Annotated in this window: 54 protein-coding genes, 1 tRNA gene and 1 riboswitch (2 of these 56 only partly in view); of the genes, 17 read left to right on the top strand and 38 right to left on the bottom strand. The window is 58.3% G+C overall.

Annotated elements, in window-relative coordinates; genetic code table 11:
• The 3 genes in view from MHY08_RS03735 to MHY08_RS03725 are tightly spaced (each overlapping or abutting the next) and all read left to right on the top strand, a layout consistent with a single transcriptional unit that may run on beyond the window.
• Window positions 1-1,224 carry the 3' portion of an ABC transporter transmembrane domain-containing protein gene (locus MHY08_RS03735; protein WP_367398076.1) on the top strand. It extends 117 nt beyond the left edge of the window, so the window shows 1,224 of its 1,341 coding nt (coding positions 118-1,341); its start codon lies off the left edge, out of view; its stop codon occupies window positions 1,222-1,224.
• On the top strand, window positions 1,224-2,966 hold the full coding sequence (locus MHY08_RS03730; protein WP_239235429.1) for an ABC transporter ATP-binding protein: 1,743 nt from the start codon (window positions 1,224-1,226) through the stop codon (window positions 2,964-2,966). Before MHY08_RS03735 ends, MHY08_RS03730 begins: the two co-directional genes overlap by 1 nt.
• Window positions 2,963-3,922, top strand: coding sequence for a PHB depolymerase family esterase (locus MHY08_RS03725; protein ID WP_239235393.1), 960 nt, complete (start codon window positions 2,963-2,965; stop codon window positions 3,920-3,922). The genes MHY08_RS03730 and MHY08_RS03725 overlap by 4 nt, the downstream gene beginning before the upstream one ends.
• Here MHY08_RS03725 and MHY08_RS03720 read toward each other — a convergent pair.
• Entirely contained in the window at window positions 3,919-5,178 is a 1,260-nt protein-coding gene (locus tag MHY08_RS03720; protein ID WP_239235391.1) for a site-specific DNA-methyltransferase, read from the bottom strand. The two genes, MHY08_RS03725 and MHY08_RS03720, sit on opposite strands and share 4 nt — an antisense overlap.
• Window positions 5,179-5,514: 336 nt before the next feature.
• Here MHY08_RS03720 and MHY08_RS03715 point away from each other — a divergent pair, with 336 nt between their 5' ends.
• Together MHY08_RS03715 and MHY08_RS03710 are read left to right on the top strand one after the other, a co-directional pair.
• On the top strand, window positions 5,515-5,688 hold the full coding sequence (locus MHY08_RS03715) for an antitoxin (RefSeq protein WP_239235389.1): 174 nt from the start codon (window positions 5,515-5,517) through the stop codon (window positions 5,686-5,688).
• Window positions 5,689-5,892: 204 nt separating this feature from the next.
• Window positions 5,893-7,275, top strand: a complete 1,383-nt coding sequence (locus tag MHY08_RS03710; RefSeq protein ID WP_239235387.1) for a TetR/AcrR family transcriptional regulator — start codon at window positions 5,893-5,895, stop codon at window positions 7,273-7,275.
• Window positions 7,276-7,314: 39 nt separating this feature from the next.
• On the opposite strand, the gene MHY08_RS03705 is transcribed toward MHY08_RS03710, so the two are convergent.
• The 4 genes from MHY08_RS03705 to MHY08_RS03690 are packed head-to-tail and all read right to left on the bottom strand — an operon-like array spanning window position 7,315 to window position 10,815.
• On the bottom strand, window positions 7,315-7,923 hold the full coding sequence (locus MHY08_RS03705; protein ID WP_239193880.1) for a response regulator transcription factor: 609 nt from the start codon (window positions 7,921-7,923) through the stop codon (window positions 7,315-7,317).
• Complete coding sequence (locus MHY08_RS03700) at window positions 7,916-9,124, bottom strand: sensor histidine kinase (RefSeq protein ID WP_367620238.1); 1,209 nt, start codon at window positions 9,122-9,124, stop codon at window positions 7,916-7,918. The genes MHY08_RS03705 and MHY08_RS03700 overlap by 8 nt, the downstream gene beginning before the upstream one ends.
• Window positions 9,061-9,852, bottom strand: coding sequence for an ABC transporter permease (locus MHY08_RS03695; RefSeq protein WP_239235386.1), 792 nt, complete (start codon window positions 9,850-9,852; stop codon window positions 9,061-9,063). Before MHY08_RS03695 ends, MHY08_RS03700 begins: the two co-directional genes overlap by 64 nt.
• Before the next feature lie 39 nt (window positions 9,853-9,891).
• Window positions 9,892-10,815 carry an ABC transporter ATP-binding protein gene (locus MHY08_RS03690; RefSeq protein ID WP_239235385.1) on the bottom strand — a complete coding sequence of 308 codons (924 nt, stop codon included), beginning with the start codon at window positions 10,813-10,815 and terminating at the stop codon, window positions 9,892-9,894.
• Window positions 10,816-10,942: 127 nt separating this feature from the next.
• On the opposite strand from MHY08_RS03690, the gene MHY08_RS03685 reads away from it, so the two are divergent.
• A complete protein-coding gene (locus MHY08_RS03685; RefSeq protein ID WP_255710307.1) occupies window positions 10,943-11,479 on the top strand; it encodes a cadmium resistance transporter in 537 nt (178 codons plus the stop codon).
• A 50-nt stretch (window positions 11,480-11,529) separates the two neighbouring features.
• Here MHY08_RS03685 and MHY08_RS03680 read toward each other — a convergent pair.
• From MHY08_RS03680 to MHY08_RS03670, 3 genes are all read right to left on the bottom strand, one after another.
• A tRNA-Pro gene (locus tag MHY08_RS03680) sits at window positions 11,530-11,603 on the bottom strand.
• A gap of 71 nt (window positions 11,604-11,674) precedes the next feature.
• Window positions 11,675-12,064: a YchJ family protein gene (locus MHY08_RS03675; protein WP_239229750.1), complete on the bottom strand. Its 390-nt coding sequence runs from the start codon at window positions 12,062-12,064 to the stop codon at window positions 11,675-11,677.
• Window positions 12,064-13,221, bottom strand: coding sequence for an alpha/beta fold hydrolase (locus MHY08_RS03670; RefSeq protein WP_239235383.1), 1,158 nt, complete (start codon window positions 13,219-13,221; stop codon window positions 12,064-12,066). Before MHY08_RS03670 ends, MHY08_RS03675 begins: the two co-directional genes overlap by 1 nt.
• 87 nt (window positions 13,222-13,308) lie before the next feature.
• Here MHY08_RS03670 and secA2 point away from each other — a divergent pair, with 87 nt between their 5' ends.
• The 5 genes from secA2 to MHY08_RS03645 all read left to right on the top strand — a co-directional run bounded on the left by secA2 (window position 13,309) and on the right by MHY08_RS03645 (window position 18,307).
• Window positions 13,309-15,600, top strand: a complete 2,292-nt coding sequence (gene secA2 / locus MHY08_RS03665; protein WP_239235382.1) for an accessory Sec system translocase SecA2 — start codon at window positions 13,309-13,311, stop codon at window positions 15,598-15,600.
• Window positions 15,601-15,685: 85 nt separating this feature from the next.
• Window positions 15,686-16,120, top strand: coding sequence for an oxoglutarate dehydrogenase inhibitor Odhl (gene odhI / locus MHY08_RS03660; protein ID WP_005324732.1), 435 nt, complete (start codon window positions 15,686-15,688; stop codon window positions 16,118-16,120).
• A 98-nt stretch (window positions 16,121-16,218) separates the two neighbouring features.
• A complete protein-coding gene (locus MHY08_RS03655) occupies window positions 16,219-16,965 on the top strand; it encodes a MerR family transcriptional regulator (RefSeq protein WP_239235381.1) in 747 nt (248 codons plus the stop codon).
• A 38-nt stretch (window positions 16,966-17,003) separates the two neighbouring features.
• Window positions 17,004-17,597, top strand: coding sequence for a bifunctional nuclease family protein (locus tag MHY08_RS03650; RefSeq protein ID WP_239235380.1), 594 nt, complete (start codon window positions 17,004-17,006; stop codon window positions 17,595-17,597).
• 146 nt (window positions 17,598-17,743) lie between these two features.
• On the top strand, window positions 17,744-18,307 hold the full coding sequence (locus MHY08_RS03645; protein WP_284596884.1) for a MerR family transcriptional regulator: 564 nt from the start codon (window positions 17,744-17,746) through the stop codon (window positions 18,305-18,307).
• Window positions 18,308-18,592: 285 nt separating this feature from the next.
• Here the strand turns inward: MHY08_RS03645 and MHY08_RS03640 are convergent, their stop codons facing one another.
• The 4 genes from MHY08_RS03640 to gndA form a co-directional block, all read right to left on the bottom strand.
• Window positions 18,593-19,447 (bottom strand): hypothetical protein, encoded by an 855-nt coding sequence (locus MHY08_RS03640; RefSeq protein ID WP_239235377.1) that lies wholly within the window; start codon window positions 19,445-19,447, stop codon window positions 18,593-18,595.
• Window positions 19,448-19,487: 40 nt separating this feature from the next.
• A complete protein-coding gene (locus tag MHY08_RS03635; protein WP_239235375.1) occupies window positions 19,488-20,336 on the bottom strand; it encodes a 3-methyladenine DNA glycosylase in 849 nt (282 codons plus the stop codon).
• 19 nt (window positions 20,337-20,355) lie between these two features.
• Window positions 20,356-21,654, bottom strand: coding sequence for a DEAD/DEAH box helicase (locus MHY08_RS03630; RefSeq protein ID WP_239235374.1), 1,299 nt, complete (start codon window positions 21,652-21,654; stop codon window positions 20,356-20,358).
• A 109-nt stretch (window positions 21,655-21,763) separates the two neighbouring features.
• The gene (gene gndA, locus MHY08_RS03625) at window positions 21,764-23,215 is read right to left on the bottom strand and encodes an NADP-dependent phosphogluconate dehydrogenase (protein WP_239235373.1); all 1,452 of its coding nucleotides are present in this window, start codon (window positions 23,213-23,215) and stop codon (window positions 21,764-21,766) included.
• Between the two features lie 59 nt (window positions 23,216-23,274).
• Here gndA and MHY08_RS03620 point away from each other — a divergent pair, with 59 nt between their 5' ends.
• Complete coding sequence (locus MHY08_RS03620) at window positions 23,275-23,721, top strand: PaaI family thioesterase (RefSeq protein ID WP_005324747.1); 447 nt, start codon at window positions 23,275-23,277, stop codon at window positions 23,719-23,721.
• Here the strand turns inward: MHY08_RS03620 and MHY08_RS03615 are convergent.
• The gene (locus MHY08_RS03615) at window positions 23,718-24,884 is read right to left on the bottom strand and encodes a trans-acting enoyl reductase family protein (RefSeq protein ID WP_239235372.1); all 1,167 of its coding nucleotides are present in this window, start codon (window positions 24,882-24,884) and stop codon (window positions 23,718-23,720) included. The two genes, MHY08_RS03620 and MHY08_RS03615, sit on opposite strands and share 4 nt — an antisense overlap.
• Before the next feature lie 23 nt (window positions 24,885-24,907).
• Window positions 24,908-25,981, bottom strand: a complete 1,074-nt coding sequence (locus tag MHY08_RS03610; RefSeq protein ID WP_239235371.1) for a magnesium and cobalt transport protein CorA — start codon at window positions 25,979-25,981, stop codon at window positions 24,908-24,910.
• Between the two features lie 108 nt (window positions 25,982-26,089).
• On the opposite strand from MHY08_RS03610, the gene MHY08_RS03605 reads away from it, so the two are divergent.
• Window positions 26,090-26,692, top strand: a complete 603-nt coding sequence (locus MHY08_RS03605; RefSeq protein WP_200436133.1) for a bifunctional 2-polyprenyl-6-hydroxyphenol methylase/3-demethylubiquinol 3-O-methyltransferase UbiG — start codon at window positions 26,090-26,092, stop codon at window positions 26,690-26,692.
• Here MHY08_RS03605 and MHY08_RS03600 read toward each other — a convergent pair.
• The 4 genes from MHY08_RS03600 to MHY08_RS03585 all read right to left on the bottom strand — a co-directional run bounded on the left by MHY08_RS03600 (window position 26,689) and on the right by MHY08_RS03585 (window position 31,249).
• Window positions 26,689-28,224, bottom strand: a complete 1,536-nt coding sequence (locus MHY08_RS03600; RefSeq protein ID WP_239235370.1) for a bifunctional hydroxymethylpyrimidine kinase/phosphomethylpyrimidine kinase — start codon at window positions 28,222-28,224, stop codon at window positions 26,689-26,691. The two genes, MHY08_RS03605 and MHY08_RS03600, sit on opposite strands and share 4 nt — an antisense overlap.
• Window positions 28,217-28,846, bottom strand: a complete 630-nt coding sequence (gene thiE, locus MHY08_RS03595) for a thiamine phosphate synthase (RefSeq protein ID WP_239235369.1) — start codon at window positions 28,844-28,846, stop codon at window positions 28,217-28,219. Before thiE ends, MHY08_RS03600 begins: the two co-directional genes overlap by 8 nt.
• Entirely contained in the window at window positions 28,847-29,659 is an 813-nt protein-coding gene (gene thiM, locus MHY08_RS03590; protein WP_239235368.1) for a hydroxyethylthiazole kinase, read from the bottom strand. It lies immediately after the preceding gene.
• A riboswitch (TPP riboswitch) is annotated at window positions 29,647-29,744 on the bottom strand. Its footprint overlaps the gene before it by 13 nt.
• A gap of 161 nt (window positions 29,745-29,905) precedes the next feature.
• Window positions 29,906-31,249 (bottom strand): NAD(P)/FAD-dependent oxidoreductase, encoded by a 1,344-nt coding sequence (locus MHY08_RS03585; RefSeq protein WP_005324756.1) that lies wholly within the window; start codon window positions 31,247-31,249, stop codon window positions 29,906-29,908.
• Between the two features lie 233 nt (window positions 31,250-31,482).
• Here MHY08_RS03585 and MHY08_RS03580 point away from each other — a divergent pair, with 233 nt between their 5' ends.
• Window positions 31,483-32,796, top strand: coding sequence for a class I SAM-dependent methyltransferase (locus MHY08_RS03580; protein WP_204609097.1), 1,314 nt, complete (start codon window positions 31,483-31,485; stop codon window positions 32,794-32,796).
• Window positions 32,797-32,822: 26 nt separating this feature from the next.
• Here the strand turns inward: MHY08_RS03580 and MHY08_RS03575 are convergent, their stop codons facing one another.
• The 4 genes from MHY08_RS03575 to MHY08_RS03560 all read right to left on the bottom strand — a co-directional run bounded on the left by MHY08_RS03575 (window position 32,823) and on the right by MHY08_RS03560 (window position 36,054).
• Window positions 32,823-33,731, bottom strand: a complete 909-nt coding sequence (locus MHY08_RS03575) for a Dyp-type peroxidase (protein WP_239235366.1) — start codon at window positions 33,729-33,731, stop codon at window positions 32,823-32,825.
• Between the two features lie 1,097 nt (window positions 33,732-34,828).
• Window positions 34,829-34,993 (bottom strand): hypothetical protein, encoded by a 165-nt coding sequence (locus tag MHY08_RS03570; RefSeq protein WP_239229809.1) that lies wholly within the window; start codon window positions 34,991-34,993, stop codon window positions 34,829-34,831.
• A gap of 14 nt (window positions 34,994-35,007) precedes the next feature.
• The gene (locus tag MHY08_RS03565) at window positions 35,008-35,709 is read right to left on the bottom strand and encodes a YceI family protein (RefSeq protein WP_239235364.1); all 702 of its coding nucleotides are present in this window, start codon (window positions 35,707-35,709) and stop codon (window positions 35,008-35,010) included.
• Window positions 35,710-35,712: 3 nt separating this feature from the next.
• Complete coding sequence (locus tag MHY08_RS03560; RefSeq protein WP_239235362.1) at window positions 35,713-36,054, bottom strand: hypothetical protein; 342 nt, start codon at window positions 36,052-36,054, stop codon at window positions 35,713-35,715.
• 130 nt (window positions 36,055-36,184) lie between these two features.
• Here MHY08_RS03560 and MHY08_RS03555 point away from each other — a divergent pair, with 130 nt between their 5' ends.
• Entirely contained in the window at window positions 36,185-36,568 is a 384-nt protein-coding gene (locus MHY08_RS03555) for an RNA polymerase-binding protein RbpA (protein ID WP_023021567.1), read from the top strand.
• A gap of 79 nt (window positions 36,569-36,647) precedes the next feature.
• Here the strand turns inward: MHY08_RS03555 and MHY08_RS03550 are convergent, their stop codons facing one another.
• From MHY08_RS03550 to MHY08_RS03540, 3 genes are read right to left on the bottom strand one after another with little or no spacing between them, the layout of a single operon-like run.
• Window positions 36,648-37,541, bottom strand: a complete 894-nt coding sequence (locus MHY08_RS03550; RefSeq protein WP_150850620.1) for a polyprenol monophosphomannose synthase — start codon at window positions 37,539-37,541, stop codon at window positions 36,648-36,650.
• A gap of 5 nt (window positions 37,542-37,546) precedes the next feature.
• On the bottom strand, window positions 37,547-39,076 hold the full coding sequence (lnt, locus tag MHY08_RS03545; RefSeq protein WP_239235360.1) for an apolipoprotein N-acyltransferase: 1,530 nt from the start codon (window positions 39,074-39,076) through the stop codon (window positions 37,547-37,549).
• Complete coding sequence (locus MHY08_RS03540; protein WP_005324766.1) at window positions 39,076-39,678, bottom strand: FxsA family protein; 603 nt, start codon at window positions 39,676-39,678, stop codon at window positions 39,076-39,078. Before MHY08_RS03540 ends, lnt begins: the two co-directional genes overlap by 1 nt.
• 85 nt (window positions 39,679-39,763) lie before the next feature.
• On the opposite strand from MHY08_RS03540, the gene MHY08_RS03535 reads away from it, so the two are divergent.
• The gene (locus MHY08_RS03535; RefSeq protein ID WP_239235358.1) at window positions 39,764-40,549 is read left to right on the top strand and encodes a precorrin-3B synthase; all 786 of its coding nucleotides are present in this window, start codon (window positions 39,764-39,766) and stop codon (window positions 40,547-40,549) included.
• A gap of 13 nt (window positions 40,550-40,562) precedes the next feature.
• On the opposite strand, the gene MHY08_RS03530 is transcribed toward MHY08_RS03535, so the two are convergent.
• From MHY08_RS03530 to MHY08_RS03470, 13 genes are all read right to left on the bottom strand, one after another.
• Window positions 40,563-41,309 carry an SDR family oxidoreductase gene (locus tag MHY08_RS03530; RefSeq protein ID WP_204609083.1) on the bottom strand — a complete coding sequence of 249 codons (747 nt, stop codon included), beginning with the start codon at window positions 41,307-41,309 and terminating at the stop codon, window positions 40,563-40,565.
• Window positions 41,309-42,436, bottom strand: a complete 1,128-nt coding sequence (locus MHY08_RS03525; RefSeq protein ID WP_239235355.1) for a Xaa-Pro peptidase family protein — start codon at window positions 42,434-42,436, stop codon at window positions 41,309-41,311. The genes MHY08_RS03530 and MHY08_RS03525 overlap by 1 nt, the downstream gene beginning before the upstream one ends.
• A 32-nt stretch (window positions 42,437-42,468) precedes the next feature.
• A complete protein-coding gene (locus MHY08_RS03520; RefSeq protein ID WP_239235352.1) occupies window positions 42,469-45,285 on the bottom strand; it encodes an RNA helicase in 2,817 nt (938 codons plus the stop codon).
• A gap of 21 nt (window positions 45,286-45,306) precedes the next feature.
• Window positions 45,307-46,302: a twin-arginine translocase subunit TatC gene (gene tatC / locus MHY08_RS03515; protein ID WP_370658783.1), complete on the bottom strand. Its 996-nt coding sequence runs from the start codon at window positions 46,300-46,302 to the stop codon at window positions 45,307-45,309.
• Between the two features lie 207 nt (window positions 46,303-46,509).
• Window positions 46,510-46,773, bottom strand: a complete 264-nt coding sequence (gene tatA / locus MHY08_RS03510; protein ID WP_005324774.1) for a Sec-independent protein translocase subunit TatA — start codon at window positions 46,771-46,773, stop codon at window positions 46,510-46,512.
• Window positions 46,774-46,870: 97 nt separating this feature from the next.
• A complete protein-coding gene (locus MHY08_RS03505; RefSeq protein WP_239235348.1) occupies window positions 46,871-47,827 on the bottom strand; it encodes a YafY family protein in 957 nt (318 codons plus the stop codon).
• Window positions 47,828-47,829: 2 nt separating this feature from the next.
• On the bottom strand, window positions 47,830-48,816 hold the full coding sequence (locus MHY08_RS03500; protein WP_239235346.1) for a YafY family protein: 987 nt from the start codon (window positions 48,814-48,816) through the stop codon (window positions 47,830-47,832).
• A gap of 36 nt (window positions 48,817-48,852) precedes the next feature.
• Window positions 48,853-50,232 (bottom strand): Pup--protein ligase, encoded by a 1,380-nt coding sequence (pafA, locus tag MHY08_RS03495; protein WP_239193957.1) that lies wholly within the window; start codon window positions 50,230-50,232, stop codon window positions 48,853-48,855.
• Window positions 50,233-50,270: 38 nt separating this feature from the next.
• Window positions 50,271-50,462: a ubiquitin-like protein Pup gene (locus tag MHY08_RS03490; RefSeq protein WP_239193925.1), complete on the bottom strand. Its 192-nt coding sequence runs from the start codon at window positions 50,460-50,462 to the stop codon at window positions 50,271-50,273.
• A gap of 44 nt (window positions 50,463-50,506) precedes the next feature.
• Complete coding sequence (dop, locus tag MHY08_RS03485; protein ID WP_239235344.1) at window positions 50,507-52,039, bottom strand: depupylase/deamidase Dop; 1,533 nt, start codon at window positions 52,037-52,039, stop codon at window positions 50,507-50,509.
• Complete coding sequence (gene arc / locus MHY08_RS03480; protein ID WP_239235342.1) at window positions 52,036-53,601, bottom strand: proteasome ATPase; 1,566 nt, start codon at window positions 53,599-53,601, stop codon at window positions 52,036-52,038. Before arc ends, dop begins: the two co-directional genes overlap by 4 nt.
• Before the next feature lie 86 nt (window positions 53,602-53,687).
• Window positions 53,688-54,524, bottom strand: coding sequence for a tRNA (adenine-N1)-methyltransferase (locus MHY08_RS03475; RefSeq protein ID WP_239235340.1), 837 nt, complete (start codon window positions 54,522-54,524; stop codon window positions 53,688-53,690).
• A gap of 28 nt (window positions 54,525-54,552) precedes the next feature.
• On the bottom strand, window positions 54,553-55,806 hold the full coding sequence (locus MHY08_RS03470) for a M18 family aminopeptidase (protein ID WP_239235338.1): 1,254 nt from the start codon (window positions 55,804-55,806) through the stop codon (window positions 54,553-54,555).
• Between the two features lie 46 nt (window positions 55,807-55,852).
• On the opposite strand from MHY08_RS03470, the gene MHY08_RS03465 reads away from it, so the two are divergent.
• Window positions 55,853-56,456: the 5' portion of a RecB family exonuclease gene (locus MHY08_RS03465; protein ID WP_239235336.1), read on the top strand. It continues 227 nt past the right edge of the window; the window shows 604 of its 831 coding nt (coding positions 1-604); its start codon is at window positions 55,853-55,855; its stop codon lies off the right edge, out of view.

The raw sequence follows: 56,456 nt of genomic DNA, 5'->3' as shown, positions 1-56,456 counted from the left end.
GCAGCTTTTGGTCTTAATGCCATAGCCGCATGGTTTGGACGCGGCCTCAACGCGCGAGCCATGCTAGTAATTGGGCACGATGTCCGCATGGCAATCACGGATAGGATTCAGGATCCGCGGGGCATCGCAGGTGAGCCCCGCAGCGCCGGCGAGCTGCTTGCCATCGCCTCCACAGACGCACGGCGCGTGCAGAATGCCGTCATGATGACGGTCTTTCCCGTCGCTGAGATCACCGCCATTGTGTATGTGGCGATCATGGCTAGCCGTATTAACCTGCCTTTAGGCATCGCCATTTTGTGCGGCGGTCCGCTCATGGTGTGGGGCTCAGTGCGCGCGGCAAAGCCTCTGCGTACGCGTTCCGGAATCCGCCAAGCGGCGTTGGCGAAGGCCAGCTCCATGGCCACCGATGTGGTCCAAGGCCTGCGGATCCTTAAGGGCCTGGGCGCTGTAGCCACAGTGAGTAGGCGTTATTCCGCGGTGTCTGGTGCCGCCTATGTGCAGACGGTAGAAGCCAATGGTGCCCAAGCGCGCCTTAATGCGACTACGGAGATTTTGGGCTCGGTTCACGTCATTGCAGTGGGCATTGGCGCAGGGGCGATGGCCGTGCGTTCCATGATTAGCGTAGGTGAACTCATTACGGTCATCGGCCTTACGCAGTTCATTATCACCCCGATGACGATGCTGGGCCGAAATATCGCCTCGCGGTGGGCGGCCGCACAGGCAAGCGCTGAGCGCATTACCGCCCTCCTTGCCGCCCCCGGGGTGGAAAAGAGCGAACCGCAGGTTCCAGCCCTCGCTCCTGGGGTCAACGTGGTACCCGAACCTGTTCCAGAGGATCTCGTCTTCTTGCCGCGCGAGCGATTCTTGGTTGTTCCACACGAAACTATGCTTTTCGAGGGAACCGTGCGGGACAATATTCATCCGGATAGCGCGAGTGCACAACGAGCCCTCTACGTGGCTGCAGGGGAAGATATCCCGGGCGGGTTGGATCGCGAGGTGGGAGAGGGCGGCCGAAACCTTTCTGGTGGACAGCAACAGCGCGTGGCGCTGGCACGAGCCCTTGCTGCCGACGCAGAGATCTTAATTTTGGCCGATCCAACTACCGCGGTGGATTCGGTGACCGAGCAGGAAATTGCCCAGCGGGTGGCGTATCACCGCGGGCCTAAGCCCACGCTTGTCTTCACCACCTCGCCGGCGTGGGCAGCAGTGGGGGCGGAGCTATGATGCGGTTTCCTACGGCCTCCTGGCCCCAAGTGCGTAAGGAAGTGGGCCGCCAGCTTTCCGACGTCCCCGGTGCCCGCCCCCAAGCCGCAGCGGCCTTAGCCTTGCTTACCGCAGGCGCCGGTAGCAATGTAGCGATCCCCATCTTATTGGGAAAGATCGTTGATGCTGTCATTACTCAGGGCGCCATTGTGCCCATCGGCATCTCGCTGGTGCTGGTGGCCGCGGTCTCCGCACTGTTTTCTGCAGCGGGGTTCTATGTCCTTTCACGCCTGAGCGAAAGAGTGATCTCCGCTTTGCGGGAAGATATGGTCTCTACCGCTCTTCGCCTGCCTACCCACCGGGTGGAGGAAGCCGGCACTGGGGATTTGGTCTCTCGCTCTACCGATGATGTAGCAGAACTATCGGCTGCCGTAACCGAGACCGTCCCCGTGCTGGCGAAATCTGCCTTCGCCATCGCAACCACCGGGGTGGCACTAGTCAGCCTCAACTGGCAATACCTACTGGTAGTAGGCGCAGTTACGCCGTTATATTTCATTGCTGCGCGCCAGTACCTGCAGCGCGCTCCACAGCGCTATACCGACGAACGCGCTGCCATGGCGGAACGGGCACGCAGGCTCCTGGAGGCAATTCGCGGGCGAAAGACTGTGCGCGCCTTTGGCATGGAAGACCAGATGCACGTCGGGATTGAACGTGCCTCCGCCGAGGTGGTGGACAAAGGGTACGCCGCGCGAAGGACAATGATGGTCCTGCAGCTATGGATGACGGTCATTGAGTTAGTCATGCTGGTCTGTGGTCTGGTCGTTAGCTTTTGGGTGGTGCAGGCTGGGGCACTCACCGTTGGCGCAGTCACCGCGGCCATGCTCCTTCTTATTCGCTTGCGCGGTCCGCTCATGGGATTGATGCGGGTCATCGATACCGTTCAATCCGGCTATGCCTCCCTGTCTCGGATAGTTGGGGTGGTTATGGATCCGCCACAGGCGGTGCCAGACTTTGGCGCCCCGACCCCAGGTGGAGTTGCCGAATTAAAAGAAGTGAGCTTCAGCTACGAAGACGGCGGCTGGGCCGTGAGGGACGTAAACCTTAAGTTTCCTGCTGGACACACCGTAGCTTTAGTGGGAGCTTCTGGTGCGGGAAAGACCACGGTCGCAGCTCTTCTAGCCGGACTGCGAGTCCCGGCTACCGGAACAGTCTTGGTGGATGGAGTAGAGGTATCGGCCCTTTCTGATTCCGAAAGGGTGGCGCGTTTAGCGATGATTTCCCAAGAGGTTCACGTATTCTCAGGAACCCTGCGCGAAGATTTGTCATTGGCCGCCCCGCAAGCCTCAGACGCACAAATGGAAGATGCACTACAGCGCGTCGGCGCACAGTGGTATCTGCAGCTAGAAGAGGGCCTAGATACGGTCATTGGTGCTCGGGGAATCCACCTTGACCCAGTAGCAGCGCAGCAACTAGCGCTGGCGCGAATATTGCTTTTAGATCCCAAGATCGTCATCATGGATGAGGCCACCGCAGAAGCCGGATCGGTGGGGGCAGGAGCTCTGGAAGAAGCCGCCGTAGAGGTCACCCGTGGGCGAACATCACTGGTAGTGGCGCACCGATTAGATCAGGCCGCACGAGCCGATAGCATCGCCGTGATGGATAACGGGCGGGTGGTGGAGCAAGGCAGTCACCACGAACTGTTAGATTATGGTGGCCGCTATAAGCAACTATGGACCGCATGGCAGAAGGGACGACAAAGATGAACGCGAGGTCGCTACGGGCCGTGGTCGGTGCGGTAGCAGTGAGTTTCCTTGCGGTTGCCGGCGCATCATGTTCGGCCGATTCGCCCGACTCCGCGCCCCAAGCAGTCCCAACTGAGACGAAAAACCTAGGGATTCCAACCTCCGCACCGCTGAGTGGACCCGAGCCAGGAAGCTATACCACCGTTAATCTTCCCTCGGGCCGTTCCTTCATCCTCAGCGTGCCCAAGGACTATACGGGGGATAAAAAGTGGCCCATCGTCCTGGCCTTTCCAGGCTGGGGACAATCTGCCGAAAATCTCCGCGGCTATTCCCGCCTCGATGCCGCTGATGCCATCACCGTTTTCGCGGAAGGCAAAAAGAAGGCATGGAGCCCTGCTCCCTATGCCAAGACGTCAACAGCAGAAGACAAAAAATTTGTTCGCGACATCATTGGTGCCGTTCGAGCAACATATCGGGTAGATGACTCCCGAATTTTTGCCACCGGCATGTCGAACGGCGGCGGGTTTGCCGCCTACCTGGCCTGTCAGATGCCCGATGTCTTTAAGTCCGTAGCTACAGTTTCCGCTGCCTACTACAAAGATATTCTCAAAGACTGCGCTCATTCCCCCGTCGGGCGATTGGATATGCACGGCACCGTGGACCCCGTGGTGGGTTACTACGGTGGAACGCGCCATAAGACCAAGTATTATTCCGTGGAATCCGTGCTGGAACAAGACCGTAAACGTAATGGTTGCTCTACCAAGGTCGATACGACCCGCCTGGTTAACAATGCACTCGATATGAAGTGGAGCGGCTGTACCGCACCGCTGGAACACATTCGTATCGCCGGAGGCTCACACGTATGGCCTGGTGGTACAGCAGATGCGCACAATGAAGTAGGTAAATTCTTCGCTACCGATCGCGTCCTAGACTTCTTCGGCATTCCCGGTCGCCCGTCTGGTACCGCACAGACTTAGTCCGGTCTATAGACCTGAAAGGATGCGCCTGGAACCTTGCGCACCCTTTCAATGCAAATATCTGCAACGGTAGAAAAGCCCGTGCGATGAGCAGCGCTACGCGGGGAGGTAGGCTCTGGAATTTGCACAAGGTGAAAAGACCGAGTGCCCCCATCGTCGTTATTGAGTTCCACTACCGCCTGTGCAGTGGTGCCGGAGCCCGCAAAAAAGTCAAGGACGCGCGCATCCTTTCCACCCGCAATGGAAATGAGGTGCTTAATCAAGCGCACCGGTTTGGGAAACTCGAAAACACCCTCTAGCCCCATGACGTCCTCAGCATCGCGCCGGCCAGTGCGGGTCACCCCAAAGCGCTCCCCGTCCAAGATGGAGCGTGGGCGCGCTCCCACCTTTTGATAGTTCTTGGTATAGACAAAACCTCGCCGGAAGACGAGCTCATCGAAGCGCTGTTCAACCTTATCTCGGCCCCAGCGCCAACGGGCGACTTTTTCTTTTCCCACCGGCTGGTCCGGCCAATATTCCTTGCCATCGGGCCCGGTGATAGGGAAGTCGAGGGAGGGAAGGTACCCAAGGGTCTTAGAGTCCAAACGCACCAAGGAGTACTTCCCTTTGTCGTCCTCATGGTTGTATTTCGTGGAAGTATAGCCTTGGAGATCGACATTGAATCCAGGATTATCAGGAGTACGGGCGTAGCACAGAATATATTCGTGCTCTACCACTGCGTACTTAGAATCATTCTTGCCGGTTCCTGCCTTCTTCCAAATCAATTGGCCAGCAAAGCACTCCTCTCCAAAAACTTCATCGAGTACCTTGCGCGTATTGGCCACTTCGTCTTCTCCAATGGAGACAAAAATGAAACCTTGTGCGGAAAGTACGTCTCGGGCCAAGATGAGTCGGGGAAGCATCATCGACAGCCATTGCGAGTGCCATTCTGCATAGCTTCCGGAACGCATTTGACGGCGTAAACGATAGTTATCGCGGTAGACAAAGTCTTTGCCGGTATTATAAGGCGGGTCGATATAGATGACGTCAAAGAGTTCCCCGCGGTTGGCAAGCCCTTGCAGAACCGGAAGGTTATCTGCCGCAATAATCGCGTTGTCCGTGTCGCAGGCTGTGCTGAGCGCAGAATCACGCGTGAAACGTTGCGTCAGCGGCGCGCTGGCGGCTGCTCGGGCAGCCTCTTTGCCCGGCCATACTAAGCCAAAGAATTCCGTTGCCGCCTCCGAAGTGGACGGTGGCGCTGGGGTAGTTGAAGCCATGGTGCGAAGCCTTCGTTGGTAAATCGTCGATACCGTCTAACGCTATCATTTGCAAGACTGAGGAAAATTGGCCTGAAGTTAAATTGTGCACCCTGATTTTGCTTATACTTCGCTAGGGAAGGGCTAAAGCAGCAGGCCTTATTGGGTGTTCGATAGGCTGCGGAGCATCTGGATGCCCCCTGAGAACAATCGCGCTGCGGGGCGGCAAAACTTATTTGGTCTAGTGGCCAAAGAGACTTTTCGGTGGCATGTTGGCTCAAGTGTCGGTACGTTGGGGTGTGTTGCCGGACACGGCAGCTTTTAGATAAAGCTAGAACTAGAAGAAAGGATAACCACATGGGTATCTTCGATAAGGCAAAGGACGCACTGAACTCCGACAAGGGCGAAGAGCTCAGCGACAAGGGCCTGGACAAGGCAGCTGACGCAGCTAAGGGCAAGCTGGGCGAGGACAAGACAGATCAGATCGACAAGGCTCGTGACGCAGCTGACGACAAGCTCGGTAACGAGTAAATAGCGTCGCCCGTTTAAAGGGCGAATGCCTACTTTCTATTTTGGCCCCCGGCCCGCAAGGGCAGGGGGCCAAAGCTATATAAAGACCAGCGGCATAAAGCTGGCAAAGGTCTATATTGGCGCTCCCACCTTTTCGTGGGTGACTCAACTTATAAAGTGAACGTATCCCAAGCAATTTTGCATGAAATCGCTAGGATTATATTTGTGAACAATCTTGAAGGCACCGTTTCCCATGCGGGCTCCACTAAGCAGCGGTTGCTGGAGCAGAGTGCCCGGATCCTAGCTAAGGGTGGGCGCGACGCCTTAAAGGTTTGTGCTGTGGCGGAGAAGATCGCGGTTCCAGTCGATGAAGCTAAGTCTTTCTTTGAAGATGACCACGACCTTTACATTCAGACCAGCCGGTTCTTGGATGAGCGTCTCCGAGTAGCGTCTTTCGAGGCACTCGATAAATTGCCGGGTGACGCGACCGCGATTCAGAAACTTCGCGAGTCTGCCAAGGGCTACTTCAACTGGGCTGTTGAAAACCCCACTTACTTCTCCGCCTATAACAACTGCGAGACGGCAACGAGCTTTCCCAACTTTGAGGAAGGCATCGAGGAGGGGAAAAGCTTTGATGCCTTCCCGCCCACATTCCGCTGGATGCTTGAGCACATGCGGGAAGCCGCCATTGCAGCACGCGGCGATTTTGATCACCGCTTGGTAGTGATCCAAGCCCTTACTTACTTGTCTGAGCTGCAGGGTATTACCCACTTGGCCACGTTCGGCATTATGCGTCACCTCTCGCCCACGGCGAAGAAGCAGACCTTCAATGCTTGCATTGAGACTTTATTCTCCGGGCTGGAAGATAGCCTGCGTGACGGGAAGATTGCGCCCTTTGAACCGCTAGCACTCGTTGGAGAGCCAGCGGAACCGCTTACTACAGCAGCCAAGGACATGCCAAAGACTACGGCTGAGGAAAAGCGTGCAGCCATCTTCCGTGGCGCGGCCGAAGAGATTGCCTATAATGGTCTTCCTAGCTTGCATCTCGGCTCTGCTGCTGCACGAGCAGGCGTAGATTTGGCAGATGCGGAGCATCTTTTCGATGGTAATTCTCACCTGCTGCGTTCTTTGGAAGAGTCTTTGGATGAAGCTAATACGCTAGCGATCATGCGCCAGAACCAGGCCGTGCCGGAAGGATCCCACGGGTTGGCTTATATTAAGGCAACCGGCTTCGGATATTTGGAGTTTGCGCTGGAAGACCCCGTCGGCTTTGTCGCCCTCATTGAGGTATCAAGCCGCTCGATTGTCCCCGTCTCTTTCGATGAGTCCGGCGATACTGAGCAGCCATTCGATATGGGTAAGGCCTTTACCTTCATCATGAATCTGGTGCGCGATGCTATTTCTGAGTCGAATGGGCCACGATCGCCATGGATTCTCTTTACCCAGATTGCGGCGCTGTGGGCTTCCATCCACGGTCTCTCGCAGTTGAGTACCGTAGGAGCCCTGCGCTATCACTCGGCTGATTTCTACTTCAACCTAGCTTCCAAGGTGATGGACGTGGTTCTTCAGGGCATGGTCAATGTCCTTGAGCTAAAAAAGCCAGAATAGGAAACCAAGCAATAGAGGGGCCGCAGCGGGATCCCCTTTCTATATCCATCCCCGGGCATGTGCCGTAGTTGCTGCCTCAAAGCGGTTCCCAGTTCCTGTCTTGGCGATAAGGGAAGAGACAATATTGCGCACTGTGCCAGTGCTCAGGTGAAGTTGCCCGGCAATCTGGCGGGTGTCGCTGCCCTCCAAGACATGACGTGTGACCTCCTTTTCGCGTGCGGTTAGTGGATTGTCGGGCGTGAAAATTGTCTCTTGGGCCAGTGCAGGGTCAATGACCTTTAGACCGGCGTGCACTCGCCTAATGGCTTCGGCAAGTTGTTCGGGTGGGGTGTCCTTGACTACGAAGCCAGCTACGCCCGTTTCCAAAGCACGTTTGACGTAGCCACTGCGCCCAAAGGTCGTGACAATCAGGCTGCGGCAACCCGTGCCCTCAAGCTCAGCGGCCGCATCAAGACCGCTTTTACCGGGCATTTCGATATCAAGTAGCGCAACGTCGACGCCATGCTTGGCGACGAGCCCCGCAACCTCCACGCCCGTTGCGCACTCAGCCACAACGCTGATATCTGGCTCTGCGTCCAAGAGGGCAATTAGCGCCCCACGCACCAATGATTGGTCCTCAGCAATGAGAACTCGGATGGGATTAGTCATTGCCCGAGCCTCCGGCGGTAGTAAGAGGAAGAAAAACCGTGTCGCCATTCATAGTAACCAAGGCCAAAGTGCAGCCATTGCGGCGCGCAAAGAGCATCTGTCCGCCAGCATCTGTTATGCGCTTGCGCAAACCGGCAATCCCACCGTGGGCACGAGAAAGACTTTCGTCAGCGTCAAACCCGCAGCCATCGTCCACCACTTGGAGTTGGTGGCCTGTCACCTGGACCCAACAGTGCGCTGCACCCGAGTGGCGGACCACGTTTGTGATCAGCTCTCGCAGCGCCCAGGAAAATTCGGCGTCGTAAAGCCCAGCGCTATTGGCAGCAGAGGGCAAGTACGACACAATGCCGGCAGTGTCGAGAGCCCTGTGAGCCGCGTGGATTTCCCCTTCAAAAGTGGGCCTGCGCATCCGGGTTACTGTGGAGCGGACTTCCGCCAAGCCTCTCCGAGAAAGCGTGCTCACCTCCTGGAGCTCCTGCTGCGCCCGTTGCGGATCCGAATCTATTAGCCGGCGGGCAAGCTCTGATTTGAGGTTGATAACGGTTAAAGAGTGGCCCAAGAGATCGTGAACATCGGTAGCGATGTCCTCGCGTTGGCGTGCCAAGTCCAATTCATGTTCCAATTCAGCGCGGCTATCTTCGCGCTGGGAAAATGTACCTAACAGCACTAGTAGTATCGGCCAGGCGAAGAGGATTATCAGGGCCCAGCCGGTGCTTTCAGGAGCGAAGAACCACGTGGTGGTGGCGAGCACGGTCCCCATTAGCAGGGTAAGCGCAAATGCTCGTCGTAGCGGAAGGTTAAAGCCGAGCAGCGCCGCAAGGTAAGGCACATACGTGACGGCTATTATCCCGAAGAAACCAATTGATGCCGCTGCGATGACCGCGAGTGACACCCAGTAAAGCCCGATCCGCTGTCCTAACCGCCATCCGCGTGGGTAGTAGCCCACTGCGCCAAAAGAAAAGAAGTAGACAGCACTAAACGCTAAAACGCACGCAGAAGCCCCAATTCGTTCAGTGAGCGTCGTGCCCGGCGCGGCAAAGGTCATCACCAACCCGGGAATGAGGAAGACCAACCATACGCTGGCAAAAAGAGCGCTGTTGAGTCTAAAACCACGCCACGGCTTGCGAAAGGGGCCCATTAGCGGCGCGCCTTGTCGCGAGAGCGCAAGACCTGGCAAGCTGTGAGAAAGATGGTCGTCCATACCGCGAAGTTTAACCATGCGGCCCACATGGGGTGCGACACGGTGCCTTCCTCCCCGTTGAGAATCTGCATGCCTTCTGCAAGGGGCCACTGGGCGAGCACGACCGGGCCAAAGAGGGGAGTGAAGCGGCCCAATTCCATCAGCGGCTCGGTAAGTGGAGTGAATACATTGGCGGCAAAGAGGAAGAGGACAACGGAGGTCGAGGCGATTGCGACAGAATTGTCGGTGGGCAAAGCCATGGCCCACACCAAGCCATAAAAGCCAAAGGGAATGGAAACTAGGACGCAGGCGATAAAGGCTAAAACCCATTGGTGTGGTTGCATTGCAGCTTGTGTCATGGCACCGGTGATAAACACCGCGGTTATGGGGAGCAGTGCCTGAAAGCCGATTGATATGAGGTTTGCCCACAGAATCTGCCGTGCGTGTAGGGGAGTAAGTGCTAATTGGCGCTCCCACCCAGTCTTCGCAGCGGTCACGGCGGAGCCAGCGGCAGACACGGAACCTGCGACGCCGCCGTAAAGAGCCATGCTGATCATCTCTAAGGCGGCGAAGTTTCCTCCCTTAAAGGAGGTATCGCCAAAATCCATCATGGTGCCAAAGAGAAGGTAGAAAAATACCGGCAAGATGGTGCTGAAAAACAGCGGAGTAAGGTTGCGACGAAGGCGCAGCAGGTTGTGAGTGGCAAACCGGAGAGTGCGCGCACTGGTCGTTACAGCTTGTGTGGTCATGGCATGTTCCTTTCACGAAGTGGCCAACGGAGTGACGGGTTAGGACTGGGATGCTGTCAAAGCAAGAAATGCGTCCTCTAAGGAGTGTTTGCGAATAGTCAGGTCATGGGCCGAGGTGTGGTTGAGAAGGAATTTCGCAAGTACATCGGAGTCACTGGTGGTCATCCGGGCGTAGCCGCCAGACAAGGAAATCTCGGCGACGGTGGGTAGCTCTTTCGCATTTAAAGGTGTGCCGTCGAACTTCGCCTCGACTATGCGCTTGCCTGAATGTTCGCGCAGTTCTGTGGCCTTTGCATCGGCTCGCAGCTTTCCTTCGTGTAGGAGAATTATCCTTTCTGCAAAATTGTCTGCCTCTTCGAGGTAGTGCGTAGCGAAGACAATGGTGCGTCCCTGGTCTGCTTGTCTGTGCATGGTGGACCAGAACTCGTGGCGCGCTTGAGCATCCATGCCAGCTGTTGGCTCATCGAGCAATAGGATTTGGGGATTGCCCAAAATAGCGAGGGCGAATCGCACACGTTGTTGCTCGCCACCAGAGCATTTTCCTACTGGGCGGTGCAGGATCCGGTCTAGGTCTGCTTGTTTGGCAACTTCTCCGATGGGAAGGGGATGGGGAAAGGTAGAGGAAATCATCTTTAGGGTGTCCTGGACTGTGAGCTCGGGTAGCAGGCCGCCGGTTTGCAGCACAGCGCCAATCTGTGCCGCGCGGATCGCAGCGTGCGGTGTGTGTCCGAGCACGGAAATGTTGCCGGAGGTGGGTGTGGTGAGCCCGAGGATGAGATCAAATAGGGTGGTTTTACCTGCTCCATTGGTGCCTAGTAGGCCTACGATCTCGCCTTGGGCGATGCTGAAGGAAATATCGCTGAGCGCACGGATAGGTCTGGAGGATTTACTAGCAAAGGATTTGCTTACTCCGGATACGTCGATGGCTGGCGGCTGTGCAGTAGATGGGCTTAAAGTGCTCATACCTGGAAAGTATCCGTAGCCAGCAAGAATGATGTATAGACCCTGTCATTACATTTTCATGACAAGTGTCATGACGCGATAAGGTAGGAGAGTGCTTACTACTCTCGCAGCAGCTGCTGGACTATTCATGGCCACCAACATCGATGACATTGTGGTGTTGTCCCTCTTCTTCGCCCGTGGTGCTGGTCGCAAGGGCACGACGCCCGCGATTCTGCTAGGTCAGTATGTGGGTTTTCTCGGCATACTAGCGGCCTCGGCCATTGTCGGATTGGGTTTCAATGCCGTATTACCTGAGGAATTGATTCGCTACTTTGGCCTCATTCCATTGCTTCTAGGCCTATGGGCAGCGTGGCAAGCATTCCGGGGTGAGGATGACGATGAGGATGTTTCGGGTAAGAGGCTGAGCGCACTTGCGGTAGCCGGGGTGACCTTTGCCAACGGTGGCGACAATATCGGCGTCTATGTACCAGTGTTTACCACCTCTACGCCGGCTGAGGTTGCGACTTATTGCGTGGTCTTCGTAATCCTCGTGGCGCCCTTAGTGTGGGCAGCGCGGTTTGTAGCCACGCGGCCGGGCATTGCAGAAGCACTGGAAAAGTGGGAAAGCGTACTGTTTCCAGCGGTTTTAATTCTGTTAGGAATTGCGATCTTGCTTGCGGTGTAAAAGCAGAATAGAAAAAGCCGGCACCTTCCCGGTGCCGGCTGAACTTTTTGTCGGGCTAACAGGATTTGAACCTGCGACCCCTACACCCCCAGTGTAGTGCGCTACCAAACTGCGCCATAGCCCGCCGTCGAACTGTGCGACCTGTCTAGATTACATCAGTAGGATTCTACTGTGAAATTTGGGGTGTAACCTGCGCTAAAACTCGCCGCTGGAGTACACCCAGGAACCGCCCACGCGGCGAAAGGACGACCGCTCGCGTTGTGAGCCAACGGCCGCGCCTTTATAAAAGGCCTCAAACTCCACTACGCCGGAACTATCGAGCAATCCGCCTGCTTGGGTATCCAGGATATCGAGGCGATAAAACCGGACGGGGGAATCAGCCAAGTCAAGGGTTGCAGGGCGAGTATCGGGATCCCACGTACGGAGCAGATAGTCTTCGTCGCCAGTAACGAACGCGCTAAAACGCGAGCGCATGAGCGCCTCAGCGGTAGGCGCATTGGTGCCGGCATGGTACTTGCCGCAGCACTCTCCGTAGGTCAGGCCGGTGCCGCACGGGCAGCGGCGCGAGGACTCGAAGGCAGCCATTAGTGGGTGTCCACGTCTACGATGGTGACGTTGCCGAGCATGCGCTCCACATCGGTGTCCTTCGCGGCAGAGCGCAGCGTGGATTCTTCTGACGCAGACAGGTTCCCTTTAAGCTCGATGCGGCGCTCGAAGCTGGTGGGGCCGGTTTGGGTGATGCTCACGTGGACGTCGTCAAGCGCAAGCTTCTTGCCGGCAGCCTTGATTGCTTGGGTCGCGGCCGTAGCCAGGGCGGACATAATAAGACCCTCGGCGGTAAAGCCCTTACCCTTGCCGCCATTCTTCTTCGTGCGGTCGGCACTGAGGCTATGGTCATTGTGGCGGACGACCACGCCGAATTTGGTGCCGGTGGCCGGCTGCGCAACGGCGGCGTCGGTTCCTACTTCCTCCGGGCGGTAATCTGGAACGATAAATTGCTCGGCCCATGCACCGATGAGATCCGCAGCGCGGGCGGCCGTGCCCTGCTTGGTGAGAAGGTGATCGGTCTTGTCCAAAGAAACCAAGGACTTGGGGTAGCGCGTGAGCAGGAAGATATTTTGCGCATTGTCAATACCCACCGTCTGGTCAATGGGCGAGTGCAATACCATCAGCGGCTTGCGGAGCTTGGGCAGGTATTCCTCGGGGTTAGTATCCGCCAAGTCCTCGAGGAACTTGCGGGAAATGATAAGGCCGCGGCCGCCGAGGATGACTTCCACCTCGCTGTTGGCGTCGACCTCGCCGATCTTGTCCGCATAGTGAAGCACGGAGTGGGCAGGATCAAAGGGGGCGCCAATGGTGGCTACAGCCTTAAGAGATTTCATGGTAGTGGCCGCCTTCAACGCAGCGGCGCCACCCAGCGAGTGGCCCATGAGCAATTGTGGGGCAGAGTAGTTCTCCGTCAGCCAGGCGGCAGCGGCATGGATATCATCAACATTCTGGCTAAAAGTAGTATCGCCAAATTCACCGGCGGACTGGCCAAGGCCGGGAAAATCGAAACGCAAAGTGGCGATGCCAAACTCAGTGAGCTGCTTCGCGGTGCGGGCAGCACCGGGAGTGTGGCGGGAGCCGGCGAAGCAATGGGCAAAGATGGCGTAGGCGATCGGGGGAGAGTCCGGGAAGTCGATGGTTCCGGCCATCTCGGTACCCCGGCTCGAAGGCAGCTTAACGTTGACGGATTGCATGAGAACTAGAATAACGGGCCTCTTACCCGCAAGCCATACCAGGTTGACTACAGTCGATAGGAGCAATCCAAATAAGGAGGATGAGGTATGGGCGCGTTCGATTGGTTCTGGAAGGCAATGGGCTCGCAAAGCGAGCGTAACGATAAGAAATCCAAGGCCATCGTGGGTTCAGCCGATGAAGCGGCACGGGCATTGGGCCAGCAGGACGACACAGCTGTAGCCCAAGCTGCACGCGACGCCGTGAAAGGTGGCGAGATTGCGGATAAGGCGCAGTTCCTCGCGGCCCTGGCCGTAGCGTGCGAGCGCACCCTGGGCATGAATCCCTTCAACGTGCAATCCCAGGCCGTCCTGCGCCTGCTCACCGGAGACGTCATCCAAATGGCAACCGGCGAAGGCAAGACTTTGGTGGGCGCCATGGCGGCTACAGGTTTCGCGTTGACTGGCAAACGCGTCCACGTTGTCACCGTCAATAACTATCTCGCTGCCCGCGACGCCGAATGGATGCGCCCTGTCGTGGAGTTCTTTGGCTTAAGCGTTGCCTCGGTGACGGAGGGCATGACACCGGACGAGCGCCGCGCTGCCTATGCGCAGGATATTATCTACGCACCGGTCAACGAGCTGGGCTTTGATCTGCTCCGCGATAATCAAATTACCGACCGCTCTCACACGGTGCAGGCCGCCGGCGACGTTGCCCTCGTGGATGAAGCCGATTCCGTCCTAGTGGATGAGGCCCTTGTGCCCCTAGTGCTGGCCGGTAATCGGCCAGGTGAAGCACCCACCGGGCACATCACCAATGTGGTATCCCGCCTGCGCGAGAAGCTGGATTACTCCATCTCTGAGGACGGCCGCACCGTTCAGCTGACCGAGAACGGTGCCCGCCGCGTGGAGCAGGAATTGGGCATTGATTCGCTCTATTCGGAGGAGAATATCGGCACCATTTTGGTGAAGGTCAACCTCGCCCTGCATGCCAAGGCCCTGCTTATCCGAGACATCCACTACATCGTGGTGGATGGCAAGCTGCAGCTTATCGACGCCTCCAGGGGCCGCGTTGCCGACCTCCAACGCTGGCCCGACGGGCTCCAAGCAGCAGTAGAAGCCAAGGAAGGCCTAGAGGTTTCCGAAGGCGGTCGCATCCTCGACACCATCACGCTGCAAGAACTAATGCGGCGTTATCCACTTGTGTGCGGCATGACTGGTACCGCGGTGGAGGCGACCGATCAGCTGCGGCAGTTCTATGATCTTCATGTATCCGTGATCGACCGCAATAAGCCGCTGCAGCGCTTTGATGAGCAAGACCGCATTTTCGCAACAATGGATGATAAATCCGCCGCCATCGTGGAAGAAATTGCCACCATTCACGCCACGGGCCAGCCCATCTTGGTGGGCACGCAGGATGTTGCCGAGTCGGAAGATCTGGCGGATGCTCTCCGCGAGCGGGGCATCGATGTCAATGTGCTCAACGCTAAAAATGATGAGCAGGAGGCAGAGATCGTCGCCGAGGCCGGCGATATTGGACGCGTCACCGTCTCTACCCAGATGGCCGGACGCGGCACCGATATTAAGCTGGGCGGTGCTCACGAAGTTGACCACGATGCAGTAGCGGAACTGGGCGGCTTGGCGGTTATCGGTACCTCCCGTCACCGCACAGCCCGCTTGGATAACCAGTTGCGCGGCCGTGCGGGCCGGCAGGGTGATCCGGGCCTGTCCCTATTCTTCGTCTCCCTCGAAGACGATGTAGTCCAGCAAGGCGGCGACGGCGAAACCGTGCGTGCCCAACCAGCAGAAGATGGGCGCATTGAATCCAAGCGAGTGAGCGATTTCGTGGCACACTGTCAGCGCGTGACCGAGGGTCAACTACTCGAAATTCATGCCCAGACCTGGAAGTACAACCAGCTCCTAGCTGATCAGCGCATCATTATTGATGAGCGCCGAGCCAAGCTGTTGGATACTGATCAAGCCTGGCAGGAACTATCCGAGCGTGCCCCGGAGCGCGCAGCAGAGCTAACAGAGATTCCTGAGGAAGCCCGCATCAAGGCCGCACGCGAAATCATGCTCTATCACTTGGACTTGGCTTGGGCCGATCACCTGGAGCTCATGGACGATGTGCGCGAGTCGATCCACCTGCGGGCCATCGCACGTGAGACGCCGATCGACGAGTACCACCGCATTGCAGTGAGGGAGTTTAAGGACTTGGCTCAGAGGGCCGTCGACAAGTCTGTGGAGACTTTCCGCACAGTGCTTATCGACGCCGCCGGGGCGCACCTTGATGACGCCGGCCTCGCTCGTCCGAGTGCTACATGGACCTACATGGTCTCCGATAACCCCCTTGCCGGCAAGGGAAATTCCGTGCTGAGCGGCATCGGAAATATTTTCCGGTGAAATAATTCCCCGCGAAGGAGTCATGGACTCACATGAGTCGCTAGTATTGTTATAAGTAACTCGTAACTAATCCCCGGAGGTAACAATGAGCGAGAACACCGGAACCCCGGAACCACAGGTAGAGACCACATCTGTATTCCGCGCAGACCTGCTCAAGGAGATGGAAAACGGCGCTAATGGCAATGATGCTACCGCTGCCGGCACCGACAACCTGGCGGAAGGTCAGGCCCTCCTCGTAGTAAAGCGTGGCCCGAACGCGGGTGCCCGCTTCTTGCTGGATCAGGCGACTACTACCGCCGGCCGCCACCCCGAGGCAGACATCTTCCTCGATGACGTTACGGTGTCTCGCCGCCACGCGGAGTTTCGCAAGAATGATGACGGCAAGTTTGAGGTAGTTGATGTGGGATCCCTCAACGGAACCTACGTTAACCGCGAGCCCCGCAACTCCCAGGTGCTCGAGGTGGGAGACGAAATCCAGATTGGCAAGTTCCGCTTGGTTTTCATCGCTAACCAGAGCTAATTATTTTCGTAGACTAGCCGCACTTCCTTACTAGGAGGGGCGGTGTAGTCTACTTATGTCACGATAAGAACTTTCAGTACCCCTAAGAGATAGACAAAGTGAGCGCAGCAGATTCTTCGGCCGCAGCAGTACGCCGCACCAGCCCTAAAGCTAAGAAGCCAAAGACCATGTCCATTGGCGTGGTTTTGGAAACGTTGAATCAGCAATTCCCAGACGTCACGGTGTCTAAGATTCGCTTCCTCGAATCTGAAGGGCTCATCAGTCCACAGCGCACGGCCTCGGGCTACCGCCGGTTTACCCAGGAGGACGTGGACCGACTGCGGTATATTCTCACCACCCAGCGCGATAACTATACGCCGCTGAAGGTTATCCGTGAGCAGCTAGAAGCCATGGATTCCGGCCAGGTGACCGCCATCGTTTCCGCAGGAAATGCGGAAACCCTGCTCTCGCCGCAGCAGTTTAAGGCCCCTGTGGTCACCCGGCTGACCGATGTAGAGGTAGCTACCCAAGCTAGTGCCAGTGAAGATGATGTAGCTTCCTTGGTTAAATATGGCCTCATCCGCCCGGATGCCGCAGGCTTTTTCAATACCGACGACGTAGCTATTGCCTCTGCCGCAGTGGCGCTTAAGGCGTTTGGTTTTGGCGCCCGTGAACTCAAGTCACTACGCAATAACGCCCGCCGTCAGGCTGATTTGATCTCCCAGGCGGCAGCTCCCGTGGCGCACTCAAATTCTGATACCGCGCATCAGAAGGCGGAGGAAATCTCCCAGCAAATGACTGCTCTAGTGGTCTCCTTGCACGCAACTCTGGTGAAGTCGGATCTGCGCGACGAATACCACTCCTAATACACACGTGCTCCCGTCTTTGTGGGAGAGTGGTTGTTATGAGCGATGTATCCCTAGAGTTTCACGGTATCCACCAGGTAGGCCCCGAAGACGATGTGTGCGCTGTGCTGCGCTGGCCGGAAGAGAACCGGTTGATCCCCGTGTGGATCTCCCCGATTGAAGGCATGCAACTGGCCGCAGTCTTAGACGGCCACCAGCCAAACCGTCCCACCTCGCACGATCTTATCTGCGAGGTACTAGAGGGCACTGGCGGGGTAGAGGCCATTGAAATTGCCAACTACCACCAAGGAACCTTCATGGTAGATATTAAGGCTCCGAACGGCGAGGTTTATGACTCTCGGTTAAGTGACGCACTTGCTGTATCCGCATATTTCAACGTCCCTATTTCAGCCGAAGCAGATCTCCTTGCCCAGGTATCCGTATATGCCAGCGATGCGGATGTGAAAGAGTACTTCGACCTGGAAATTTCCACCCCCGGCACCGGCGATGATGTGCAGACCAGAGAAAACAATGATTCCTCGACCTCGGCGTCGGGAAATGCCCAGGCAGATGCAGATTTTGAAGCGATGATGAGGTCTTTGGGTATGGAGGAAAAGGACTTCCTATCGGGGGATGACGACGAAAAAAGTTAATGACACGCGTGTGACTAATGGTGACAATGGGGTTTGAGAAGTCTAAAGTTGTACTTGACAGTTGAGCAAGCAGCGCTTGACGGGCGTATGCGCTTGGCTTTTAATTGATCTTTAGAACTTCCAACAAACCCCATTGGAGTAATTACGTGAGCATTAACGAGGATCCCCAGTCCGAATCGACCTACGTACAGGAATCGCTTTTTGACGTCGGACCCGACGAAGAGGTGGGCTACCGAGTTCCCATCGCTTGCCAAGTTGCCGGCATCACCTACCGCCAGCTTGACTATTGGGCACGCACCAACCTGGTCAACCCTTCCATCCGCACGGCACGCGGCTCCGGCTCCCAGCGCCTGTACTCCTTTAAGGATGTACTGGTGCTCAAGATTGTGAAGCGCCTGTTGGATACCGGCATCTCTCTGCAAAATATCCGTTTGGCAGTTGAGTCCCTACGGGATCGGGGTGTGAATGACCTAGCAGAGCTGACCCTCGTATCCGACGGCACTACCGTTTATGAATGCCGTTCCAACGATGAGGTCATTGACTTGCTCGCCGGCGGCCAAGGCGTCTTCGGTATTGCAGTTCCGGGTATCTTGAAGGAACTGTCCGGCACCATTTCTTCCTTCCCTTCGGAGCGCATCGAAGACTTCGCCGAGGACAACGTGGTCGGCCTCGACGAGTTGGCTGCTCGCCGCAAGCGCAAGAGCTCCTAAGCTCGTCCACACAGAATCCACCCTCCTTCCCAGCTCACGGGGAAGAAGGGTGGATTTTTAATCTCTATCGCCACGAGTGCACCATGCAAGACAGTTCCTCTCTGCGCTATGTAGCTGGTGGTATCGAGGTCGAGCCCAGGCGCTTAGTGCCCGAGCCGACTCTCAGCTTATATTTGGGAAAGTGCCCGTAGCTCCGCGGCGTAGGGGAGCAGTAGTCACTACGGCCGACAATAAAGGCACCGAGCGAGGCGTCGTTCGGTGCCTTAGACAAGGAAGAGTTGCGTATTAGACCCCTGCGGCCTTAGTAATCGCCCCAGAGACCGTGGCCTCATCGGCTGAGTCAACGGAGGTGAAGCTATCAGCCGCGGACTTCAGTGCGGCATCGACACTGCCTTCACCGACATGGACGACGCTGAGCGAAACGTCCTTAGAGGTGGCGTCTTTAAGAGCGGACGTGAACTGAGCATCATCCATGTCCTGCTCGGTGCCAGTAGTTACTACGACTACGCGTGCCTTGTCGCCAGTTCCAGCGGCTTGATCGGCGGCATTCGCGACAGCTGCTACAACGGCGCTGCGCGTTTGCGGAACACCGCCAGTTCCAAAGCCACTGAGCGTGCCGGATACAGCGTTGCCATCGCCAAAGCCCAGGTTTTGTCGGAACCCAACCGTGGCGGTCTCGGAGATAGGAGAGGAGTAGTTCCACAAAGAAACTGCTCCGCCGTCAGCGGCTAGGTCAGAAGCAGTGGTGCCCAAGGCTTTGGATACAGGGCCGTACATCGGCGCCATGGCCGTAGAGGTATCCAAGAGCAGGAGCGTATTTGCCGCCATCGTCACATCGGGCTTGGGAGCTGCTGCGGAACTCGTCGCTGGAGCGGAGCTCTTCGGGGAAGAAGAGCTCGTAGGCGCAGCGGACTTGGAAGCACTGGAAGCACTGGAAGCAGCTGCCGTGCTGGTTTCCGGTGCAGCCTCGGTGCTGCCTTCCACTGCGGCGGGTGCGGCGGAGTCTTCGCCGTCGTCGTTGCCCGCGCCGCGCAAAAGGAAGGCCACCAGGGCGATTATGGCCAGCAGCGTGATAATAGCCACCGCAATAACCCATCCCGCTACTGCGAAGCTATTTTTCCCGTTTGAATGCCGTGCCATGTGGTGTCTTCCTCCCAAGCAAACTGCCGTTGTTAATGGCTCATTCTAGCGGGGCAAGTGCCTGATCTATCACAGCGACAAGCCGTTCTCGCAGTGGTTCAGCTTTGTGCGCCAGCGTTCTTTGCCTCGAGACGTATTCGGCCTTGCCCTCAGGTGTTTCGATGGGCACGACGCCAAGTCCCCAATCACGGCAATCATAAGGAGATGCCTCCATGTCAAGGATGCGCGCTTCAATCGCCAGATCCAGGCACTCAAGGAAAAGGTCGCCTGGAACCAGTGGTCCCAGCTTCCAGGCCCACTTATATAAATCCATTGTGACGTGTACGCAGCCTGCCTGGTCATTGTTGGGCTGATCCTCACGATGCAGGACAGTGAGGTTAAGAGGGCGAGCGGGAGGAGTAAAGAACCGGAAGGCATCATAGTGAGAACACTTAATTGAGTGCTCATCGACAACCCGATTGGTCCCGTCCGCACCAAGCCGCAAGGGCAGCGAATGGCGCGGGGAATCCGTGTGGTAGACCATTGCCCATTCATGCAGACCGAAGCAGTCAAAGTGGGCCGTATTGGTAGCGGAACGCCGAAGCAGATTAGAAATATACCGAACCGAGTCACCACGACGCTCTAGAAAGCTGCCGATGTCGACGGTGATGCCGTCTGAGGTGGCGTGGTAATCCCGCCATTCAGCGTGCGGAGGAGTGCCCGTTAGCGCAGTTCCTACACCTGGGTGCCAGCGCTTTAGGTGAGAAGGGCGTACGGGGTAGTACTCAAAGAGAAAATCGAAAACAGGGTGGTAGCTGCCAGGATGTCGGAAGCGCTCCAAGCGGTCGGTGGCTTGCTTTTCGTGTTCATGCTGTTGAGCACTCCATTCCTCAGGGCTCAAGATGCGCATGAGCGTTTACCTCCTTGACTTAGCGGCGTCGGCGGCGGGCGACTTTGCTACCCGAGCGGCGGCGTTGGGAATTGGACTTCTTGACAGATTTCGCCGGTTTCTGGGGCGAGTCCTGCCCGGGTGGGGGAAGGGCAGGGCCATTGGGTTTGCGAGCGCCTGTAATCTCCTTAAGTATCGGGGCACCCGCAGGATTTTCACGGTGAGAAATATCGTGCTCCGTAGCCGTGACCCCGGCTTTCTTAATTAAAGCGGCTACTTCTTTACGTTGTTCATCCATGACCAAAGTGATCACGGTACCCGCAGCACCGCCGCGTGCCGTGCGGCCGGCGCGATGGAGATAGGCTTTGTGCTCCGCGGGCGGATCGACGTGAACGACGAGTGAAACGTCCGCAATATCGATGCCGCGGGCGGCAATATCGGTGGCGACCAAGACTGGAATGCTGCCATCGGCGAATCCTTCGATTGCGCGGGTACGCGCGCCTTGGCCTTTATCGCCATGCAATGGATAAGCGTTGATGCCGGAGCGACGCAATTTCTTGACCTGCCTGTCCACTCCGTGCTTGGTGCGCATGAACATGATGGTTTTGCCTTGGCGGGCAGCGATGCGCAGCACCACCTCGTTGCGGGCGGGCCGTTCGCCGACGAAAAAGAGGTGATGGGACATGGAATCCACTGCAGCTTGCACCGGGGCAGTGGAATGGACCACCGGGTCATGGAGGAATTGCTCCACCAGCTTGTTGACGTCGGCGTCAAGCGTTGCCGAAAACAGCAAGCGCTGGCCTTGCGCCGGAGTTAGGCGCAGAAGCTTGCGTACCTGGGGCAAAAAGCCCATATCGGCCATTTGGTCGGCTTCATCCAGCGCAGTGATCTGGACCGCATCCAAATGCAGCTTGCCCTGGTCAATTAGATCCTGGGCACGGCCAGGGGTAGCGACAAGGACATCAACGGGACGGGCGAGGGAGCGGATATGGTGATTGATATTTACCCCGCCAACGACAGCGAGCACTCTTAAGCCCAGCGTCGCCGCTGGTTCATCAAGGCGCTGGTGAATCTGAGTGGCCAATTCGCGCGTTGGGGCGAGGATAAGCGCACGGGGATGAGCAGGCTTGGATGCACCTGTTCCGGCAAGGCGGGCGAGCATGGGCAGGCCAAAGGTATAGGTCTTGCCCGACCCGGTAGGGCCGCGGCCGAGTACGTCTTTGCCTGCGAGGGCGTCGGGAATCGCGGCTTTTTGAATAGGAAACGGTTCGGTAATGCCTTCATTGTGCAGAACGTGCACCAGGCGCTGGGGAAGGCCGAGATCGGCAAAGGTAGTCATCGCTTTCCCATCCTATCGGCAGCGTGTCGGATCGCCGCATTCCACAAGAAAGACCTGCTTGGAAAAGCGAAAGGGGCCCTGAAGGGCCCCTGATCACGTCACTGCGAATCTAGTCGGTCTGGGTCAGGCTGCGGTCACCGGACCACTCAATGTGGAAGGTGCCCGGCTTGTCGGTGCGCTTGAAGGTGTGGGCGCCGAAGAAATCGCGTTGGCCCTGGATAAGGGCGGCGGGCAGGCGCTCGGCACGCAGGCTGTCGTAGTAGGAGAGGGACGACGCAAAGACCGGTGCCGGAAGTCCCAGCTGGGTAGCGGCGACTACCACGCGGCGCCAAGGGTCGATGAGGTCTTCCAGCTCGCCCTTGAAGTAGGGATCGAGGATCAGGGCGGGCAAGTCCGCATTATTGTCATAGGCTGCGCGGATGCGATCCAGGAACTTGGCGCGGATGATGCAGCCGCCGCGCCAGATGGTTGCTAGATCGCGCGGGTCAACGTCCCAACCGAATTCGTCGGACCCGGCCTTAATCTCGTCAAAGCCCTGGGAGTAGGCAATGAGCTTGGCGGCATAGAGCGCGCGGCGCACATCCTCGATGAACTCTGCCTTGTCCACGTCCAAGGACTTGATGGTGCCGGCGGGAAGCTGGCCTTCTTGGGCGGCGCTGCGCTGCGCGGTGGAGGAGGACAGCGCGCGGGCGAAGACGGATTCGGCAATACCGGTAATCGGAACGCCCAGCTCCAATCCATTAATGGCAGTCCAGCGGCCGGTGCCTTTCTGGCCGGCGGCGTCCACGATGATATCGACAAGCGGGGCGCCAGTCTCCGGATCCTTTTGAGCCAGAACCTCGGCGGTGATTTCAATGAGGTAGGAATCAAGGTCGCCGGAATTCCATTCGCGGAATACCTCTGCGATCTCGGCCGGCTCCATGCCCGCGCCATAGCGCAGCAGCTGATAGGCCTCGCCGATGACCTGCATATCGGCGTACTCGATGCCATTGTGGACCATCTTGACAAAATGGCCGGCGCCGTCTGCACCAATGTGGGTTACACACGGAGTGCCGTCCACGTTGGCAGCGATGGACTCAAGAATCGGGCCGAGGGTCTCCCACGACTCCTTGGGGCCGCCGGGCATGATGGCCGGACCGTTGAGCGCGCCCTCCTCGCCGCCGGAGATTCCGGCGCCGACGAAGTGCTTGCCGCGGGCGGCTACGTCCTTCTCGCGGCGAATGGTGTCAGTGAACAAGGCATTGCCGCCGTCGATGATGATATCGCCATCGTCCATGGCCTCGGCCAGCTGATCGATGACGGCATCGGTGGCCTTGCCAGCCTTGACCATAATGATTGCCTTGCGTGGGCGCTCCAAGGAAGCCACAAAGTCCTCGATGGTTTCCGAAGGTACGAAGTTGCCTTCCTCGCCGTGGGCCTTAATGAGTGCATGAGTCTTTTCAGGGCTGCGGTTATACACCGCTACGGTATTGCCGTTGCGGGCAAAGTTACGGGCCAAATTAGAGCCCATGACCGCCAATCCCACGACGCCAATCTGAGCAAGTTCATTCTTATCAGTCATGCTGCCTATCCTACGTCACTAGGATGCGAGGCTGGCATCAATGGCTAGGCTGGTGGACTATGTCGGATACGCAGAAACTCAATGACTTGCTCCACCTCGCGCATACGCGAGTGCTCAATGCAGAAGAACTGGAGTCTCTCAACGCCTTAAACGGCGGCCTTGCGGAATTGCTAGGACTGCAGTTCACCCACGTGGGCCCGCGCGAGGCCCGTGCGAAACTGCAGGTGCTGCCGGAGCATCACCAACCCTGGGGAGTAGCCAACGGCGGGTTGTATTGCTCCATCGCAGAAACCGTGGCCTCCATCGCTAGCGTGGCGGCTGCCGACGCCCCCGCAGTCGGCGTCAATAACTCCAGCGACTTCATTCGTTCCACAGGTGAGGGAGAGCTAGAAGCCGTTGCTACGCCCGTGCAGCTAGGCGGCCGCACCCACGTGTGGAGCGTTGAGATGCGGCAAGGCCGCGAGCTTATCGCCCGCACCACCTTGCGCACTATGATTCTGCGCTAGTTCACCCGAGCGGCGGTAAAAGACATGCCGTGGGCGGAAAGCCGCTCAAGATAGGGCTTTCCAAGTGCGGTGGCCGGGGTGAGTACGCCGCCTGCACGGCCGGCATTAGAGCGCGAATCGAGCAAGCAGAGCGCCGCCTGGCTCAGCATCATCGCGGTGACTTCATAGCCTGGGTCGCCTTGTGCCGACACAGTTGCCCGCCAGCGTTCGCCATCTTCGGTAATGCCGTGGTGGCTGACCTGGAAATGTGCGCCGCTAGGTCCGGGTTTCGGCAGGATCTTTTCCACCAGTGGGCGCAGGCGCGACTGAGTGCCATCAAAAAGTAGCTTGGTGGCGAGCGCCAACCCATAGGCGCGGGCGCGACCGGAAAGACCGGTGCCAGCCCACCATGCTTCCTTGTAAAACAGGCGTGCTCCCCACGCGCGCCCCAGCAGAGCGTTTGAGCGGCGCACCACGCGGGTATTGAACATGGACATGAAAAATGGTCCTACCCAGCCCACGCCGTCGACTTCTTTAATTTCGAAGTCTTTTTGGAGGCCGTCTAAGCGTGGACCGGACTTGGGATCTGGGTCCAGTGAGTAAGGATTGTGCAGGTTACGGGCTACCTCTTTGTCCGCGTGCGCGGCATGCGAGACCTGCAGGGAAGACTCGATGGTGCCCGGTGAGATTCCGCCTTTGAGCTTGTCGACGACCATCTGCACCCGTGCAAACGGCTTTCCTGCCGCTTGGTAGAGATTGAGCATGCCAATATCCGAGGGAACGGAATCAAAGCCGCAAGAGTGAACGATGCGCGCACCCGTGGAGTGGGCGGTGGCGTGGTGATTATCGATGCTTCGGCGAATAAAGGGAACCTCGCCGCAGAGGTCAACATAGTCCACGCCATGGCGCGCGCAAGCGGCAACGACGTGGTCGCCATACAGGCTGTAGGGTCCGACCACGGTGATTAGTACCTGGGTATTTTCCACCATGCGCTCCACAGCGTCAGCATCATCGGCGGCGGCGATGGCGATGTCCCAGTGCGGATTGAGTTCATCGCGCAGCGCGGCGAGCATCGGTCGGTTCCGGCCGGCCAGAGTCACCGAGGGCGCGTTAATCGAGGCAAGGTAGCGCGCCACCAATTGGCCGACCAGCCCGGTAGCGCCGTAAACAGTGATATCGCTCATAGTGCACGAGCGTACCGGAGGGATTAGAGCCAGTGGTTCTTGCGGAACCAAGCCCACAGGCCCACGACGACCAAGATCATGATGATAATCGCCATGGGGTAGCCCAACGCCCAGTGCAGCTCCGGCATGATGTCGAAGTTCATACCGTAGATACCCGCCACCAGGGTAGGCGCGGCCCACATGCCAACGACCGCGGAAATGGTGCGCATATCCGAGTTCTGCTGCATGGTTACCTTGGCTACCGAGGCGTCGATAAGCGAGGTAAGACGCTCATCGAAGCTGGATACTTGGTCCTTGACCACGAGCTCATGGTCGTTGACATCGCGCAGGTAGGAGCGCAATTGCTTGGAAATTAAATCCTTGTGGTCAGAGACCATGGATTTCAGTGCCACCGAAAGTGGGTCAATGGCATGCTTCATCTCCAGCACCTCACGCTTGAACATGTAGATGCGGTCTACATCAAATTTGAGGTTCGGGGTGAAGATTTCTTCTTCCAGCTCATCGACCTCGATGCTGATAAGACGGGAAATCTCCGAGTAGCGGTCCACCATCATATCCAGGATTTTCCAAGCCATGGCCACCGGGCCAAGCTCTACCAAGTCCTGTTCATCTTCTACCGTATAAGCCAGGTTGGGCAGCTTTGCGCCGTGGCGCACGGTGATGATGAAGTTGGAGCCCATAATCATCTGGATCTCACCGGTGGAAATGATCTGGCGCTTATCCGTGACCTCATCATGATCGCGGTAGTTCACGGATCGTGCGACAACGAAGAGCTGATCATCGTAGCGCTCGAGCTTAGGGCGCTGGTGGGCCATAACGGCGTCTTCCACGATAAGTTCGTGGATGCCAAACTGGGAGGCCACCTTAGTCATCTGAGACTCATAGGGCTCATGCAGGCCCACCCAAATAAATCCGCGGCCGTATTCCTCAATGGCTTCCAGCGCGGAGCTGGTGGAATACTCCCCGGGAAGCGCTTCGCCATCGACAAAGACGCGGCAGTGTTCGATGGCGCGCTCTGGTGGTACCGGCAGGGAAGTGGGCTTACTAGGAGGCTCGGGTTTCTTGCGGCCCCTAAAGCGTGAAGGTACGGATGGCATCTTTTCAGCCTCCTTTGCGCGGTAGTGCGGATATTGTCCCAATGGGCAGGCGGCGATTTTACGCAGCGGGTAAATCTTACACCGAAGGCGGGTAATATAATCGAATCTATGCCTACGTGGAAAGAAGTAACCGAAGCTAATCCCGAGCACTCCCATAACTTTGCTCGCAAATGGAAGGTGCTAGCCGCACAGGGTAAAGACATCAATGGCGAGGCCCGGCTTATCGACGCCATGGTGGAGCGCAACTCCACCATCCTCGATGCCGGCTGTGGCACCGGGCGTGTGGGCGGTGAGCTGCTTCGCCGTGGCCACAGCGTTGTAGGCGTCGACGTAGACCCCATTCTCATCGAGCACGCTGAGCACGACTTCCCAGAGGGGCAGTGGTTCGTGGGAGATCTGTGCGAGGAAGAGGTACCAGAAGGCCCCTTTGATATCGCCGTATCCGCAGGCAATGTCATGGGCTTTCTAGCCAAGGACGGCCGCGAGCCCGCGCTGCGCAATATCTATAATTCCCTCAAGCCCGGTGGTCGCCTCGTCACCGGCTTTGGCGAGGGCCGTGGGTGGGAATTTGCTGATTTCCTCGACATGGCCCAGAAGGTGGGCTACCGAGTAGACTTCACTTTCTCCTCGTGGGACATGAAGCTCTTCTCGGAGCATTCCACCTTCCTCGTCGCCGTCCTTTCGCGGCCCGGCTCAGACCTTCTGGCTTAAAAGCGCCTATCGGCTTGGTCGAAGAAATCGACCTCATGGTGGCTGGCGGTAATATAGGCGCGCTCGGCACGCAGGCGGGTGCGCTCATCCGCGCCGGCGAGAGCTTGTTCGACGATGTCGAGGCTAGCGCGAACCCCGTTGAGGAAGTCCTCGCCGCCGTACATGGAGAGCCAGGAGTGATAGGGGTGTTCGGGGGAATCAAATTCTGCGAGGTGAAGGCCTACTTCTGCATATAGCCAGTAGCAGGGCAGTACCGCCGCAGCGCCCACCACGTAGTCATCCGTGTGCGTCGAGCGGATGAGGAAATCCGTATAGGCGCTAGTTACCCGGGAGGCTGCGGTCGTGATATTGCTTTCGAGCCAGCCGCGGTGCAGCTCGGCCTCCACCGCCAAGCAATCATGCGCTCCCTCAGCCCAGTGCAGCTGCTGTGCCGCTTCTGGGGCTTGGCTGGCGAGGCGAGCTAACGCCTTGGAATAAGCGTTCAGGTACTGGGCATCTTGGTCGAGGTAGAAGCCAAAGGCATCCTTTTCCAACGCTCCCGTGCCCAAGGCCCGAATAAAGGGCAGATCCTTGATGGCCTCCCAGTATTCCCCGGCTAGGTTCCACAGGCGTTGCGTGTGTGGGCCGGCCGCGGAAACGCGGGGCTGGTCGACGTTTTCCGGTTCTACCAGGTTGCCGGATAAGTACGGCTGGGGCAGGGTAGAGGCAGCCTGCATGAGACGCTGCGAGCGATGCAGGTGGTCCACGGGCCCGTGTCCCTTGCCCACGTGAAGCGCATCCGCATGGGCAATGGCCTCGTGCAGCCATTGGGTGGACCACGTTAGAGCTGCCGCGGGACTATCGCCGGCTCCCAGGCGAGTGGCTAGGGCAGAGGAAAGGGAACAGCCAGTACCATGCGTATTCTTCGTGTCCACACGGCTGGAAGCAACGCGGTGCACGGACCCATCCGTATTGACCACTGCATTGTCGGCAATGTCGGCATCGAGGTGCCCGCCCTTGACGACGACCGCGGTACCAGCACCCTTCGCCCATTCCTTCGCCGTGGCAATGGCCTGCTCAAGATCGCCCGCCTCGTCCGTCTGGGTAAGGACTGCCAATTCCTTTAGGTTCGGAGTGATGAGGTCCACCTGTGAGCAGAGATCGCGCACGGCCTGTTCTGCTTCCTTTTCCAGCAGGCGATCTCCACTGGTAGCCACCATGACCGGATCAAGTACCACGGGAACATCGTCCGGCAGGCGGCGCAGGAAGTCTGCGACCTTGGCGGTAATGGCGGCGTCGGCAAGCATGCCAATCTTTACCGCATCAACCTCCACATCGTCGATGACGGAGTCTAGCTGCTCTTGCAGAAAGTCCACCGGTGGTACGTGGACGCTGCGGACCCCCTGGGTGTTTTGAGCCACCAACGCAGTCACCACGCTCATGCCGTAGCCGCCTGCGGCAGAGATGGATTTCAGATCGGCCTGAATTCCTGCTCCGCCGGTGGGATCGGTTCCGGCAATGGACAGTACTCGGGGATAGATGCCTTTAGCCATGGAAAGCCTCCTTAAGGTGGGCGGCAGCTGCTGCGGGGTCCTCGGCCGCCATGATGTCGCTGACTACGCAAATTCCGGCAAACTCGCTGCCCGCCAGCTCGTGCGCATTATGGGTCTTGATTCCGCCGATGGCGACGGACTCGATGCCACGCTCACGTGCGGCGTGGGCGAGTGATGCGGCCGCAGCCGTACCCATGCCGGCCGGGGCGTTTTTCTTCGTTGCGGTCGAATGCACGGGCCCGATGCCGATGACATCTGGGCGCGCATCGTCCGCAATAGCAGCAAGCTCTTCGTTACTGCCGATGGATAAGCCAATAAGCTGGCCCTCACCCAGCTTCTCTCGGGCCTCGCGAAAGGCCATGTCATCCTGCCCAATGTGTAGGTGGCAGCCGAGTTTTGCGGCCACTTCTACGCGGTCATTGATGAATAGTGGGACATCGCCCAGTACGCCAAGCAGCTCGCGGGCCGTGCGCTCAATCTGTTCGTCGCTAGCTTCCTTGTCCCGGAGCTGAACAACGGTAACGCCGCCGCGTACAGCCTCCTGCACGATGGAGACCACGTTGTCTCGCCCGCCAGCCAGATCTGGATCGGTGACCAGGTAGAGCGTCCAGTCAATAGACACTTAAACCTCCTCCACGTCAGTGAGCTTGACCAGGCCCTCGATGTCCGCCGGCGGGACATCGTAGAGCGCATCCAGCCAAGCAACGGCAAAGGAGCCGGGGGCATGGTGTTTTTCGGCGGCCACGCTTCCCGCCGCGCCAACGTGTGCGTGGGCGGCGATGGTCGCTTCGAAAGGATCCTCCCACGCTGCCAGATATGCGGCACAGATAGCACCAAGCGAACAGCCTGTACCGATGACGTTTTGGAGCATCGGGTGCCCCGATTCGAGGTAGACGGCACGAGTTATATCGCCGACATGGACGATAAGGTCCCGCGGGCCGGAAATGGCCACGACGGCGCCGGTATCCCGGGAAAGTGCTACTGCCGAATCTAGGGCGGCTTCCACGCCATCGGTAGATTCGACGCCACGGCCGCCCTGCCCAGTACCTGCGAGGGCGATGATTTCTGAGGCGTTGCCACGAATTGCGCCCGGGCCGAGTGGCAGCACCTCGTGCATGAATTCGGTGCGGTGGTTCAGTCCACCGGCGCCTACCGGATCGAGTACCCAGGGGGTGTGGGCGGAGTTCGCCCCAGCGATAGCCTCGCGCATGCCGCCGTATTGCTCTGAGCTGGGCGTGCCGCAATTGATGAGTACGCCGCTGGCTACCTGGGCGAATTCGCGCGATTCCTCCGGCGTATCGACCATCGCCGGGCTAGCCCCGATGGCCAGCAGGGCATTGGCGGTGACGTTGCTGACGACCTTATTGGTCAAACATTGAATAAGCGGCGTGGACTCGCGCACAGCGTCGTGTGCGCGCAGAAAAGCATAATCCACAACTATCCCTTCGCTAGTTCTAACTGAGTGCAGGTTCGATGGGTATTTCTCAGCCGCACCGCGTGCGGCACCCCATGTTGCGTGTCTCAGCCTAACAAAGGTCACGGAAACTATGTGCGAAAATCGGCGTTCGGTCGCCACAGTAGTGGTATCGCCGGCGCTAGCAACAGGTAGCCAGGGAAAATAAAAATCGCCGCCCAGAGCCTGCTTTCCAGCAGGTGGGGCGGCGATGCGAGCGAGGAGGTATTACTTCTCGTTCTTGTTAATGATATTGCGTGCGATGCGCTGCTGGGTGGTGATCTCCAGGTTGCCGCGATCGCGGGAAAGGATATTGGTTGCCCAGTTGACCAGCACGGCCAAGCGGCTGCGCAGACCAATGACGTAGGTCAGGTGCAGGCCGAGCCATGCTACCCAACCGGCAAAGCCGCCGAACTCGGTCTTGCCCAGCTTAACGACGGCGTTGAAGCGCTTGACGATGGCCATGGAGCCCTTGTCGAAGTAGTCGAAGGCTTCCTTCTCATTTGCGGTAGATTCCTCGTCCACCTTGGCCTGGATGAGCTTTGCGACGTGCGCGCCACCCTGGATAGCAACCTGTGCCAGACCCGGCAGGCGGTTGAGAGAGATCATGTCACCGACCATGTAGACGTTATTGTGCTCGCCCACGGTCAGGTCCTCGTTGACGGAGACGCGACCTGCGCGGTCTGCCTCGACGCCAGCCTGCTCTGCAACCATCTTGCCCAGCGGGGAAGCGGCCACACCAGCGGACCAGATCTTGGTAGCACCCGTCAGGGTGGTCTCCTCCTCGGTCTTCATGTCCTTGTAGGTGACGGTGTCCGCAGTTACATCGGTCACCATCGCGTTCAGGTGAACCTGTACGCCTTCCTTTTCCAAGGTGCGCTGAGCCTTGCGGCCCAAGCGCTTGCCGAATGGCGGCAGTACCTGTGGGGCGCCATCGAGCAGGTAAATCTTGGCCGAGGTGGTGCCGTAGTTGGAATAGACATCGTTGAGGGTACGGTTTGCCAATTCGGCAATCTGGCCGGTGAGCTCTACGCCGGTTGGGCCAGCGCCAACGATGATGAAGGTGAGCAGGCGCTCGCGCTCCGCAGGGTCGTCGGTAAGCTCTGCCTTCTCAAACGCCGAGATGATGCGAGAGCGCAGCTCCAGGGCATCGTCCAAGGTCTTCATGCCTGGGGCGAATTCAGCGAAGTGGTCGTTGCCAAAGTAGGACTGACCGGAACCCGCGGCGACAACCAGGGAGTCATAAGCATAGGTGCGAGAGAACTCGTCTTGCTCGGCGGTCACCGTCTGATCCGCCAGGTTGATATCAGTAACCTCAGCGTTGACGAAGTGGACGTTGTCCTGATCGCGCAGCAGCTGGCGGGTGGAAGGGGCAACCTCACCGGCGGAAATCATGCCGGTTGCTACCTGGTACAGCATCGGCTGGAACAGGTGGTGGTTCTTCTTATCGATGAGGGTGATTTCCACATCGGCGTTCTTCAGCTTCTGAACGGTGTTGAGACCACCGAAGCCGGCGCCAACCACGACGACGTGGTGGCGGCCACCGTTGGGGCGATAAGGGGTATCAGTCATGGATTTAATGCGACCTTCCTTAAGAAAGCTAATGTTTAGTACCCGTACAGTCTAAACACTTCAAACAGAACGCGCATACTTAATGACTGATAAACTTCCGCCGCTGCGTTGCGGTTTCCGTGGGAAGAACCGGCGCGGCTGTCCGGAGCGCCTCAACCGGGGTGCGCACAAAGCTGACTAAGGTTGTTCCGGATAGTGACTTCCTCCGCCCACCAAGGAGCGCACCTGGCATTATGACTTTTAGCCGCCCTGAGCATTTGAGCTCTATCGATGCAGAATCCTGGCCCAATGTGGCTACGGTTCCCGCACCTCGTTGGCCTGGAATGAAAACCCGCCGGGCAGAGGCAGAATTTGCCAAGGCCTGCGATGATGCCGGACTAGAACTAGACCTAGAAGCCGAAGGCGGACCAGATCTCAAGGTGGGGCATGATGCCTTGTTTGAGCGCATTGCCGCTAGCGGCTGGCTGGGATTTGCGGAAAGTTATATGGCAGGAGAGTGGACCGTTACTTCTTCCTCGCAGCTGGTAAAGGTCCTCGGCCGCTTATTGGGAGTGGGTTACCTCCCCAAAGCCAAGATGCTGGGTGCCGGTAAGTCGGAGCCAGGGGAGCTGCCGCTGGAATTGGTTCGACTCTATGCCGGCGATGGTTTAAGCCATGTCGGTGGAATTTTCTCCAGTGGTGTACCGACCACCATAAGGGAAACGGTGGAAAGCTATAGCCCCAAGGCTGGCCGCAAGGAGCCGAAGAGCCACTTCGTCGATGTCACGACGCTGAGTGAGCCCACGAGAGTGGACAGGGATGATCTGGGAGATGCGCAGCGCCGCGCGGCGGATTGGCTGCTTGACGTCACCCGTACCGGCGCCGGAACCCACCTGTTGGTGTACCCGGCTGCCGGAATGCAGCCAGCGATGCGGGCGACTAAGCGACGCGCTACGGTTGACGTTTTGACCAGTGATGTGGACCAAATGAGCCACATGCGCGAGGCCCTCGTACTAGAGGGGGCAGACGATTCCATCCATGTCGAGCGCATTCCCGGCGTCGTCCCGAACCCCAAGCAGTGGCACGGGCACTATGACGCCATCGTCACCGTAGAAAAGGTAGAGCAACTCAGCGCTAGCGAGCGCAAAGAATATATCCGCGCAGTCGACCGGTTCTTGACGCCTAATGGGCGGGCAGGAATCCAGTCCATCGTGGCGACCGAGTCAATGACGGAGGCCGGTAAGGCATCGCTTCAGGCCTTACGAGCCTATGTGTGGCCGGGGTTGGACTATCCGCGCACCACGGAAATGCACCAGCTAGTAGATAAGAACTCTAACCTGCGCATCGTGTCCGAAACACACGTGGGCACCCATTACTTGGAGTCCCTGCGTCAGCAGCGTTCCTTTTTCGATGGGCACCTGCGGGAAGCAGCGGCCGCTGGCTTCGACCCAGTCTTCCGCCGCTTGTGGACCTTCCAATTTGCCCTCCGTGAGGCCCTTATGACGCTCGGGATGATTGACTCGGTGCAATTTGGGTTGGCCCATCGCAACCGCGGGGGCCGGCGTTAGGCGGGTGGCCGTTAGGCAGGTAGCACTTAGGCCGGCGGCAGCTCGTCGAAGTTCTTCATCAGATCCGCGCTGGGCACAAAGAAATTGGTGCCCGTAAGCGCAGTGGAGAAGTCCAAGATGCGGTCGTAGTTTCCCTCCGGCTTGCCAATGAACATATTGCGCAGGCGCTCCATGACGTTTTCTGGGTCCTTGGCATAGCCGATGAAGTAAGTGCCCATCTCACCCGCGGTGAAAGAGCCGAAGACCATGTTCTCGCGGTAAATATCTTCCTCAAGGTCATTGAGGGCTACGTGAGAGTTAGTGGGCTTGGTATCGTCATCCAACTCGATATCGTCGGCCTTGGTGCGGCCGATGACCTTTTCTTGCTCCTCGGTGCTCAGCTCGTTCCACTTGGCCAGGTCGTGGATATATTTTTGAACGGTGACGTAGGAGCCACGGGGGTAATCGGCGTCGTCGCCAAGCAGCACGGTATCCAAAGCCTCCTCGGCGAGGGGATTGGCGGTGCCATCCACAAAGCCTAGTAAATCGCGCTGGTCCAGGTACTTAAAGCCGTGGGTCTCATCGATAACCCTGGCGGCATCGCCCAGCTGATCCAGTACCTGGCGGGCCATCTCATGGCACAGGTCATAGGTAATCGCACGGAAGTGGAGAAGAACATCGCCTGGCGTGGCCGGGGCCTTATGTGCGGCATCGATTGCCTCAAATTCCTTCAGGCGTTCCGGCATAGGCGCGCTGGTCAAACGTGGCCACATGGAGGCACCAATGCCGACTACGGTATAAAGTTCGCCTTCGTTATAGCGGAAGTTCACGGATTTAAACAGTCCGGCAAACCCCGTGAGCATATCGCGAGTGGCTTGCTCGCCGCCGTCCTTGATTTCAAGGACGAGGAAGAGAGCTGCGCGGGAAGGCTTATCTACTACGTGCTGAATCGTCATGTTGTCGATTCTACGCACCCTGTGGAGATGAGGTACGTTCGCCGGCTTGGAATCGCCCCTGATAGAGACCTGCTTGGCCGTTATATGCGCTAGTGTGCATTTTGGTTGAAAACTAACCGATAGCCGGGTGAGAAGATGTGGACATGGATACGAAGAAGTAGAAGAAAAGGAACCGCGCGGCTCTTCGTATTGTTTGCGCGGAAAGACGATTCATATGATGAGTCTTTTGCAGGAGTTGCGCTGACGCGCGCTCAAGAAAAAGCGATGGGACAATGTGTAGACCGCTCAGGGGTAACCTGTTGGACTGAAGAAGCACACCTGCGTGGGTGGAAAGGTCCACTGGATGTAGAACACCATCCGGAAGTGGTCTACCTGGTTCTTAGCGGTGGACACGCGCAGGGATCGGATCCGTCGAGAGCAGAATTCGATCCAGAGCTTAAGGCCGCATGTGCTACGAGAGGTCTAGCCGAAAAAGAGGTCATCCGGCGTATGAGAAATGACGAGAGCCCAATTGTCGTGAAGGAATGGCACATCTGGGAAGCTACATTCGGGCGAGTGTTGTCAGGAGCGAACGACAGAAGCGAGGTGCAGGTATCAATGTATGGAGTCAGGAACTAAAAGGGGGAATGCCACCCCTAGTTAAAATGACATAATGTACATTATCGGACAATTACAGATATCCGGAGGTTATCGTGTGTCGCCCCCATAGGCGCCCCGGGCGCTAACACATCTTCCCGGTCCATCTAGTGGGCCCCGGTTCAGCATCCTTAAATCTCCATGCAATGTTACAGCGCTTTGCTTGGCAACGCCTCGTGGCCTCTGCGTGGTCTCTGCCGCGCCATCCACCGGCCGCCAGACCCGGTCCCAAGTATCGATCCTGGCTGTAGCTCATTGGAGCTCGGATTTGCGGCGGCCGGGCCCATCTATCTTTCGGACTTCTTCATTCCGGGGCCAACCTTTGGCGGAGTTGTTTCGCTCGGGGGCAGAAAACCTAATATTGGGCGAAAATACGCCCTACTGGCAGGACTAGCCACACCACTATATAACGTCACACTGACGTTATTCGAGGAAGTTCCCCCAACACCGTGAAGGTCTAATTAGCGATTCCGGTAAGCGCTCCACAACTGCCAGATAGTCAACAGCGCCAAAAGAACCGAGATGGCCACAATGACCCACATCTGTTGAACGGCTACGAAAATGGTAAAGCCGATGACGACGACGAGTCGCAGCCACATAAACGGGATGATTTGACGGGAATTCACAGGCTAAGCCCTCGCTAGTTTTTCTCGAAGGAAATGCGGAGATTTACCTCGCCATTTTCCTCGACCTTCGCGGCGAGCATCTCTGGGGTCTCCACACCATAATCAAGGCGATCAACTGGCACGGTGCCACCGATGACGATCTGATCACCATCGCGAAGAACGTCGAAGTCTTGGGAAATCTCGTGCGTTTCATCCTTGATAGTCAGATCTCCGGTGAGCTTGACAGTGCCAATGGAGCCGTCATCCGGGACGTCGGCAAGCGAGGCCGGCTTAGTCAGCTCAAAGGATGCCTCTGGGAAAAGCTGGGTCTCAAAGAGCTTGGACTTCATGTTCTGATCGCGGACCTTCTTATCCGTGGTCAGCTCATCCATATCAACGGTGACCGCGGCGGTTTTCAGGGTGGAATCAGAAATTTCCGCCTGGCCGGTTACCTCCGTGGTTGAGCCCGATGTGGTGGTCTTTTCCGCAGGTAGAACCTCATTAAAGGTAAAACCAACCGAGGTATGGTTATTAGCACGGCCCTTGGCTACCTCCCAGGCGCCATCGAGCTCCGTTGATGCGGCCTTTGCGCCGTCGGCGGAAACTGGTTCGGTCTTTACTCCGGCGCCCTTGAGGAGCGAATACACCATCGGGCCAATGGCCACGGCGGTGAGCAACACAATCAGCACCACAAAGATGGTGATGACGAGCTTGCGGTTATAAAAAAGCTTTTTCATCTTCTATCGAAGTCCTTCTAGGCGTCGCGCCAGGGCAACAAGCTCTTCGCACAAATCGGCAAGTTCCTGCGCACTAGCGCCTTCCTCCGCGGCGGTATTGATATCTTCTGCGGAACAACGTAGTTCAAAAAGTCCGTCGCGCAAACTCTCTGCCTTTTCTGGAGTGAGGATCACGGCATTGGCTGGAATCCCCGTGCCACTGACGTTATTTCTTTGCTCATAAGCACGCTGCTTACAGGAGGCGCTGCAAAACTTCCGTGGCCGTCCCCTACCGCCTTGGTCAATGTCCTTCCCACACCATTGGCAGGAACCGACGTTGCGTTCACGACTAGCTGTACGGATCACCCGATACACTTTAGTCCATTTTGGGCGGGCTGGGAACAAAGACGCGTGGGTGTTCGTTATAATTGGTAGCTCTTAGGCGAAGTTTTGCTTCGCACTCAATCAGGGATCTCTTTGAAAAGGATGATGTTGCATGGCAGATCGCGTACTCCGTGGCAGCCGTATGGGCGCAGTCAGCTACGAAACCGACCGCGACCACGACCTCGCACCGCGCCAGATGGTGAAGTACCGCACCGAAGACGGCGAGATTTATGAGGTGCCTTTCGCGGATGATGCCGAAATCCCTGAAGAATGGATGTGCAAGAACGGCAAGCTGGGCCACCTGGTAGAAGGTGAAGGCGTTGAGTCTAAGCCCGCTAAGCCACCACGCACCCACTGGGATATGCTGCGTGAGCGCCGCTCCATCGAGGAGCTCGATGAGCTGCTTGAAGAGCGCATTAACCACCTGCGCTCCCGCCGCCGTTCCGCAGCTCGCCTCTTGAAGGAACAGCAGGAGCAGCAGCAAAAGAACTCTTAAAGTTCTGCGGCAGCAAAAAGGCCCGTACCTCCCTAGTCTGACTAAGGGACGGTACGGGCCTTATGCGTTGCGGTGGCGCCTACTTCTTGAGCTGCGCAATCTGGTGCTTTGCCAGATGGCCAATCTCGCTGGCGAAGTCAGAAACCCAGCCGGCACCCTTGCGGGCCTGAACGTTTAGGTCATGAATGGAGCCGTCCTTGACTTCACGGTTGACCAACTTGGATACGGCGCCGCCAAAATCCTGCAGCTGCTCAGCGCGATGAGCAACGCCCCACTTGGTTACCTCGAGCAAGGAATCCTTCACGAAGGAACCATCCAGCTTGGACTCGCCATATTCGCGCTCGGTGAAGGTAATGGGAACCTCCCGAACGTCGAAGCCAGCCTTTACGGCACGGAAGGCCAGATCAACCTGGAAGATGTAACCGGCCTTGGATAGCTCATCAAAGTCGATGGACTCGAGCAGCTCGCGGCGGAACGCACGGTAACCAGCGGTCATATCGGACAGGCCAGCGCCCAGCGCTACGGAGATGTAGATATTGCCAAGGCGGGAGAGGTACTCACGAGAGGCCGGCCAGTTCACGGTCTCGCCACCCGGGATATAACGGGAGCCGATAACCAGGTCCGCGCCCTTGTCCACCTCTTCCAGCAGCAGGTGAAGCTGTTCCGGGGCGTGGGAGCCGTCTGCATCCATCTCGCACAGCACTTGGTAGTCGCGCTCCAATCCCCACTCAAAGCCGGCGATATAAGCGCCTAGCAGGCCGCCTTTGCCCTCGCGGTGAAGAACATGGATGTGGTCATCTTGCGCTGCGAACTCATCGGCCTTGTCACCAGTTCCATCGGGAGAGTTATCGTCCACGATGAGGATATGTACCTCTGGGACGGCCTCGCGGACGCGTCCAGTAATGAGAGGAAGATTTTCGATCTCGTTATAGGTCGGGATGATGACCAAGGTCGAGGATTCAAGCGTGCTCACAGTGTTTATGCTCCTACGTATGTATCTGTGCCGGAGCGGCGCGGGGTGCGTCGCAGGCGGTTTGTGCGCAAAGCTACCAGTGCGCAGACTGTTCCAATAATAACCATGAGCCATTGCAGGGGCGAACCAAACCTGACGGAAAAGGTCTCGCCGCTACGCAAGGGCAACTGTTCTACCAATGCCTCCGGCGTGAAAATCTCCGTGGACTGGCTAACGTGTCCATCTGGGTGAACAATGGCGGATACTCCAGAAGTCGCCGCCACCACCACGGCTCGGTCCGTCTCCATTGCACGCAATCGGCTCATGGCCAATTGCTGGTAGGTCATATCGGAATGGCCAAAGGTGGCGTTATTGGTGGGAGTAGTCAGCAGTTCTGCACCATTTTTCACCGACTCCCTAAAGGCGCTATCGAAGGAGACCTCGTAGCACGTGGCCACGCCAACCGGCACGCCCGCCATGGAGACCACACCTGGGCCGTCGCCGGGCTTAAAATCGCCGGCGAGGTCCACATAGTCAGAAAATTTGGCAAAGAAATCCCGCATGGGCATAGTTTCGCCGAAAGGTTGTAGGTACTTCTTATAGTGATGGTCTCCCACCGTATGACTAGGAGCGAAGACCTGCATTGTGTTGCGGGCCCCCACCTCATCCCGCGTGGCGGTGCCAACCAAAACAGGTGCGTCTATCGCATCGACGGCGCCGCTGATTGCCGAGGCTGCCTTGCCGTCACGGAATGGGTTGATATCAGAGGAGTTTTCGGGCCAGATGACTAGGTCAATGTCTTTTTCGCGGGCGGCCAGCTTCTTTGTTTCGGCCACGTGGTTGTTGAGGACCGCTTGGCGTTGCCCAGCGAAGTCTAGGCCCATGCGAGGTACGTTTCCTTGGATTGCGGCAACCTTTGCTTCCCCGACAGTGGAATCGTCTCGGTTGATTCCCAAGCCTGCCACCGTCGCGCTTGCAAGGGGAAGGATCGCTGCTAAGAGTGCGACGCTCTTTGCCTTCCATCCACGTTGAATCAGCAGCGCAGCGAGACCGCAGCCGCACAGAACAGTGGCTGTGGTAATGAGCGAGGTTCCACCCCACGGCGCGAGGTTGGCTAGCGGTCCGTCGATTTGTCCCCAAGCCAATTTCACCCAAGAGAAACCGCCGAATGGTACCGAAGAACGCAGCACCTCCACCGCGAGGTAGAAGAATGGGAAGGCAATAAAACCGTACTTCCACCGCGCTACTGCTGCGCCGCCAAGGCCCAGTACAATGGCGTATACCGAAAGCCATATAGCCAAAGCGATGTATGGCCCACTGCCCACTAATTCGCCGATCCATGGCAGCGTCAGCAGGTACAGCACGAGCGAATGCGCGACTGCAAGAAGCGCGCCCACACGGGCGGTAACGTGCCTAGTTCCCCACGGCAGCAAGCTCGCGTACAGCAAGCCCACGCCCACAATGGCAGCCCACCACCAGCCACGGGGCTCTATGGCGGCATATGTGAGCAGACCGGAAAGGCCCGCCACTACGAGGCGGGCAAGAGTTAGCACCACTAGCTCTTTCCGCCCTTGGACTCGCCACCGGAGGGTCCGAAGTCATCTGGATCCAGGTTCTCGCTCCAACGGCGGATCTCTTCCTCATCCAACACTTCATGCGGGCCAGCATCCTGCATGCTGGGGTGCCCACTTTGTGTTGCTTGGCCACGACCAAAGGAGCCAAAGTCGCCATAAGAGTCGTGCTGCTGTGCCATTGGGGTGGCCTCGTAGATCTTAACGCCCATGTTTTCGATCTTGCGGTACAAGGAGGCCGCTAGCACCGTGCGCAAGACGGCGCGGGTCGGCGAGAAGATAAAGAGGGCTCCGAGGATCGTCGTCAAGAAGCCCGGCAAAGAAAGCAACATGCCGCCTACCAAGGTAAGGCCCACATTGCTGGCGGTCTTGCCCACATTGCCGGCGTGAACGACGTATGTACCGTCCCCTGTGCGTTCGACCTGCTTTCCCATCAAGCGGCGCACTTCAAGGCCAGCGATGGACATTCCGAAGAACATGGTGACAAAGAGTGCGATAAGCGCCCAGCCAACGCCGATCCATTTTGAGACGGCCCAAAAAGTCAGGGTCTCTGCGACCATGTAGAGAGCAAAATACATAAACGGCATGGCCTCAGTCTAACGAGGCAGACTGATAAAGTGCTGGCAACACTCATGCGCGAGGCTGCAGCCACGGCAGGTTAAACTAGTGCGCATGTTTACTCCTGCGCTTTTTGAAGACCCCCAGTACGGCACGTGCATCCGCATCCACGTTGCCGGCGGCAGCACCCACGCCCAGGATTGGGTTACTTTGGCGCAGTGCGCCAGTGCTTGTGCGGATGGGTATGTCTACATCGACCGGTTCTCTGCAATCGAGCTGCGCGGGATCAAAGACGTGGAAGCGCTCAATCAGCAGCTCCAGGAATTGCAATTGCGCGCCACGGCGATGCCGGTGCTGGCTTCGCCTTTGTCGACGGAGGCCAAGCACACGGCCCAGAACATCGCGGCTGAGCTGGAAGCGGCGGAAGGCGGTCCCGGGATTGCCGTCATTGCCCACGACGACGTACCGACCGGTGCGGCTGCAGTCAGCCTTAGCATCGACGGGGACGGTGCCCTGCGCCTTGAGCGCTCCCCGCTTGGCGACGCCCCCTCGGCCCCACTGACTCCACAGGCTGCTGCCCAACACTATGAGGAGGCGCTCCAAGGCGCCGAATCCCTAGAGCATAATGCCTCCGCCCTGGCAGAACCCGGACCCATTGGCTGGCTGGATCAGCATTTGCCTGCCGGCATCGTTGATCTGGGTGCCGGCGTGCACCGCGGCGCCATCCCCGCTGAGTTTGCCCAGCTTATCGGCCAGTTAGAGGTAGACATCACCGTCACCCCGTGGGGCGGATTAGTCTTTCACAATATTGCCGAGGGCGACGCCGAAGTGGTACTGCGCGTACTCGCCCCACGCGGATTCATCTTCGATATCAACTCTCCCCTGCTGCGCGCAGAGTAAAAGAACGCAGGATCTAGCGCGGCATGTGCCGCCATATTGGGCGCGGTACAAGCCGCATGACCCACGCGAGGCCCTGCAGAGCCCGAGGAATCCACACGGTGCGCGAACGCGGCTTACCGCGCCGTGCATCGCGGTCAATGCAGCCGACAACTGCCTCGGCCACATCTGCTGGACGCACGGAAAGCGGCGCTGGCTTCATTCCTTCCGTCATGCTGCCGATGACAAAGCCAGGACGCGCGGTAATAAGGCCTACCTGGCTGCCGTGCAGCTTGTCCGCCAGCCCCTGACAAAAGGCATCAAGACCGGCCTTGGTAGATCCGTACACGTAGTTTGCCCGGCGGGCCCTCCAGCCTGCTATCGAGGAAAAGGCGACGATATGACCGCGGTGCATGCGCTGGGAAACCAGCGTAAGCAGTGAAATCTGCGCGGCATAATCGATTGTGGCGATGTCGACCGCGTGGGCAGCATCGCGTTCTGCCCGCTGCTGATCGCCCAAGATGCCGAAGGCTACAACGGCAAGCTCGAGGGGGCCTGCCAGCTCTATGGCGCGATCGACCACACCGGCATGGGACGGAAAATTTGCGGCATCAAAATCAAGAAGATGAACGCTGCGCGCACCCGCCGCCCGGAGCTGGTCTTCCACGCCTTCCATACCGTGGGTGCCTCGAGCGGCGAGCACAATATCTTGGCCTGGGGCTACTCTCCTAGCGATTTCTCCGCCGATATCGCTACGGCCGCCCAGAATCAGTACGCCAGCCATTAACGGACGTCACGCGGAGCTTGGTTCAGGGACTCGTAGCCATCGTTGGTAAGCACCACGATGTCTTCCAAACGCATACCCCACTTGCCTTCCAAGTAAATACCCGGCTCAATGGAAAAGGCCATGCCCTCTTCCAAGGCGAGATCGTTGCCTTCCATGATGAAGGGCTCCTCGTGCGTGGACAGGCCGATGCCATGTCCGGTGCGGTGGACAAAGTAGTCGCCCCAGCCTGCTGCAGAGATCGCCTGGCGGGTGATGGCATCGATGTCTGCGGCGGTGCTGCCGGGGTGGGCTGCGGCGCGGGCGGCACCTTGGGCGTCGGCAAGCACGGCATAGGCATCCTGGAAATCCCGCGGAGCCTTGGAAATATCTCCGCCCACTACGTAGGTGCGGGTGCAATCGGAGTGGTAGCCGGAAGGCAAAGTGCCTCCGATATCGACGACGACTGGCTCGCCCTCAGCCAACACGCGATCCGAAAAGCTATGGTGCGGGTTGGCGCCATTGGGGCCCGATCCGACGATGACGAAATCGATAACGGAATGCTCCTGCAGGATGAGCTTTTCCAGTTCGTGGGCCACCTCGGCCTCGGTGCGGCCGGCCTGCAAAAGCTGTGGTACCTGCGCGTGGACCGCGTCAATGGCATGGCCAGCCTTGCGCAGCTCAACAATCTCAGCCTCGTCTTTGCGGGTAAAGAGCTCGGCTAACGCATAAGTGGCCAGTTCATAGCTGGCGTGTGGAAGCAGATCTTGGAAACGCAACACGTGGTCTGCAGTCAGCGACTGTCCCAGCGCTACCTTGCCTAGTCCGTCGCCTGCGCCACGCAGTGCAAGCTCATAAGGATTTTCTCCGTCATTCCAGCCACGCAACTCCACATCCAGCTCACCTACTGGTGCAGCCTTGATATCGGTGATATCGGTATTGGGCGCGGCGATCCATGCATTGCCCTGCTGCGGCACAACCAAGACCGTCAAGCGTTCGTGGGAAGAAACCCAGGAGCCGGTGAGGTAGGCAAAGTCTGGTCCCGTGCCAATGAGGAGCAGATCGATGCCCTTTTCTGCAGCTGCCTTTTGGGCGGCGTGCAGACGCTGGGCGTAGACATCAGCGGAAAAAGTCTGAGTATCAGTCATGCCCCAGAGTCTACTCGTCCGCGCCGCGGATTTTAGGCGCCAATGGCTACGACACCGCGCTGAATTGCGTCGATGGCCCGGCGGGCGTTGCGTTGAATTTCGCCGTCGTACCCAGTCTTAGCCACTTGTTGGAGCAGGTCGATGACTTGGCGGCACCAACGGACAAAATCACCCGGGGTGAGCTCGGCGCCGGCTTCATTGGCCGCAGCTATGCAGTAGCCCAACGGTGCGCCGGCCGCCCATTGGTGTACCGCCAAGGCGAATCCGGCCTCTGGTTCACGGGTGGGCGGCAGCCGGTGGCGCTGCTCATCAGCGGTGAGTTCGGTGTACACGCGCCACGTGGCATTCATTGCGTCAGCCATGCGCTCGGTGGCGGCTTCCGGTTGCCCACTGGTGGCCTTGCGGTTTTCGAAACAGCACAGGGAGGCAACGCCTGCAAGCTCAGCGGGATCGAGTTCATCCCAAATTCCGCGCTTGAGGCATTGGGCGACGAGCAGATCGGATTCGCTGTGAATTTTGGCAAGGCGTTCGCCTTCTTCGGTGATGACCGGCGTGCGGTCCGCGCCAGCCCCGGTGAACTCGACGTAGTCCATTTCTGCGAGGAGATCCACAATGCGCTCGAAGGTGCGGCCCAAGGTATCCGTAGCCTTATTGACCTTGGATTGCAGCTTGTCCCGATCACGCTCGCGCCGTGCAAGCTTTTGCGCCAGGCCCGCCAGCTGTTCGCGGTCAGTAGCCGGCCAATCGTGAGCTGGATGAGCACGCAGTGCGTCGCGCAACTGCCCCACTCGCTTATTAGGCCGGGCGCGGGTGTGCGACTTCATGCGCTTGGGCCGGTCGAAGTGTTCGCGGTGCAAAACATCTTGCACATATCGGGTATTGCGGCGCGGATTCTTGCGCACCGGCTTGGGGATCTTGATGCTACCGACTTGGATCGGTGGGTTATTGATTCCGGCTGCATCGATACGTCCCGACCACCCGGACTCAGTGGTAATCCACGGGCGGGGATCCGCGGTTTGGTTAGCGGGAGTAACAACCGCGGCGAGAATTGGACGCTTCTTGCCGGGCATGGCAATAACATCGCCCAGCTGCAGGCGCCCCAGTACCGCGATAACCTCTTGGTTTCGTTGATTGGCACTATCGATTTTTGATTGCTTTTCCTCCGCTGTGAGCTCGCGGCGCAGGCGGACATAGTCCATGAGAACCTCGGCGGGATCTTCCCCGTCTTTAGCAGGTGGTGCAAGCGACGCCACGGCATCATCGAGCTGGTTGCGCAGTTCTCGCACGCGATGCTCGGCGCGTTCAATCTCGCGCGTTTCCTCCACGACGGAGCCATCGGCCTGGAACTGTGCGAAGGACTTTTCCAACAAACGCAGAGATTCCTCGAAGCCGAGCATTCCCAGCAAATTGATCGCCATATTGTAACCCGGTGCAAAAGTGGAAATGAGAGGATACGTACGGGTAGAAGCAAGGCCAGCTACTTGACGCGGATCCATGGCGGGTGCCCATTGCACAACTGCATTGCCCAATGTATCGATGCCACGGCGTCCTGCCCGGCCAGTCAGCTGCGTGTACTGGCCTGGGGTGAGATCGACGTGCGCCTCACCATTGAACTTGATGAGCTTTTCTAGCACCACGGTGCGCGCCGGCATATTAATGCCAAGAGCAAGCGTTTCAGTAGCGAACACGGCACGGACGAGGCCGCGTACGAATAGGTCTTCCACGATGTGCCGGAACGCGGGCAGCATGCCCGCATGGTGTGCGGCAAAGCCACGGGACAGGGCTTCGCGCCAGCGCTTAAAGTCTAGGACCTGCAGATCTTCTTCAGGGATACCTTCCACACCCGCATCGACGATGTCTTTAATCTGCTGTGCTTCCTCTTGGGAGGTAAGCACCATGCGGCTGCGCAGGCACTGATAGAGAGCGCCATCGCAGCCTGCACGGGAGAAGATGAAGGTGATCGCCGGAAGCATGTCCTGCGATTGCAATACCTTCAATACCTCTGGGCGGCCCAAGGGGCGATAGCGATCCTGCTGCCGGGCGGCGCCGGAGCGTCCCCTTCCCTTACCGTGGAATTCTCTGCGTCCGCCGCCCTTGTGACGGGCGCGGGCGCGAAAACCTTTGCCGGACTTATAGTCCGCGCGACCATCGTCCGTATCGCCGGCTTCGAGGCGCTGGATCCTACGCTCTAGCTCAGCGTTGACCTGTCCGCCAGATTCTGGCTCGAAGAGCGGATAAATCTTGCGCCCCAGCATCATCCATTGGTCGAGCGGAACTGGGCGGTGTTCGGAGACGATGACGGTGGTATCGCCGCGCACGGTAGAAAGCCAATCGCCGAATTCTTCCGAATTGGACACTGTGGCAGATAGGCCGATGATGGAGACATGATCCGCGAGGTTGAGGATGACCTCTTCCCACACTGCGCCGCGGGAGGCATCAGCCAAAAAGTGGATCTCATCCATGACTACGTGGGTCAGGCGATCGAGGGCCGCGGATTCTGCGTAAATCATATTGCGTAGCACCTCTGTGGTCATGACGACGATTTCAGCGTCAGAGTTGATCGATACGTCACCGGTGAGCAGGCCTACGGCTTCTTCGCCATGCTCTTCCACCAAGTCGTGGTACTTCTGGTTGCTCAAGGCTTTAATCGGCGTCGTATAAAAGCACTTGGTTCCCCGGCTCAGCGCCAAAGAGACAGCGAATTCGCCCACGATGGTTTTGCCGGCGCCGGTCGGCGCGCAGACCAGTACGCCGTGACCGTCCTCCACGGCCTGGCAGCCCTTTACCTGGAACTCATCCAACGGGTATGGCAGGGCTGCGGTAAAAGAATCCAGATGAGTTTCAGTCATGACTCCCCAGGCTACCCGTGCCTAGAGGACATCGTCGAAAAAGCCGCCGCTAGTCGACGAAGTCCCACTGGCGCCGGTGCTCCATGTCTGCTGCGGCTGCTGCTGTGCCTGTTGTACTGGCTGTGAAACGGGCTGCGAGGACCCCGGTGAAGGGTTTACTCTGCTCGGCGCCTCGACAGGGGTTGGCCCGCCGATGGCTCCTGGTCCAGCGCCAAGCGGCGAAGCAGTCTCATCATCGAGATCCATCCACTCGGGGCGTTCGCGTTGCATGCGCTTGTCGTGGAGGCGGCAGAACTGGAATGCGATCTCGATGAGCAAGATGAGTGAACCAGCCAGTACCACCATCGAGAAAGGATCCTGGCCTGGGGTGACGAAGGCGGCGAAAATCATCACGACGACAATGATGATGCGACGCTTGTCTTTGACGTGTTCATACTCGAGCACGCCAATAAGGTTCAGGGACACGATAAGCAGTGGAATCTCAAAGCTAATGCCGAAGATGAGAAGAAGGGCCAAAAGGAAGTAGAAATAGCGCTCACCGGTCAGGGCCGCTGTTTGATACTCGGCGCCGATACCCATGAGGAATTCCAAACCCACGGACAAGATGAAATAAGCCAGCACGGCACCGGCAACGAAAAGGCCCACCGCGGCGCTGACAAAGCTCAACGTGTAGCGGCGCTCGTTCTTATGGAGACCAGGCACAACGAAGGCCCAGACCTGATACAGCCACACCGGCGAGGACAATACAGTGCCGGCCAAAGCGCCTACTTTCAGGCGCAACAGGATCATTTCAAACGGGCTGGTGGCCAATAGACGGCACTCGCCGTCCGCGCTAAAGGAGGCGCGCTTATCGGGGGGCAGCGCACAATACGGCTCTCGTAGAATTTCACCCAACGGAGACAGCCCGAATGGTGCTCGTTGGTACCAAATGAACCCAATGATGGCCCCGACAACAACCGCTAACACGGAAATAATGATGCGGCGGCGCAGCTCCTGCAGGTGCTCCACCAAAGTCATCTCCCCGGTAGGGTTCTTCTGCTTGCGCGAAAAGCGCAGCTTTCCCTTCACGCTCTTGCTTGCCTTCTGGGCAGGTACAGGCTGTGACTGTGACGACATCAGTGTGGCTCTTTCAACGCAAAGAAGCGAACACTTCCCTACTGCACGGATTGCGGATGCATATCCGCGCGCTGCAGGGGTGTTCGCGCGACGACAGGTTAGGGGCGTTTACTGCTGAGTATTGGTGTTGTTCTGCTGGCCCGGCTGCATGTCTGGTCGGTTCCAGAATTCCTCATCGGACTGCTGCTTCTGGTTCAGCTGCGCCTGAGACTGAGAACGCTGGGCATCCTCGGAATGCATCTCATTGACCTCAGACTTGAAGATGCGCGCGGAACGGCCAATAGAGCGTGCCAATTCCGGCAACTTCTTTGCACCGAAAAGCAAGACGATGGCAAGAACGATCAGGCCGATTTCCATAGGTCCTAGGCTCATGGAGAAACCTCTTTCAACTAGTGCACCAGCATGCCGGAAAGCATCACCGCCAACTTATGTGCCGGCGGGCGGGCGCAGTGAACGGGCAAGTAACTGGCTACTGAGTATAGCCGCTCAAGGCGGTGTTTCCTCGCTTCGCAATGAGATCTACTACGGATTGAGGAGCCACTACCCGCAACCTATCAGCTTGACCGAGGGCAAAGCGAATAAGCCAATCCACTGATCCCATAGGCATCGTTGCAGCTACTTCCCCATTTCCTAAGTCTTCACCCAGGCGCATATCGTAGTACTCAGCCAGCCACGTGAATTCTTGGTTAATTGCTAGTTGCACGGTGTCCCCATCGCCCAAATTAAAGGGTGATGCGGCATCAAAGTCGAGATCTTTCAGATGCGGCTGGGATTTTTCCTCCACGATACGAGCCTTACTAATGCGGTCGATGCGGAAGGTGCGATGCGCTTGCTTTGCTTCCTCCCAGGCAGCCAAGTAGGGCTCGGAATCGACGATGAAAATGCGGGCTGGGTCCACCACCCTCTCGGATTCAGCATTTGAGGAAGCGCTCCAGTAACGCAGCCGTACCCGCTTTTTTTCGTTGACCGCCTGGGTCAAAAGCGCCTGGATATCCGTCTCTTCAGGGGCGGGAGTAGACAGCGACTCATAGATGGCGGCTGTCTTTTCATCCATGATGCCGCGCAGCTTCGCGGCGGCGGAATCGACCGCATGGGCGTCGATTAGCCCGGGCATCGCCTGCAAGGACTCCAGGGTAAGGAGCAAAGCACCGGCTTCCGTCGGGGTAAGGCGCAGCGCCTGGCTCAAGCCCTGATCGTTGTGAATGGTTACCCCATCGCGATAACTGAAGGTGAGATCAATGAGATCCTCGGTATTGCGCCCAGTGCCGGAACAAAAGAGCCGATCGAGGGCTTCTTTCAATTCGCCAGGATCCATACCCAAATCTTTGGCCGCTTCCAAGGGTGTCTTGTCGGGGTGATTTTTGAAGTATGGAATCAGGTTTAAAGAGCGCACTAGCGCCTGGAGCTTTAGTGATCCGTCAGCCATGACTAGCCTTCCTCCTGCGATTGTGATGCCTTGCGTAAAAGGGAGATGACCTCTTGGCGGACCCCGGCTGGTTCGAGCACCTGTACCTCTGGGGCGTAGCCGGCCGCGGTCCGCACGAGCCAATGCTTATCCACCTTGTGCAGCAACACAGTGCCATCGGGTTGTTGCTCGCCGGCATCTAAAAGCTCTCGTGCCTGCCCGTCAGGGATAACGAGGCGCGCATCGACTTTCTCCCCTCGCTGCAGTGCACGCTCTACTAACACCTGTAGGTCCTCAGTTGGATTGGGGTGCTCCGCGGGATCGTGCGAGCGTTTGATGTCAGAGACGCGGAGGGCGCGAAAGACGCGCGGTTCGTTGCGGTCCACATCGAATCCCACTATGTAGATATGACTATCGCGGTTGACCACTCCCCACGGGTCCATCACGCGGCGGACCGGCTCAGTAGCCGGATTAGCACGGTAGGAAAACGTAATGCGGAGCTGATTGCGCACCGCAGCGAGCACCGCGGTGATGATTTCTGGGGCAAGTCGAGTGATGTCATTGACCGCCGTGTATACCGGTGCGCCTGCGAGGTTGCGGGAGGCGCCGCTAGCGGCAATCTTCGTCCATCCCGACAGAGAAAAATCGCTTAAGCCGCCGGTGGTACCCACACCTCCTGCAATGCCTAGAACCATGGCCTCCTCAGGGGAAAACTCCACCGGCGGAAGCTGGTAGCTGCTCGAGTCAAGGCGATAACGCGCACCATCTTCGCTACCGGAATGAACAATGGGCACCCCGGCGCGCTGGAGGGTTGCGATATCTCGGGCCAGTGATTTCGCGAAGGCTTCGTCTGATTTATCGCCGTATCCTGCTACATGACGGCGAATCCAGGAGGCGGTGCGGTCCGGGCTACCGCCGGAGTTGGCGGCGCCCTGTAGCGCGAAAGAGAGGTTGGTGAGTCTTTCTACCGCCTCATCATGCCGTTTCGGCGCGGGGTTGTGCGTTGCCACGTGTTGTGTTGTCTCCCTGGTGCGGCTCGTGTGCTTCTAGCTGTGGTGTAGACGCATATAGTCTAGCAACGCCTCGACCCGATCATCGTCGGCCACGAAGGGGTCTAGGAGCTCCTCGGTGCGCGGCTCTGGGCGGTTGACCTTGAGGCGCGTCCAGTCAACGGTGACGTTGGCCCCGAGGCTACGCGCAGCGGCAAGGAACTGGCCGCGCAGCGCAGCACGGGTGGTGGCAGGCGCTGTGTCCATGGCTCGTTCGATTTCGGAGTCTGTGATCCAGCGTTCGATAAGGCCCTTGCGCAGCAAGACATGGTAGAGCCCGCGGCTCGGCCGGATATCGTGGTAGGTCATATCAATCTGGGCGAGCTTGGGGTGTCCCCAGTGACCGCCTAGCCGTGCGCGGTAGCGCTCGAGCAGTCCCAATTTAATGACCCAGTCGATTTCTCGGTCCACTCCGGAGAAGTCTTGAGTCTCTATGGCGTGCAGCGTGCGCTGCCAGAGATCCACCACGCGCCGCATTTCTGCCGTGGGAGTTCCGGCGTCTTCGCGTTCTTCCAACCATTGGGTTGCGCGCTGGCACAGTTGCTGTTGGACCTCGAGCGCGGTGACGGATCCCCCTCCTGCGAGTGGTAGTTCGGTCAAACCCGTCATATCGCGCGCGATGGCGCGGATATGGTGAATGGGTTTTTCGATGTCGAACTCCGGCAACTCAAATCCTGCCTCCAGCATTTCCAAGATGAGCAGCGTGGAGCCAACCTTTAGCGCCATGGTTGGTTCGGCCATAGTGGAATCGCCCACGATGACGTGCATGCGGCGGAAGCGTTTGGAATCGCCGTGTGGTTCATCCCGGGTATTGATGATGGGGCGCGAGCGGGTGGTGGCAGAAGATACGCCCTCCCACACCTGGTCCGCGCGCTGCGAGAGCAGGAATTGGGCGGGCTTATCGCCCTTTGCGGGCTGCACCATGCCGGCGCCGCAGATGAGCTGGCGGGTAATAAGGAACGGCAAGAGCGCCAGCCCCAAGTCCTTGAGCACCATGAGGCGGCTAATGAGGTAGTTTTCGTGGCAGCCAAAAGAATTGCCGGCCGAGTCCACGTTGTTCTTAAACAGGTACACAGCGCGCGGGTGACCCTCGGCGGCAAAGGCCTGTTCAGCTTGTTCGCCCAGCCGGTTGACTATGGCATCGCCAGCGCATTCATAGGCCAAAAGCTGGCTCAAGCTATCGCACTCAGCGGTGGCTACCTCGGGGTGAGAGCCGACATCGAGGTACAGGCGGCTCGCGTTGGTGGAAAAGATATTAGAGGAAGAATGTTCCTGGACGATGGGCCGGAAAAGCACGCGCGTCACTTCATCGGGGCTCAGGGCGCGTTCTCTTGGGCCCGCGCTGGTGGTTAAGCCATATTCCGTCTCGATGCCCATGATGCGACGGGTGAAGACAGGGTGCTGGTCACTCACCCTTACTGCCCGCCCTTTTGAACATAAGAGCGCACGAATTCCTCGGCGTTGTTTTCTAGCAGCCCATCGATCTCATCGAGCAATTCATCGGTGCCGGTGGTATTGATGCTTAGCTGCGTAGAGCTAAATTCCTCATCTCCGGTGGAGTCATCGCCGCCATTGCCGCCAGTGACCTGGGACTGGTGAGTAGACATAGGAAGGAAGTCCTTTCTTTGGCTTCTGCCTAAATGCTTGGTTATTAATTACGGTACTCGGGCTGAATCCCGCTGTCAGTGAGTCCCTGGAGGAGTTCCTCCACCGTACGTGCGGCTTCGATGATCTCCTTGCACTGGGCGAGGGTGAGGCCGGTGGTCTCATCCATCGGAACCGTGGCCCAGGGCGCCGCGGTTGCCTCGCCTACCCGCACCGTGAGGCTTTGCCAGCTCGCGGCAATGATGTCCTCGCCGAATTTCTGCGTCACTCGGCCGCGGAAATACGCCCGAGTGTCCTCTGGCGGAATGGTGGCGGCGTCTTCAATCTCTGCAGCGCTAAAGAGCTGCCGCATCTGACCTTTACGCACCAGCGCGTGATGGAGCGATTTGGCAGGATCAATCTCCGCATACTGCAGGTCAATGAGCCGCAGCTTTGGGTCTGCCGGATCGATACCGCGGTCAAGGTAGCCCTTGATCAGGCGATACTTCGCCACCCAATCCAACAGGTGCGCGGCCTGCATCGGATCTTCCGCAAGAAGCGCGACTGCCTCGTCCCAGGCCGCGAGAACCTTATGGTCTGCGTCGGTGCGTGGGATGACGCGGTTTCGGTATTCGGCGAGGATTTCTAGGGCGGTGAGCTGGCGGGCGTCGGCAAGCTCGAGGCGATGCTGAAGGCTGAGATCGCGGCTGACGCGCGGGACCTCCGCCACGGCATCCTGCAAGCGGAGATCGCTAAAGTCCACGCCCTGCTCAATCGCATCGAGCACCAGCGAGGTCATGCCCAGTTTGAGCAGCGTCGAGGTCTGCGACATATTCGCGTCTCCGATGATGACGTGGAGGCGCCCATAGTCCGCGTGCACCGCATGCGGCTCGTCGCGGGTATTGATGATGCCGCGATTGAGGGTGGTCTCCAGCGAAATTTCCTGCTCAATATAGTCAGCGCGCTGAGAGATCTGGAAGCCCGGCTCCTCGCCAAACTCGCCGATCCCCATGCGCCCGGCACCGATGACTACCTGGCGGGCCACGAAAAACGGGATAAGGGCCTGCGCCATAGTGTCAAAATCCGTGGCACGGGAGTACTGATAGTTCTCGTGCGAGCCATAAGACGCGCCCTTGCCGTCCACGTTGTTCTTATAGAAACGCAAGGCAGGGCACGGGTCATGGTTGGCAAGGACAGACTTCCCTTGCTCAGTAAGGCCGGCTACGGCCGCGGCAGACTGCAGGAGCGTGGCGTCCCCTGCTGCGTCGTAAAGCGTGGCATCCCAGGCATTGGTGCATTCCGGCGCGGAATATTCTGGGTGGGCGTGGTCGACATAGAAACGCGCGCCATTGGCCGTGACTACATTGGCCACCCCGATGGCGTTGGGGTCCACCACGGGAACTGTCTGGTAGCGCTTGAGATCGAAACCGCGGGAATCGCGCAGCGGGTGCTCCTCGGCAAAGTCCCACCGCGAGCGCGCCCCAGTGTGCATAGCGGCATAAACTACCACCGCGTGCGTGGACGAAATGATGGGCGAATACTCCGGCAGCTCCGGGGTGGCAATGCCGTACTCGGTCTCGGTACCTACTACGCGGCTCATGCGCTCCTCCTGGCGGTCAGTAGCTCCACCCGCTCAACGCGGGCACCAGCATGGTCTTGGGAGATGATCTTGGTCCACTCCTCTGGGTTGGTAGAGGTGGGCACGTACTCGGATTCGGCGCGCTCGGCCGCGATGGCCTGGAGCAAATGCTGCTTGGCGATGCCCCCTTCACGCTCGCCTATCCCCTGCTCACTGCCCGCACGCTGCTGCAGTTCGTCCTTAATAGCCAGCTTCTTGGCGCGGGAGAGGATATTGGCAATCATCGCGCCGGAGACAAAGTCCCGGTAGTGCAATACCTCGCGCTCGCCGCTGGAAAAGTGCAGCTGCACAAAGGGGCGATCGGCATAGAGCTCGTCCACCGCGGCGGCGATGAGCTCCTCTAGCGTGCCCTGGTGCGGCACGGATTCTGCAAAGTGGCGTGCAAAGATCTCGCGGGCGCCCTCTTTATTCGGCCGGTTGACTCGGATCTTGATATCCAGCCGGCCGGGGCGCATGATGGCGGGATCGATGAGCTCCTCGCGGTTGGTGGCACCGATGACTATCACATTGGATAGGCTTTCTACTCCGTCGAGTTCAGTGAGCAGCTGCGGCACTACCGTGGTTTCCATATCCGAAGACACGCCTGAGCCACGGGTGCGGAAGATGGATTCCATCTCATCAAAGAAGATGACCACCGGCCGGTCAGAACTCAGCTGGGCTAATTCGCGGGCGCGCTCAAAGATGAGGCGGATGCGGCGTTCCGTCTCACCTACATACTTATTGAGCAACTCTGGGCCCTTGACATTGAGGAAGTAACTCGGCCCATCACTGCCCAGTTGCTGCGCCAAGGAATGGGCCACGGCCTTGGCGATGAGCGTCTTACCGCACCCAGGCGGGCCATAGAGGAGGACGCCCTTAGGCGGCTGTAGCTCGTAGTGGTGATAGAGGTCCGGATGGATAAACGGCAATTCCACGGAATCGCGGATCTGGGAAATCTGCTCGTCTAGTCCGCCGATGTCCTCGTAGCGCACATCGGGGACCTCCTCAAGGGAGAGCTGGGAGACCTCGGTCTTTTCCACCTTTTCCAGCGCGATGGCAGCCTTGGGATCAACGAGCACAATTTCGCCTGCTGCCACGCGGGCTACCTCGCGCAGTGCCTGCGATAGCAGCACCACTTTTTCCTCGCCAGAGGAATTTGCCACGATGAGGCGTTGATCTCCTAAGCGCTCTACCACGGTGGCGAGCTCGCCCGTACGCTCGGGTGCGCAGCCTTCGACCACCACGAAGCCATCGCCCAAGCGAACCTGCTGGCCGGCCACTAGGCTGCCTGGTTCCACATTGGGCGAAACCTTAAGCTGCATCACGCGGCCATTGGTGTAGACCTCCGCGGTGGTTCCCACCTCGCTGTGGGTAGGCGAATAGCCGAGGAAAACGCCGTAGGTCGATGCCGGCTCTGCCAGCGCATTGACCTCCGCAAAAAGCTGTTCCAGCTTCACCCGCGATTCTTTTAATAAGCCGGCCAACCTCTGATTGCGGGCGGCAAGCTGGTTGACCTGCCGCTTGTAGTCCGTGGCTTGATCCATGCCCACTACTCTAACGCGGGCTGGCCGGCTAAAGAGGCCACTTGCGCTTTAAATTCTGGGCGATCTGATGAGCCTACTTTCGGGCTCTATTTTCGGGCACGGCGCTGCGGACGCGGCGGAGTGACGCCATCGGCCAAGCGACGGGTCCAGATAAGGAAGGCGGTATGCGCGTTCATACGGTGCTCTGGGCGGGTAGCCAAGCCTTCAACCTTCCATTCGCGCACCAGCGATTCCCACGACTTAGGCTCGGTGAAGCACTTGAGCTCGCGAATGCCTTCCATGACCTTCATCAACTGCGGCACCGTTGCCACGTAGGTCATGAAGACACCACCGGGGATGAGGAGATCGCGCACGGTCTCCAAGTGCTCCCAAGGCTCGAGCATATCGAGGATTACGCGGTCGACCGGCCCGCCCAAGTCCTCGGCGGTGACATCTCCTAAATCGCCTAGGCGCGGCGACCACCACTCGGGCTGCTCACCAAAGTATTCCTTCACGTTATCCACCGCATACTCAAGATGGTCATCGCGCACCTCATAGGAATACACGTGGCCTTCTGGGCCCACAGCTCGCAGCAGAGACATGGACAATGCACCCGAACCGGCGCCGGCCTCGAGCACGCGCGCGCCCATGAAGATATCGCCCTCTACCAAAATCTGCGCCGCATCCTTGGGATAGATCACCGCCGCTCCACGTGGCATCGACAGCACGTGGTCCACCATCAGGTGGCGGAAAAGGAGGAAGGAGGAGCCAAGGGTGGACTCGATAACCGAGCCTTCGTCCATGCCCACGATGTCATCATGGTTAATGATGCCCTTGTGGGAGTGGAACTGGCCTCCTTCTTCCAGAATGACCGTGTAATGGCGCCGCTTGGCATCGGTAAGCTGCACGCGGTCGCCGTAGGCAAAGGGGCCGGAATATGCCATGTCTCAAGACTCCTCGAGGTTGCGGTTACTATCCCACCAAGTATGCCTCAAGTGCCTGCGTGAGCCATACTTGGTCCCGCTTGCCCACCATTTCTCGCGCCGAGTGCATGGACAGCATGGGCACGCCCACATCGACAGTGTCGATGCCCAAACGCGTCGCCGTAATGGGACCGATGGTCGAGCCGCAGGGCACGTCATTATTGCCCACAAAACGCTGCACCGGTACACCGGCCCTGCCGCACGCTGTTTCCCACAGCGCCACCGTGGTGGCATCGGAGGCATAACGCTGATTGCCGTTGATCTTGGTCACCGGGCCTTTGCCGATGATCGGATGGTGCGTGGGATCGTGCTTGCTCAAGTAGTTGGGGTGCACGGAGTGCGCTGCATCGGCCGAAACACAGCTCGAGCGTGAAAACATCTGGAAACGCTCCTCCTCGTCGGCCCCCAGCGCTCGCGCCGTACGGGTAAGTACATCCGCGAGGATGGGTCCGCCCGCACCGTAGCGCGAGCTGGAGCCTACCTCTTCGTGGTCAAAGGCCATCATGACCAAGATTTCGTTGCCGTGATAGCTCTCGGCGGCCCTCTTCATCGCCTCCAACGAAGCATGTACGGAAGAAAGGTTATCCATGCGTCCGGCCGCGATAAACTGCTCCCCAGCGCCAAAGACTTCACCGCGGGCGGCGTCAGCCGTAATCAGGTTGAAAGAGGCAATGTCCCGCTTGGCGACGCCCACCTTCTCCCCCACTACCTGCAAGATGGACGCCTCTGGGTCACCGACGCTCAAAACCGGCTGCATATTGTATTGACGGTCCGGCTTGAATTCATCCTTGCGGTAAAGGTGGATCGCAAGGGAAGGGAGGCGCAGCACTGGACCAGTATTGACCAGGTGTCGCGTGCCATCCTTCGTCACAATCTGCCCGGCTACGGTCAGCTCCCGATCGAACCAGGTATGCAGTAGCGCCCCGCCATAGACCTCTACTGCCACTTGCTGCCAGCCCGCCGCCAAAAAATCCGGCGTCGGTTTAAGAACCATACCCGGCGAATCCGTATGCGACCCGACGATGCGGAACCCAGAATTCTTATCCGCGCCCTCTGGCACGTACCACGCCGCTACCGCGCCGCCGCGCACCATCACGTGGCCGCCTGGCGCAGACGACCATTCCGTGCCTTCATCCTGTACCTCAAATCCCGCCTCGCGCAGCTGGCGGGATACCTCATCGGCAGCGTGGTACGAAGAAGGAGAAGCAGCAATAAAATCTAGAAAATCTGCGGTATAACTCATACCTCCTAGCTTGCCACGAATCGCGCGGCGATAGGCTAGATACACCATGGCTACTTCATCTACTCCCCGCCCACTCGCCCTGTCGCCCTCGCGCGCGTCCGACTATAAGCAGTGCCCGTTGCTCTATCGCTTCCGCGCGATTGACAAGTTGCCCGAACCCAAGACCATCGCGCAGGTCAAAGGAACCCTTGTCCACGCCGTCCTGGAAGAAATGCACAAACTACCGCGCGAAGAGCGCACCTATCCCGCCGCGGTGAAGATGATTAAGCCTTCCTGGGCAGAGATGACTGCCAAAGACGAGGAGCTTATAGAGCTCGTGCCAGAAGAAGACACCTACGACTTCTTCGTCGCTGCCAGGGAACTGCTCAAAGGCTATTTCCAGATGGAAAATCCCCAAGGCTTTGATTGCCAGGAAACAGAGATGTACGTCAACACGGTCCTGCCCAATGGCGTCCCCGTCCGCGGCTTCATCGACCGCGTGGACCGCGCCCCAACCGGCGAGGTCCGAGTCGTGGATTATAAAACCGGCAAGAAACCACTTCCCCGCTATTCCCACGATGCACAGTTCCAGATGCGCTTTTATGCGCTGGTCTACTGGCGCATTCTAGGAACCATTCCCCACCAGTTGCGTTTGATGTATCTCAAGGTCT

It is taken from the genome of Corynebacterium sp. ACRPJ (genome assembly GCF_022347345.1).
Taxonomy (GTDB): Bacteria; Actinomycetota; Actinomycetes; order Mycobacteriales; family Mycobacteriaceae; genus Corynebacterium; species Corynebacterium tuberculostearicum_D.
This window is presented reverse-complemented; position numbering and strand designations above follow the sequence as displayed.

Bases quoted from the DNA above. Each gene is read 5' to 3' on its own strand.
- MHY08_RS03720 (WP_239235391.1), bottom strand. From the start codon at position 5,178: ATGGCTTCAACTACCCCAGCGCCACCGTCCACTTCGGAGGCGGCAACG.
- tatC (WP_370658783.1), bottom strand. From the start codon at position 46,302: ATGACTTTGGTGGAGCACCTGCAGGAGCTGCGCCGCCGCATCATTATT.
- MHY08_RS03535 (WP_239235358.1), top strand. From the start codon at position 39,764: ATGTTTACTCCTGCGCTTTTTGAAGACCCCCAGTACGGCACGTGCATC.
- MHY08_RS03695 (WP_239235386.1), bottom strand. From the start codon at position 9,852: ATGACCACACAAGCTGTAACGACCAGTGCGCGCACTCTCCGGTTTGCC.
- secA2 (WP_239235382.1), top strand. From the start codon at position 13,309: ATGGGCGCGTTCGATTGGTTCTGGAAGGCAATGGGCTCGCAAAGCGAG.
- MHY08_RS03690 (WP_239235385.1), bottom strand. From the start codon at position 10,815: ATGAGCACTTTAAGCCCATCTACTGCACAGCCGCCAGCCATCGACGTA.
- dop (WP_239235344.1), bottom strand. From the start codon at position 52,039: ATGAGCCGCGTAGTAGGTACCGAGACCGAGTACGGCATTGCCACCCCG.
- MHY08_RS03715 (WP_239235389.1), top strand. From the start codon at position 5,515: ATGGGTATCTTCGATAAGGCAAAGGACGCACTGAACTCCGACAAGGGC.
- MHY08_RS03620 (WP_005324747.1), top strand. From the start codon at position 23,275: ATGTCGGATACGCAGAAACTCAATGACTTGCTCCACCTCGCGCATACG.
- MHY08_RS03505 (WP_239235348.1), bottom strand. From the start codon at position 47,827: ATGGCTGACGGATCACTAAAGCTCCAGGCGCTAGTGCGCTCTTTAAAC.
- MHY08_RS03520 (WP_239235352.1), bottom strand. From the start codon at position 45,285: ATGACTGAAACTCATCTGGATTCTTTTACCGCAGCCCTGCCATACCCG.
- MHY08_RS03635 (WP_239235375.1), bottom strand. From the start codon at position 20,336: ATGCGCATCTTGAGCCCTGAGGAATGGAGTGCTCAACAGCATGAACAC.
- tatA (WP_005324774.1), bottom strand. From the start codon at position 46,773: ATGAGCCTAGGACCTATGGAAATCGGCCTGATCGTTCTTGCCATCGTC.
- MHY08_RS03540 (WP_005324766.1), bottom strand. From the start codon at position 39,678: ATGCCGTTTATGTATTTTGCTCTCTACATGGTCGCAGAGACCCTGACT.
- MHY08_RS03615 (WP_239235372.1), bottom strand. From the start codon at position 24,884: ATGAGCGATATCACTGTTTACGGCGCTACCGGGCTGGTCGGCCAATTG.
- MHY08_RS03725 (WP_239235393.1), top strand. From the start codon at position 2,963: ATGAACGCGAGGTCGCTACGGGCCGTGGTCGGTGCGGTAGCAGTGAGT.
- MHY08_RS03555 (WP_023021567.1), top strand. From the start codon at position 36,185: ATGGCAGATCGCGTACTCCGTGGCAGCCGTATGGGCGCAGTCAGCTAC.
- MHY08_RS03670 (WP_239235383.1), bottom strand. From the start codon at position 13,221: ATGCAATCCGTCAACGTTAAGCTGCCTTCGAGCCGGGGTACCGAGATG.
- MHY08_RS03600 (WP_239235370.1), bottom strand. From the start codon at position 28,224: ATGGCTAAAGGCATCTATCCCCGAGTACTGTCCATTGCCGGAACCGAT.
- MHY08_RS03565 (WP_239235364.1), bottom strand. From the start codon at position 35,709: ATGAAAAAGCTTTTTTATAACCGCAAGCTCGTCATCACCATCTTTGTG.
- MHY08_RS03490 (WP_239193925.1), bottom strand. From the start codon at position 50,462: ATGTCTACTCACCAGTCCCAGGTCACTGGCGGCAATGGCGGCGATGAC.
- MHY08_RS03585 (WP_005324756.1), bottom strand. From the start codon at position 31,249: ATGACTGATACCCCTTATCGCCCCAACGGTGGCCGCCACCACGTCGTC.
- MHY08_RS03650 (WP_239235380.1), top strand. From the start codon at position 17,004: ATGAGCGATGTATCCCTAGAGTTTCACGGTATCCACCAGGTAGGCCCC.
- MHY08_RS03475 (WP_239235340.1), bottom strand. From the start codon at position 54,524: ATGGCATATTCCGGCCCCTTTGCCTACGGCGACCGCGTGCAGCTTACC.
- MHY08_RS03640 (WP_239235377.1), bottom strand. From the start codon at position 19,447: ATGGCACGGCATTCAAACGGGAAAAATAGCTTCGCAGTAGCGGGATGG.
- MHY08_RS03575 (WP_239235366.1), bottom strand. From the start codon at position 33,731: ATGACGATTCAGCACGTAGTAGATAAGCCTTCCCGCGCAGCTCTCTTC.
- MHY08_RS03525 (WP_239235355.1), bottom strand. From the start codon at position 42,436: ATGACTGATACTCAGACTTTTTCCGCTGATGTCTACGCCCAGCGTCTG.
- MHY08_RS03705 (WP_239193880.1), bottom strand. From the start codon at position 7,923: ATGACTAATCCCATCCGAGTTCTCATTGCTGAGGACCAATCATTGGTG.
- MHY08_RS03730 (WP_239235429.1), top strand. From the start codon at position 1,224: ATGCGGTTTCCTACGGCCTCCTGGCCCCAAGTGCGTAAGGAAGTGGGC.
- MHY08_RS03630 (WP_239235374.1), bottom strand. From the start codon at position 21,654: ATGACTACCTTTGCCGATCTCGGCCTTCCCCAGCGCCTGGTGCACGTT.
- MHY08_RS03700 (WP_367620238.1), bottom strand. From the start codon at position 9,124: ATGGACGACCATCTTTCTCACAGCTTGCCAGGTCTTGCGCTCTCGCGA.
- MHY08_RS03610 (WP_239235371.1), bottom strand. From the start codon at position 25,981: ATGCCATCCGTACCTTCACGCTTTAGGGGCCGCAAGAAACCCGAGCCT.
- MHY08_RS03530 (WP_204609083.1), bottom strand. From the start codon at position 41,309: ATGGCTGGCGTACTGATTCTGGGCGGCCGTAGCGATATCGGCGGAGAA.
- MHY08_RS03685 (WP_255710307.1), top strand. From the start codon at position 10,943: ATGGCCACCAACATCGATGACATTGTGGTGTTGTCCCTCTTCTTCGCC.
- MHY08_RS03605 (WP_200436133.1), top strand. From the start codon at position 26,090: ATGCCTACGTGGAAAGAAGTAACCGAAGCTAATCCCGAGCACTCCCAT.
- MHY08_RS03580 (WP_204609097.1), top strand. From the start codon at position 31,483: ATGACTTTTAGCCGCCCTGAGCATTTGAGCTCTATCGATGCAGAATCC.
- odhI (WP_005324732.1), top strand. From the start codon at position 15,686: ATGAGCGAGAACACCGGAACCCCGGAACCACAGGTAGAGACCACATCT.
- gndA (WP_239235373.1), bottom strand. From the start codon at position 23,215: ATGACTGATAAGAATGAACTTGCTCAGATTGGCGTCGTGGGATTGGCG.
- MHY08_RS03470 (WP_239235338.1), bottom strand. From the start codon at position 55,806: ATGAGTTATACCGCAGATTTTCTAGATTTTATTGCTGCTTCTCCTTCT.
- pafA (WP_239193957.1), bottom strand. From the start codon at position 50,232: ATGGGCATCGAGACGGAATATGGCTTAACCACCAGCGCGGGCCCAAGA.
- MHY08_RS03675 (WP_239229750.1), bottom strand. From the start codon at position 12,064: ATGGCTGCCTTCGAGTCCTCGCGCCGCTGCCCGTGCGGCACCGGCCTG.
- arc (WP_239235342.1), bottom strand. From the start codon at position 53,601: ATGGATCAAGCCACGGACTACAAGCGGCAGGTCAACCAGCTTGCCGCC.